The following is a 55,515-nucleotide window of genomic DNA, read 5'->3' on the forward strand; positions in this document are numbered from 1 at the left end:
GAGCCGACCGCGTTGACCCAGGCACGATTGTTTCCGGACATGTTCCCGTTGCGCCGGCAGGTGCAGATCGCCTGCGATTTCGCGCGCGGCGTATCGGCGCGGCTGGCTGGCGCCGAGGTGCCGAAGTACGACGACGACGAGCAGACCTTCGCGGAATTGCGTGACCTGATCGCCCGCACCCTCGGTTTCATCGACGGCCTCACGCCAGCGCAGTTCGCCGGCAGCGCGCAGCGCGAGATCGTCACCCGACCGGGTACGCCGAAGGAGCGCCGGTTCGACGGTCAGTCCTATCTATTGAGCTACGGCCTGCCGCAATTTTTCTTCCACGTCACCACGGCGTATGCACTGCTGCGCCACAACGGTATCGAGATCGGCAAGCGCGACTACATGGGGCAGTACTGAGCGGACCGACCCCGCGCCGGGCAGGGCATGGACGCTGCCCGGCGCGTACTCGCCTCGAAAGGCGAGCCGGTCACTTGTTCTTTTTCTTTTCCTGCTTGGCCGCCTTCTTTTCCTTCATGGTCTTGGCCGGCTTTTTCTTCTCGCTCTTTTTTGAATCCAGACCCTTGCTCATGGTGTTCTCCGTGGTGTGGACAGGTAATTGCGGTACGTGACGCGCAGGCAAGTCTAAGCGGTTCCGATGGCTGTTGGGCAGGGCGCCAGATCAGATGCGTTCGTGTGGTGCCAGATAACGCCATTGCCCCGGCGCCAGCTTCGCCAGCGGGATGCGGCCTACACGCAGGCGCTTCATCGCCAGCACCTTGAGGCCGACCGCGTGGCACATCGGTTCGATCTGGGTCGGTTGCAGCACCTTGAACGCGAAGCGCAGCCGCTGCTCGCTCTGCCAGCTGACCTTGATCGGCGGCATCGCGTAGTTGTTGAAGCGCAGGCCGTGGTTGAGCAGGGCTAGGCCGTTCGGAACCAGCGCACCCTCGACGTCGACGACGAACTCCTGTTCGACCCGTTCGATGTCTTCGGTCAGCTTGCGGGTGACGCGCCAGTCCTGGGTGAAGATCAGCAGGCCGCTGGCGCTGGTCGGCAGCGGCAGCGGCGTGGTCAGCCGCTGCAGGTGCCGCTTCAGCGGGCGCACGCCGGAGGCATCGTCGGGCGATCGCGTCTCCGGCGTGACCAGCGCGCTGGCCGGGTTCGGGCCGTTGCCGGCGTCGTAGCCGACCGGTTTGTGCAGCACCAGGGTGGCCGGTTCGGTGGCAATCAGTTTGGCGCCGGGATCGAGCTCGACAGTTTGCGTGTCGACCATGAACTGCGGCTCTTCCACCACGATGCCGTCGACGCGCACCCAGCCGCCTTCGATGTATTGCTCGGCCTCGCGCCGCGAGCACTGAGTCAGCGCGACGACACGTTTGGCGAGGCGAACCGGTTCTGTCATCGGGGTGCCATGGAGTGAGGAGCGGCCATTGTATGCGTCCCAAGACGGCGGGAACCGGTGTGAACCGCTGGCAATCGGTGTGACCGCCCACAGATCAGGGGCTTCCGTTACGGCGAGAGCTCGACATGATTCCGTTTTCCATCCTCGACCTGGCGCCGGTCACGGCTGACAGCGATGCCGCCCAGGCGTTCCGCAACACGCTGGATCTGGCCCAACTGGGTGAGCGGCTCGGCTACCAGCGTTACTGGCTGGCCGAGCATCACAACATGCCGGGCATCGCCAGCGCGGCGACGGCGGTGCTGATCGGCCATGTGGCTGGCGGCACCTCGACCATCCGCGTCGGCGCCGGCGGCATCATGTTGCCGAATCACGCACCGCTGCAGGTAGCCGAGGCATTCGGCACGCTGGCGTCGCTGTATCCGGGGCGCATCGACCTGGGCCTGGGGCGTGCGCCGGGCACCGACCAGCCCACCGCGAAGGCCTTGCGCCGCTACTTCGACAGCGCCGATGCATTCCCGCGCGACGTGGTCGAACTGCTTGGCTATTTCGAGCCTGCCGTGCCCGGCCAGCAGGTGCGTGCCGTACCCGGTGCAGGCATCGAGGTACCGGTGTGGCTGCTCGGCTCCAGCCTGTTCAGCGCTACATTGTCGGCGCAGCTGGGCCTGCCGTTCGCGTTTGCCTCACACTTTGCGCCGGATGCGATGGACGAGGCGCTGGCGCTGTACCGGCGCGACTTCCGGCCATCGGCACGTCTGTCGCAGCCGTACGCGATGTTGGGCATCAACGTGGTTGCCGCCGACAGCGATGCCGAGGCGCGGCGGCTGTTCACCACCCAGCAACAGAGTTTCATCAACCTGCGCCGCGGTCGGCCCGGGTTGATTCCGCCGCCGATCGACGATATCGAGTCGTACTGGACGCCGCCGGAAAAACTGATGGTCGAGCGAGCGCTGGCCTGTGCGGTGGTCGGCGACGCCGGTACCGTCAAGGACGGCATCGAGGCGTTCATTGCCCGGCACAAGCCGGATGAACTGCTGATCACCGCCAACGTGTTCGAGCATGCGGCGCGGCGGCATTCGTTCGAGATCGCGGCGGCAGCGCGGGATCGGTTGCTGGCGGCAGACTGACCGGAGCGGCACCGAAAGAACGGGCAGGGCCGTCGATCGGCCATAATGGGCGTTATTCCACGAATTGCTGAAGCTTCCCCACGCATGAAAACACCCAAGGGCCTGCAGGCACTGATCGAAGAGGGCGTGATCGATCAGGTGCTGCGACCGCTGAAGAGCGGCAAGGAAGCCTCCGTCTACGTCGTCCGCTCGGGCGAGGACATCCGTTGCGCCAAGGTCTACAAGGACATGGCGCAACGCAGTTTCCAGGCGCGCGTGCAGTACCAGGAAGGGCGCAAGGTGCGCGGCAGCCGGCAGATGCGCGCGATGGGCAAGGCGACCAAGTTCGGTCGCAAGGAGGCCGAGGCCGCCTGGAAGAATGCCGAGGTCGACGCGCTGTACCAGCTCACCGCTGCCGGCGTGCGGGTGCCGAAACCGTACGGGTATTTCAACGGTGTGCTGGTGATGGAGCTGGTTACCGATGCGGACGGTTATTCGGCGCCGCGGCTCGGTGAAGTGGAACTGTCAGCGGATACTGCCCGGGAATACCATCGCTTCCTGATGCAGCAGGTGGCGCGGATGCTCTGCGTGGGGCTGATTCACGGCGACCTGTCCGAATACAACGTGCTGGTGGGGCCGGAGGGCCCGGTGATCATCGACCTGCCGCAGGCGGTCAGTGCCTCCGGCAACAACTCCGCACGTGCGATGCTGCGGCGCGACGTGGGCAATATCACCATCAGCCTGTCGCGCTTTGCGCCGGAGCTGCTGGATACGTATTACGGCGAGGAAATGTGGGCGCTGTACGAGCTGGGCGAACTGCACCCGGACAGCGAGCTCACCGGCCACTTCGAGTTCGACGAGAGCATCGCTGATGTCGACAGCGTGATGCAGTCGATCATCGACGCGCGGGAAGAGGCGATCATCCGGCAGCAAGGCCGCGAGGCGGCCGCGCAGGAAGATTGATCGCCGCAGCCTGTCAGCCCGCTCAGTTGCCGACTTTCAGCAACTCGACCTCGAACACTAGCGAGGCATTCGGCGGAATGTCGTCGCCGGCGCCGCGTGCGCCATAGCCGAGTGCGGCCGGAATCAGCAGGATGCGCTTGCCGCCTTCGCGCATGCCGGCCACGCCCTGGTCCCAGCCGGCGATCACGCTGCCCTGGCCGAGCATGAAGGAGAACGGCTCGCCGTGATCGCGCGAGCTGTCGAACTTTGTGCCGTGCTTGTCCTTGGCGCTGTCGTCATACAGCCAGCCGGTGTAATGCACCAGCACCTTCATGCCGTCCTTCGCTTCGGCACCGGTGCCGACCTTCTGGTCGATCGTGGTGAGCTTGTCCACGTTACCGGTGGCTTGCGCAGGCGGTGCGGCCGTCGTGCAGGCAGCGAAGGTGAATACGGCGAGCAGGGGCAGCAACCAACGCATGGGGGTGACTCCAGAAAAGTGGATGGAAACGGGATCGAAGCTTGATTATCGGGTAAACCACGGCTCAGCTCACCATCTCGGCCGCGACCATGCGCTTGACCGGATCGACGGCCACGGCATCGGCATCGTTCATCATCTGCAGCTGGCTGTCCTGGATCAGGCACTGCAGGCGCATGCCACGCTGCAGCAGTGCGACCAGTTCGGCCACGGTGGCGACGGGAATGTCGAGTACGGTGAGGTTCTTGTTGCGGCCCAATGCTGTGCCGACCTTGTTCCACCAGATCTCCGCCGCGTTGCCGCCGTAGTTGATCACCACGACCTGGCGCGAACGGCCGCAGGCCTTGCGGATGCGTGTCTCGTCCGGCTGGCCAACCTCGATCCACAGCTCGATCTCGTCGGTGTACGCCTTGCGCCACAGCGCCGGCTCGTCTTCGTCGCTGATGCCCTTGCCGAACTCCAGCCGCTCGTCCGCATACAGCGCGAACGCGAGCAGCCGCACCATCAGGCGTTCCTCGGTTTCCGACGGATGCCGCGCCAGGGTCAGCGCATGGGTGGCGTAGTAATGCCGATCCATGTCGCTGATCTGCAGTTCGACCTTGTAGATGGTGGAGTTGAGTGCCATGGGAGTGCCTTGAGACAACAGCCGACCATTCTACGCGTTCCCCTCGACGGGCGGCCTGCGGACCGGCATTAGACTGGGGGCCGTCATGAGCCCATCCGCCCCATCCTTCATTCGCGATGCCCACGCCAGCACCGTGCATCTGCCCTCCGGTGCATGGACGACGGTGCTCGACTGCCTGTGCGCGCACTTCGCCACGATCGACCGTGGCCAGTGGCTGGACCGCATCGCGCGTGGGCGCGTGCTGGACGGACAGGGCATGCCGGTCACGCCGCATACGCCGTATCGGGAAGGCTTGCGCATCCACTATTACCGCGAGGTGGCGGACGAGCCACCGATTCCGTTCACCGAAACGGTGCTGCATGTGGACGAGCATCTGGTGGTGGCAGACAAGCCGCACTTTCTGCCGGTGACGCCGGCAGGCGGTTTTGTCGAACAGACCTTGCTGCGGCGGTTGATCCGTCGGCTGGGCAATCCCGAGCTGGTGCCGCTGCATCGGATCGATCGGCTGACCGCGGGACTGGTGTTGTTCTCGGCGAACCGGGACAGCCGTGCCGCGTATCAGGCGCTGTTCCGCGAGCACCGGATCGACAAGCGTTATGAGGCGCTGGCGCCAGCCTTGTCGGCATTCGAGTTTCCGTTGCTGCGGCGCTCGCGCATCGTCACGGGGGAGCCGTTCTTCCGGATGCAGGAGGTCGATGGCGAGCCGAACAGCAAGACGCGGATTGAATCGATTGAGCGCAGCGGAGACATCTGGCGTTATGCGCTGCATCCGGTCACCGGCAGGAAGCATCAACTGCGTTTGCACATGGCCGCGCTGGGTGCGCCGATCGTGGGTGATGCGTTGTATCCGGCATTGGCCGAAAAGGCCGACGACGATTACCAGCATCCCTTGAAGCTGCTGGCGCACAGCCTGGCGTTTGTCGATCCGCTTTCCGGTGAGCCGCGGCGATTCGAGAGTCGGCTGTCGTTGTGACGCATGGTGCGCCGTAGCGCCGATGCGCGTGGGGTAACCATCGGCAGCCATTCCACGCTATCTTCCACCGCAGCATCCGTCCGGGGGAGAAACAAACGTGAGTGCACAACCCTTATCCAGCGCCACGCCACGCGCCGAGTTCACTCTGCGCGGCATGATCATCGGCATCGTGATCACCGTGGTGTTCACTGCGGCCAACGTGTTCTTCGGCCTCAAGGCTGGCCTGACCTTCGCCACCTCGATTCCGGCGGCGGTGATCTCGATGGCGATCCTGCGCTACTTCAAGGGTTCCACGATGCAGGAGAACAACATCGTGCAGACCGTTGCGTCGGCGGCCGGCACCTTGTCCTCGATCATCTTCGTGCTGCCTGGCCTGATCCTGATCGGCTGGTGGACCGGCTTCAACTACTGGACCTCGTTCGCGATCTGCGCGCTGGGCGGCATCCTTGGCGTGATGTATTCGATCCCGCTGCGCCGCGCCCTGGTCACCAATTCCGACCTGCCGTATCCCGAAGGCGTGGCCTGCGCCGAGGTGCTGAAGGTCGGCGCCGGCGGCGGCGACGGCATCAGCGCCGAAGCTGCCGCCGAATCCAATCGCGCCGGCCTGCTCGCCGTGCTGTGGGGTTCGATCGTCTCGGCGGTGTTCGCAGTTGTGGTCGCGACACGTGTGTTTGCCGGTGATGTGGTGCACTACTTCCGCGTCGGTGGCGACAAGGGTGGCGTGACCGGTTTCGATTTCTTCCTCTCGTTCGCACTGTTCGGCATCGGTCATCTGGTCGGCTTGTGGGTCGGCATCGCGATGCTGGTGGGCGCCGTGATCGGCTGGGGCTGGGGCGTGCCGCATTTTTCGACACTGGTGCCGATGACTGGCTCGATCGCGGATCTCGCCAACGCGACCTGGAGCCACAAGGTGCGCTTCGTCGGCGCCGGCACCATCGGTGTGGCCGCCATCTGGACCCTGGCCAAGCTGGTCAAGCCGGTGATCACCGGCCTGACCTCCGCCATGGCTGCCTCGCGCGTCCGCGGTGCCGGCAATCTCGCGTCACTGCCGCGTACCGAGCACGACATCCCGATCGGTCAGGTCGGTCTGATCTCGCTGGCGTGCCTGTTCCCGATCGGCTGGCTGATCGCGAACTTCGCGATGACCGCCGGTCATGGACTGGGCGATCATGTGGTGGCGTTGGTGGTCAGCGGGCTGATCTTCATCGTGCTGATGAGCTTTTTCGTATCGGCGGTATGTGGCTACATGGCCGGCCTGATCGGCTCGTCGAACAGTCCGCTGTCGGGCATCGGCATCATCGTGGTGATCTGCGCGGCGCTGCTGCTGGTGTTCGGCGTCCGCTCGGCGCTGCCGGCCGGCAGCGAAAACGCACTGGTGGCGTTCGCCCTGTTCGTCACCTCGATCGTGTTTGCTGCCGCGGCGATCGCCAACAACAACCTGCAGGATCTCAAGACCGGTCAGCTGGTCGACGCGACGCCATCCAAGCAGCAGTGGGCGCTGGTGGTCGGCGTGATTGCCGGTGCCGCGATCATTCCGCCGATCCTCGACCTGCTCAACCATGCCTACGGCTTTGTCGGTGCGCCGGGTCCGCAGCGCGCCAATGCGCTGCCCGCACCGCAGGCCGGGTTGATCTCGGCGCTGGCGCAGGGCGTGATCAAGAACAACATCGACTGGAGCCTGATCGAGATCGGCGGGGCGATCGGCGTGGTGATGATCATCATCGACGAGGTATTGCGTCGCACGACCAAGTCCGCGCACCTGTCGCCGCTCGCGGTAGGTTTGGGCATCTATCTGCCGACCCAGAGCACGCTGATGGTGGTGGTTGGTGCGGTCGCCGGCTGGTGGTTCGATCGTCGCGCCGATCGCAGCTCGAAGAATCCCGAAGCGACCAAGCAACTCGGCGTGCTGCTGGCCTCCGGCATGATCGTGGGCGAGGGGTTGGTCGGCGTTGTCATTGCTGCGCTCGTCGCCTTTTCCGACAAACTCGGTTTTTCGAACCGGGATTTTCCGTTGAACCTCGTCAGCGACAACTATGCGGGTGAATTGGCGAAGTGGGTCGGCGGCGCGGCGTTCGCTGTGGTGATGGTGTTGCTATACCGGTGGCTGTACCGGCTGGCGCAGTCGTCGAAGAACGCATAACGGCCCGAATGCTCGGTGGAAGGCCGCTTTGAAGCGGCCAGTGGGGTAATGCAGCGCTGGATTGACCGTTCCGTCGCTCGCTGCAGATTGCCAGTCAGCTTCAATGTGGCAACCTAGTCGGTCTTTGCAAGGGAGTTGGTCGTCGCGTGGAGCAGGAAAAGGTCGAGCAGGTTCAAGACGTCGGTGAAGCCCTGACGCCGCCGAGCCAGCGTGCGGTGTTGCTGCGCCGGCTCGCCGGACCACTGTTGTCGGTGGCGATGCTATGTCTGGCGCTGTGGGCGCTGCATCTGCTTGCCCGCGAGGTGAACTACCACCAGGTTCGGCGCTACGTGCAGAGTATTTCGCGCTCGCGCCTCCTGCTGGCGGCGCTGTTTACCGCGCTGGGCTATGCGGTGATGACGCTGTACGACCGCTTTGCGCTGGTCTCGATCGGGCGACGCTTGTCGTGGCGTCGGGTCACCATGATCTCGTTCATCAGCTACGCGTTCAGCAACGCGGTGGGTATGTCGCTGCTGGTATCCGGTTCGATTCGCTATCGCTTCTATATCCAGAACGGCCTGTCCACCGGCGAAGTGGCCAGGGTGGTGCTGTATTGCACCGTCAGTTTCTGGCTGGGTCTGCTGGCGCTGACCGGAGTGACCTTGTTGTGCATACCGCTGCCGGCTGGTCTTCCGCTGGCGGAGTTCAGCCGGCCGTTGGGCGTCTTGCTGACCCTACTGCCGCTGGCATGGCTGGCCGGTGGACTGATTCGCCGGCCGCTGCGCATGTGGCGCTGGCGCGTGAGCATGCCGTCGGTGGCCACCGGTGTACGCCAGATCCTCGTCGGTGCGCTGGACTGGGGGCTGGCTGCGGCCGTGCTCTACGTGCTGATGCCGGACGAGTTGAACAACGGCTTCGGGCATTTCCTGGCGATCTTCGTGATTGCCCAGATCATCGGCTTGATCAGCCACGTGCCCGGCGGCCTCGGCGTGTTCGAAGCAGTGATGCTGGCCGGCTTCGGCGCCACCGGCAATGAGGCGTTGGCCGCGCCAATCCTCGGCGCGCTGGCCGCGTTCCGCGTCGTCTACTACCTGCTGCCGCTGTGTACCGCCACCGTGCTGGTGCTGCAGCGCGAAGCGCGGGGCCTGCGCGAGAAATCTCTGCTGACGCCGTGGTTCACCGGCCTGCTGCCTTCATTCTTCGCCGGACTGACCCTGGTTTCCGGCGCAGTGCTGCTGTTTTCCGGTGCGACCCGTGCGCTGCCCGCGCGCATGGCGATCCTGCGCGACGTGCTGCCGCTGTCGGTGCTGGAGGTCTCGCATCTGCTGGCCAGCGTGATTGGCATGCTGCTGCTGATCCTCGCCCGCGGCCTGCAACGTCGGCTTGATGCAGCCTATTGGCTGACCTTGGTGCTGCTGCTGGCCGGCGCGGTGTTCTCGCTGCTGAAAGGCATCGACTACGAGGAGGCGACCCTGCTTACCTTGCTGGCGATGGCGCTGGCGCCCGCGCATCGGCTGTTCTATCGGCGCGCCTCGTTGTTCAGCACTACCTTCTCGATCGGCTGGATCGTGGCGATTGTGGCGGTGCTCGGCTGCGCCACCTGGCTGGTGTTGTTCAGCTACAAGCACGTCGATTACAGCGGCGATCTGTGGTGGGAGTTCAGCTTTTATCAGGGCGGTGCGCCGCGGGCTCTGCGTGCGCTGGTCGCTGCAGCGGCGGCAGGCATGTTGTTTGCGCTGGCCAGCCTGATCCGACCCCGGCGGTTCAACCCCGAACCACCCAATGATGCCGAGTTGACGCAGGCGCTGCCGCTGATCAAGCAGTTCCCTTCCGCGCAGGCGCATCTGGCGCTGGTCGGCGACAAGACCTTGCTGTTCGATCCGGCGCACAAGGCGTTCGTGATGTACGGCATCGAAGGGCGAAGCTGGGTGACCATGGGCGATCCGGTGGGCAACGACGACGATGCCCGGCGCGAGTTGGTGTGGACGTTTCTCGATCAATGCGAACGCGCCGGCGGCTGGCCGGTGTTCTATCAGGTGAGCCCGGCCGATCTGGATCTGTATCTCGAAGTGGGCATGAATCTGCTGAAGATCGGCGAGGAGGCGCGCGTGCGGCTGGACGCGTTCAACCTGGACGGCAAATCGAAGAAGGTGCTGCGCAATACGGTGAACAAGCTGACCCGCGAGGGCTTGCGGCTTGAGATCGTGCCGGCCGAGGCGGTGGCCGCGCTGTTGCCGCGCTTGAAGGAGATCTCCGACGCGTGGCTGCGCGACAAGAGCGTGCGCGAAAAGCGCTTCTCGCTCGGCGCGTTCGATCCGCGCTATCTGGTGCGCACGCCGATGGCGCTGGTGTGGCAGGACGATCAACTGGTGGCGTTCGCCAATCTGTTCCTCAACGAGACCCATGAAGAGGCGTCGGTGGACCTGATGCGATTCCTGCCCGATGGCCCGACCGGCATCATGGATTACCTGTTCGTGGAACTGATGCAGTGGGCGCGGGGCGAGGGCTACCGCTGGTTCAACCTCGGCATGGCACCGCTGGCTGGCCTGCATAATCGGCGCCAGGCGCCGTTGTGGAACCGCTTCGGCGCGCTGGTGTTCGGCCGTGGCGAACGCTTCTACAACTTCCGCGGCTTGCAGCGCTACAAGGACAAGTTCGATCCGGAATGGGAGCCGCGTTACATGGCGGTGCCCGGTGGTATCGCGTTGCCGATGATCCTGACCAATGTGGCCAGCCTGATCTCCGGCGGACTTTCAGGGGTGGTGCGTCGATGAAGCGCAGGAGCTGGATCATGCTGGCAGCGGTGGGCGCAGGCCTGTTGGGTATCGCACTGATCTGGAGCCCGTGGTCGCGGGTCAGCCTGGAGCAGGCCAGCGTGGTGCTGCCGGTCAGCGGCGTCAGCGTGGCACCGCCGGCCGGCAAGGGTGACGTCATGGCGATCATCTATTCCGGCGACGGCGGCTGGGCCGACCTGGACCGGCGGCTGGGCATCGCGTTCATCGATCGCGGCATTCCGGTGCTCGGCGTCAACACATTCAAGTACTACTGGCGCGAGCGCACGCCGGAGGAGTCGGCGCGGCAGCTCGATGCGCTGATGACGAAATACGCCGCCGAGTGGGGCAAGCAGCGGATCTGGCTGGTGGGATTCTCGTTCGGCGCCGATGTGCTGCCGACGATCATCGACAAGCTCAGCCCGGTCAATCGCGCGCGGATCACCCAGCTGGTACTGCTGTCGCCCAGCCGGGATACGACGTTCGAGATCGAGCTCGAGGGTTACATGATCAAGCAGGGCTGGTTCAAGGAACACGTCAAGACCCTGCTGCAACACCTCAATCCGATCCGGCATTACGACACGCTGCCGCCGCTGCAGGCACTGCAGGGTCAGCCGCCGACGGTCTGCTACTACGGTCTGGACGACAGCGACGACACCATCTGCGATGAGCCGGACTTGCCCAAGTGGGTGACGGTCCACGCCAAGAAGGGCGGCCATCATTTCGACGGCGGTTACCAGCCGCTGGCCGCGCAGATGCTGCAGGAGTTGCCGGCCGCGGCCTCGACGGTCGACAGCACGCATTGAATCGCTGATGCGCGCGCTGGCCCGGTGGCGCATCATGGGCGTCCACGGCCAGGCGCGGTGTCTGGCCGCCACGTCAACGAGGAGACTTCCATGTTGGATTGGCTGGGTTACCGCAAGGAATTGATCGGGCGCATCGGCGATATCGGCAAGCTGAGCCCGGATACGTTGAGGGGTTATCAGACCCTGTCCGGCGCCGGCGAGAAGACCGGCCACCTGGATGCCAAGACGCGCGAGCTGATCTCGCTGGCGGTGGCCGTCACCACCCGCTGCGACGGCTGCATCACCGTGCATACCGGTGAGGCGCTGAAGCATGGCGCCACCCGCGAGGAAATCGCCGAAGCGCTCGGTGTGGCGATCGCAATGAATGCCGGCGCCGCGCTGGTGTATTCGGCACGGGTGATGGATGCGGTCACCGCGCACAGCGCCGGTTGAGCTGACATGGTTGATGGTCGCCTGCCGGTACGGAGCTGGCGGCCATCTTTCTTGCGGCGTGATTCGCGGCATCTGCCGCCAGCGTCACTCCGGTTCCTTCAGCGTGTGATCCCGACGGCAGACCGCAAGAGCCTTGGCGCGAGCGGTCGTGATGCGCATGACTTCGTGGGTGCTGGCGGAGACCACGACATCGAGGCAGGCGCAGCCATGCCCGTGGTGTCCGTTGGTGTCGAGCCACTGCGCGTCACTGAATTCGGGCCAGTCGCCGTCGGCTTGGTGACCGCCCTGAATGCCGATCACCCATTCGCCATCGCGGTCGAACAGCGATGCGTTGCCCGGCGTCGGGTTGTCGAACCAGCCACAGCGGGTCTGGGTCTTGGCTGGGGATTGCTGTGCTCGCGCCGCGGATACGGCCAGCACGGCGCACAGCAGGGTCGGTAGCACTTTCCAGTAAGTCATGGTTATCCCGGCGAGGTCATTCGGGGTGAAGCCTGCTCGATGTGACACCAGCTTGGCGTCGGATTCGCCGGATCATGCCACGGCAGTTCCACCGTGGCGTGGCGCGTGGGTATCCAGGCTGGCCGCCACGTACAATGCCGCCACTGTTTCATGGTTGAAGAGATGACGTGACTGCTGCCGGATTTTTTGCAGCCGCGCCGGATGCGGCGTTGGCGGCCCTGTTTGTGCCATTCGAATCGGCCGAGTTGCAACTGCCGGCGGACGGTCGTGTGCTGTTCCTGCGTGCGCGTGCCGGCATGCGGCTGCGCGAGATGGCGCAGCCCGGCTGGTTGTGCGAGCAGGGTTTCATGCCGTTTGCCGATGAGCTGGCGCGCAACGGTCTGCGCGTCGGTGAGCCGGCCGCCGGTGAAGTGTTTCCGCTGGTGCTGGTGCTGCCACCGCGCCAGCGCGATGAGGCACGCGCGTTGTTCGCCCGCGCGTTGTTGCACACGGCGCCGGGCGGCACCGTACTGGCCAGCATGCCGAATGCCGAGGGCGCGAAATCGGGCGAGGCGGATCTGGCGAGATTGGCCGGCGCCGTGCAGCACCAGTCCAAGCACAAGTGCCGGGTGTTCTGGAGCACGCCGGACGCGGCCGACATCGACCAGGCCTTGCTGACCGAATGGCTGGCGCTGGATGCGCCGCGCGCAATCGTCGACGGCTACGTCAGCCGTCCCGGCCTGTTCGCATGGGATCGCATCGACCGTGCCTCGGCGCTGCTGGCCGCGCATCTGCCGGGCGACCTGCACGGCCGCGTGGCGGACCTTGGTGCGGGTTACGGCTATCTCGCCAGCCAGGTCATCGCACGCTGCCCGGAAGTCAGCGCGATCGACCTGTATGAAGCCGAGGCGCGCGCGCTGGAACCGGCGCGGATCAATCTGGCCAGGGCCAAGCACGAGTGCGGGCGCGAACTTGGCGTGGCGGTCTACTGGCACGATGTCACGCGTGGTCTGGCGCAGCGTTACGACGCCATCGTCAGCAATCCGCCGTTTCATCAGGGTCGTGCCGATCTGCCGGAGCTGGGGCGTGCCTTCATCACCAGCGCGGCCGAAGCACTGGAGCCGGATGGGCGTCTGTTGATCGTGGCGAACCGGCATCTGCCGTATGAGGCGATACTGACGGCGCGTTTTCGCGACGTGCGCACGCTGGTGACGCAAGAGGGATTCAAGGTGATCGAAGCGGTTGGAGTGCGTGGATGAAATTGGTCAAACTCATTGCGAACCTGGGCTATGGCAGCCGCAAGGACGTGACGCTGTTGTTCCGTTCCGGCCGCATCACCGATGCCGATGGCGAGGTGCTGTATGCCGACGACGTGGTGCCGTACGAAACCGTCCGCGTCGATGACGAACCGCTCGATCCGCCGCCGGGTCTGGTGTTGATGATGAACAAGCCGCTCGGCGTCACCTGTTCGCGCAAGGATCCGGGCCGGGTCGTGTATGACCTGCTGCCGCCGCGCTACAACGTGCGTTCGCCGGTGCTGTCCAGCGTGGGTCGGCTCGATCGCGATACCAGCGGCCTGCTGCTGTTTACCGACGACGGCGCGCTGCTGCACCGGATCATCTCGCCGAAGGCACAGGTGACCAAGGTCTACGAGGCGACGCTGGCGCAGGATCTGCGCGGCGATGAAGGCGAGTTGTTCGCCAGCGGCACGCTGATGCTGGAGACAGAAAAGGAGCCGTTGGCGCCGGCTGTGCTTGATGTCTTGGGACCGCGGCATGCCCGGCTCACCGTCACCGAGGGTCGCTATCACCAGGTGCGTCGCATGTTCGCCGCCGCTGGCAATCACGTCGAAACGCTGCGGCGCATTTCGGTCGGCGGGCTCACCTTGGGCGAGTTGCCGCTGGGTGAATGGCGCGCGATTGATGCCGCCGAGGTCGCGTTGATTTTTGGCACTACGGCCTGAGCCTGAGTCGCCTGGTTACAGCATGTGCACGGCAGTGGGAATCGTCGCGCCGAACCACTTGTGCCGCTCGTCGCGACAGCTCGGGCTGCCCATCGCGTACTTGCGGCAGATGGTGGGGCGATCCTCGTAGATCGTGCAGCCGGACGTGTTCGGATTGACCGCGGCACACCAGCCGTCTTCACCCTTGGCCAGGATTTCCAGGCCGTGCTCGTCGTGGTCGACCAGCCACGCCGGCACGTGATCTTCCGGCATCAACACCACGGTGAGGCGGCAGCACACGGCTTCGCAGGTCGTGCATTGCACGCTCGGGTCGACGCTTTCCGCGTAGGGATCGGGGAGATTGTTCACTCGTCAGCATGACAGGGGCGGCATGAACGCTTTGTTGTGGTGGCTGTTCAGCTTGGCTTGTCGTGCCACAGCGCTTGCCAGCCGTCGGCTCCCAACCGTTGCAGCGTCTCGATATTGCGCCGGTAGATGCTGTCGGTATCGCTCATCACGTCCATCGCGCGTTCGATGCTCGATTCACGCAGCAGGTGCAGGGTGGGGAATGGCGAGCGGTTGCTGAAGTTCTCGACGTCGTCCTTGGCGCTTTCGGCGAACTGGTAGTCGGGATGGAAGCTGGCGACCTGCCACTCGCCCTCCAGCCCCAACGTCTGCACCGCCGCATCGGCCACATCGAGGAAGTCGTTGTAATCGAGAAAATCCGTCAGCACGAACGGATGGATCAGCAGGCCGGTTTCGCATTCGTCCGGCGTCAGCGCGTTGAGCGACTGCAGCTCGCCGCACAGATCGTCGAGCAGCGCATCGGTATCGCGCGCATGGCTCACCCGCATGCGCAGCTTGCCCTGCACATGCGGTGCGCGGGCGAACGGACACAGGTTGAGTCCGATCACCGCACGTTCCAGCCAGCGCGTGGTGGCGGCGATGTACGGCGCATCCTCGGGCAGCGCATCGGCGTTGAGGCTGGTGGACGGCGGCGTGTCGGTCATGGGTTTTCCTGAATGGCTGGCGGCGCCGACTATAGCGCCATGCGATGGAAGCGCTTCGCCCTTGCATGAAGCGTAGCGCGCCCGGATATAGGATCGGTCTGTTCCATTGTCCCGGGCCACCCATGTTCAAGCTCCATTTCGACAACGCGTTCGTTCGCGAGCTGCCCGGCGATCCGGAGCAAGGCGCGCGCCTGCGCCAGGTCGAAGCGGCGCTGTATTCACGCGTCGATCCCTCGCCGGTTGAGGCGCCGCAGCTGCTGGCGCATTCGGTGGAGATGGCGGCGACACTCGGTTTCAGCGAGGCTGAGGTCGCTACGCCGGAATTTGCGCAGTTGTTCGGCGGCAATGCGCTGCTCGATGGCATGCAGCCGTATGCGGCGAATTATGGCGGTCATCAGTTCGGCCACTGGGCGGGACAGCTCGGCGACGGCCGGGCGATTTCACTGGGCGAGACGATCAACGCCGCCGGCGAGCGTTGGGAACTGCAGCTGAAAGGTGCCGGGTTGACGCCGTATTCACGTGGCGCGGACGGGCGTGCGGTGCTGCGTTCGTCGGTGCGCGAGTTCCTGTGCAGCGAAGCGATGCATCATCTCGGCGTGCCGACCACGCGCGCATTGAGCCTGGTCGATACCGGTGAGCTGGTCGTGCGCGACATGTTCTACGACGGCCACGCGAAACCGGAGCGCGGCGCAGTCGTCTGCCGTCTGGCGCCTTCGTTCATCCGCTTCGGCAATTTCGAATTGCCTGCTTCACGCGGCGATACGGCGCTGTTGCAACAGCTGGTCGATTTCACCATCCGCCGCGATTTCCCGGAGCTGAGTGGTCAGGGTGAGGCGCTGTACGCGGAGTGGTTTGCACAGGTGTGCGAGCGCACCGCCACGATGATCGCGCACTGGATGCGCGTGGGCTTCGTGCATGGCGTGATGAACACCGACAACATGTCGATCCTCGGCCTCACCATCGACTACGGTCCGTACGGCTGGGTCGACAACTACGATCCGGACTGGACACCGAACACGACAGACGCGCAGCGCCGCCGCTATCGCTACGGCCAGCAACCGGACGTGGCGTGGTGGAATCTGAGCCGTCTGGCCGGCGCATTGGCGCCACTGTTTGCCAGTGTCGAGCCTTTGCAGGCCGGGCTGGATCGCTACGCGGCGACCTATGCTGTTGCCGATCGCGCCAACATCACCGCCAAACTCGGTCTGACCGAATGCCGCGATGACGACGTGGTGCTGATGCAGTCGCTGCAGACGCTGATGCAGCAGGCCGAAATCGACATGACTTTGTGGTTTCGTGCGCTGGCCGACGTCGATGCACGGGCGCCGACACTGGAACCGTTCAACGATGCGTTCTACGACGAGACGAAACGACGCGAAGCGGAGCCGGCGCTCAACGACTGGCTGACTCGTTATGTCGCCCGTCTCGCCACCGATCCACAATCGGCCGAACAACGCCGGACGCGCATGCGCGAGGCCAATCCACGCTACGTGTTGCGCAATTATCTGGCCCAGCAGGCGATCGACCGGGCTGAACAGGGCGATCCCGGCGGCATTACGGAATTGCTCGACGTGATGCGGCGCCCTTACGACGACCAGCCCGGTCGCGAGGCATACGCGCAGAAGCGCCCGGACTGGGCCCGGCACAAGGCTGGCTGCTCGATGCTGTCGTGCAGTTCGTGAGCCGAAAAGCACAAAGGCCGGCATGGTCGGCCTTTGAATCTTGCGAATGGTGCCCTCGAGACGATTCGAACGTCCGACCTGTCCCTTAGGAGGGGACCGCTCTATCCAACTGAGCTACGAGGGCAGCGGCGGGATTTTCGCATGGATCGCCCGGTTCTTGCTCGATGGTATCCACAGGTGACGTGCCTGCACCGTTGCCTGTGTCATGCCCCGATTCCTCGATGTCATGGTCCAGGCAGGCGACGCATTTCATCGTTCCGGCCAGTGCCACGCAGGCTCATCCAGCAGACGCTGTCCGGCGATCTTGGTTTGGCTGAGATCTTTTTCCAGATGGATAATGTTGCACTCAGGCATGCTTTCCAGCGCGGCAATCAGGCGTGGAGCATGCGATACAACCCAGACCTGGCTCCGCTGTGACGCCTTCACGATCAGTCGTGCCAGAGCAGGCAGCAGATCGGGATGCAGGCTGGTTTCCGGCTCGTTCAATACCATCAGTGGTGGTGGGCGAGGCGTATGCAGTGCGGCGATCCATAGCAGGTAACGCAAGGTGCCATCGGACCATTCGGTGGCTTCCAGCGGCCGCAGAAGTCCGTGCTGGTTGAACCGGAGGCTGAAGCGCTCGTCATCGATGGCGACCTGTACTTCTGCGCCAGGAAAGGCGTCCTCCACAGCATGGTCGAGCGCCCGCGCATCACCTATCTCGCGGATCGTCTGCCAGGCGGCGGCGAGATCGTGCCCGTCGTGGCTGAGTACGGGTGTGCGGGTTCCTGTCTGCGCCCGGCGCGCGGGTGCCTCGGCGTCGGAGCGGAAGTGGTCGTAGAAGCGCCAGCCGCGTATCGACTCGCGCAGTGACAGCACCTCTGCCGCACGCTCCGGGTCGGCCAGTTGCGAAAAGATGCTCTCGAAACCATTCAGATGTTCAGCGGCGACGCGCCAGTGCTTCCCGTCCCGCACGCGAGCCACCGCACCATGTCGATCGACCAGCGTATTTGATGGTCGCAGGAACGGACCGGACCAGATGACTTCTCGCTTGATTTCTGGATCACGATGGAACGCCGAAGACGACGGCGTGGGCAGCCCCAGATCGATGGCATAGCCAAAATCCTCGCCTGCAAAGCCCAGCTTGAGCGCCACCGGCTGCTGGCGCGGGCCGCCCTGTACTGGCATTTCGCCGCGTTGCATGGCGGACGTGATGTTCTCGGGGCCTGCCCACAAGGTCGATGACAGGCCGCCTTCGCGTGCCAGTGCGCTGATCACGCCGCCCTGCGCTGTTTCTGCCAGCAACCGCAAGGCGCGGTAAAGGTTCGATTTTCCGCTGCCGTTGGCGCCGGTGATCAGATTCAGCCGGCCCAACCGTAGCGTCAGTGAACGTAGCGAACGGTAGTTGGCAATCGCCAGAGTGTTCAGCATGGGGAGAAATCGTTGATACGTATCAGCGTTTTACCACTCTCGCAGAGCTTCCATTGAAGTCGATGCATGCGTCTTCGATCCCTGTGAAGGTGCGTGTGGGTAATATGCCATCCACTTGCGTTGCGGCGGAGCTTCCGTCGCCTGTTATCGCAGGTATCGGATGTCGTTGCCGTTTCCGGGACGTCGGGCGGGCAGCAGCATGCGGGCGAAGCTGCCCTGTTAGAATGGCGGTTTCCCATTCCCCATGGCGCCCTGTCGCCATGCAAGTCCAGGAGACACCATGTCCCACGCCATCCTCAACGCCCTCGGCCTCCATGGCGAGCAGTCCGGTACGTACCTCGGCCAAGGCGAGTGGTCGAAGACCGCCGACGCCGGCGCGTTGCAGCCGGTGAATCCGGCCACCGGTGAAGTGCTCGGCACCGTGCATGCCTCCAGCGCTGCCGACTACGAAATCATCGTCAAGCGCGCGCAGGCCGCCTTCAAGGTATGGCGCACGACGCCTGCGCCGGCGCGTGGCGAAGCGGTGCGCCTGTGCGGCGAAGCGCTGCGCAAGCACAAGGATGCGTTGGGTTCGCTGGTCGCGCTGGAGATGGGCAAGATCAAGCCCGAGGGCGACGGCGAAGTGCAGGAGATGATCGACATCGCCGACTTCGCGGTGGGCCAGAGCCGCATGATGTACGGCGCCACCATGCACTCGGAGCGCCCGGGCCATCGCATGTACGACCAGTACCATCCGCTGGGCTTGGTCGGCATCATCAGCGCATTCAATTTCCCGGTTGCGGTGTGGGCGTGGAATTCGTTCCTGGCCACGATCGCCGGCGACATCTGCATCTGGAAGCCGTCGCCGAAGACGCCGCTGTCGGCGATCGCCACCATCCGCATCTGCAACGAGGCGCTGAAGGCCGGCGGTTTCCCCGATCTGTTCTTCCTGTTCAACGATGCCGGCACCGATCTGTCGCAGGCGTTCGTCGACGACAAGCGCATTCCGCTGATCAGCTTCACCGGCTCGACCAAGGTCGGCCGCATGGTCGGTGAGCGCGTGGCGCAGCGCATGGGTCGTTCGCTGCTGGAGCTGGGCGGCAACAACGCGATCATCCTCGACGAAAGCGCCGACCTGAAGCTGGCGATTCCGGGTATCGTGTTCGGCGCCGTCGGTACCGCCGGCCAGCGCTGCACCACCACCCGCCGGCTGTTCGTGCACGAGTCGATCTACCAGAACGTGCTGGAGACCTTGGTCAAGGCGTACAAGCAGGTCGAAGGCAAGATCGGCGATCCGAACCTGTCGACCACATTGATGGGTCCGCTCAACAGCTCCGAAGCGGTGCAGGGTTATCTTGTCGCAGTGGACAAGGCCAAGGCGGCCGGCGGCACGATCGCCACCGGCGGCGCGGCGCTGACCGATCGCAAGGGCAACTTCGTGCTGCCGACCATCGTCACCGGCATTGCGAACTCGCATGAGGTCGTGCAGACCGAAACGTTCGCGCCGATCCTCTACGTGATGCCGTTCAAGACGCTGGACGAAGCGATCGACATGCAGAACGACGTGCCGCAGGGCCTGTCCTCGTCGATCTTCACCAACAACCTTCGCGCGGGCGAGCAGTTCCTGTCGGCAGCCGGTTCGGATTGCGGCATCGCCAACGTCAACATCGGCACCTCGGGTGCGGAGATCGGCGGCGCTTTCGGCGGCGAGAAGGAAACCGGCGGTGGTCGCGAGTCGGGTTCGGACGCGTGGAAGGTCTACATGCGCCGCCAGACCAACACGATCAACTACTCCGATGCATTGCCGCTGGCGCAGGGCATCAAGTTCGAGTTCTGAGCAGATGCAACCAGGCTACGGGCCGCGTTGTCGCCCGTAGCCGATGACAATGCATGCCGGCGCTGATCCACTTCGACCTGATCCATTTCGACGTGCCCCACCTCGACCGAGTGAGCGATCCGATGAGCTATCAACCGTCCTACCGGCCCGCTGCCAGCACCAGTTCGCTGGCAATCGTGAGTCTGGTCTTCGGCATTCTTACCTGGTGCCTGCTGCCGTTCATCGGCGCGATCGTGGCGATCATCTGCGGGCATATGGCGCGCAGTGAAATCCGCAAGGCGGCTCCGGAGGCCGTGATCGAGGGCGATGGTATGGCTATCGCCGGGCTGGTGCTTGGTTACGCGCATCTTGCGCTGGTCGTGCTGGGCATGTTCGTGCTGATTGCCTTCGGCTTGGCCTTCCTGCACTGGCACTGAGGCAACCTGATGGCTGCCATCCGGCCCTCCGCTTCTTTTGATTTTCAGGGTTATCGCGTCGTCGTCGCCGGCGGCAGCCGCGGCATCGGTCGCAGCATGGCGCTGGCTTTTGCCCAGGCTGGTGCCGCCGTGTCGATCTGCGCACGCGGCGCAGCGTCGCTGGAAGAAGCCCGCCAGGCGATCGCCACGCTGGGCGCCACCGTGCATGCGCAAAGCTGTGACCTGGCCGATGCGACAGCGATCGACGCCTATGTGGCGAATGCCGCCGCTGCGCTCGGCGGCATCGACGTGCTGATCAACAACGCCAGTGGCTACGGCTTCGACGAGAGCGACGAGGGCTGGATCGCCGGCTTCAACGTCGACCTGATGGCGGCCGTGCGCGCATCGCGTGCGGCGTTGCCGTATCTCAAGACATCACCACAGCCGTGCATCCTGCACACCAGCTCGATTGCGGCCTTCCGTCCGCGCGCCAGTGGCGCGCCTTATGCGGCGGTGAAGGCAGCGCTGAGCCAGTACACCACCTCGCAAGCACTGGCGCTGGCTGAGCATCGCATCCGCGTCAACGCGATCGCACCGGGTTCGATCGCGTTTGCCGACGGCCTGTGGGAGCGCCGCAAACTCGAACAGCCGCAGCTTTATCAGGCTACGCTGGCGAAGATTCCGTTCGGCCGTTTTGGTCGCCCGGAGGAAATCGCCCATGCTGCGTTGTTCCTGGCCTCGCCATGGGCCGGCTGGATCACCGGGCAGACGCTGGCGGTCGATGGCGGCCAGATGCTCAATGGCTGACCAGACAGGACGGATGACATGAGTGACCTGCACTCCACTGCGCGCTTCAGCGACCGCGTCGACGATTACGTGCGCTACCGGCCGGACTATCCGCCGGCGCTGCTCGAATGGCTGCAGCGCGAGCAAGGTGTCGGTGTGGATTGGCGGGTCGCGGATGTCGGCGCCGGCACCGGCATCTCGTCGAAGCTGTTTCTCGATGCGGGCTATCGCGTGACCGCAGTGGAGCCGAATGCGCCGATGCGCGCCGCCGCCGAACGCTGGCTGCAGGCTTACGAAAATTTCGACGCTATCGACGGCAAAGCCGATGCCACCGGGCTGCCTGATGCCAGCGTGGACCTGGTCACCGTGGCGCAGGCGTTCCACTGGTTCGACGAGGAAACCACGCGACGCGAGTTCGCGCGCATCCTGCGCCACGGCGGCCTGGTCGCGATCTGGTGGAATTCGCGCCGGCTGATCGGTACGCGTTTCCTCGAAGGCTATGAGGCGTTGCTGCAACAGTTCGGTACCGACTACACCAGCGTAGCCGAGCGCTACGCCGACGATGCACGGATGCGCCACTGGTTCGGCGTCGGTTTCCGCGGCAGCGCCAGTTTCGAACATGCCCAGCGGCTGGATTTCGAGGCGTTGCGCGGGCGTCTGATGTCGTCGTCGTATGCGCCGCAGGCCGGACACCCGCAACACGAACCGATGCTGCAGGCGCTGCGCGAACTGTTCGACAGCTGTGCCGAGCACGGCACGGTAAGCTTCGACTACGACACCCGCATCTTTGCCGGACATATGGGCTGACCCATGTACGACTACCTGCGCCCGCTGCTGTTCAAGCTCGATGCCGAAACTGCGCATCGCGTGACCATGTATGGACTTGGCGTGGCCCAGCGCAGCAACTTCGCGCACTGGATCGCCAAGCCGCCGGCCGACTTGCCGACCACCGTGTTCGGCATCACCTTCCCAAATCCGGTGGGCCTCGCCGCCGGGCTGGACAAGAATGCCGACCACCTCGACGCGCTCAACGCGCTCGGTTTCGGCTTCATCGAAGTGGGCACGGTGACGCCGCTGCCGCAGCCGGGTAACGACAAGCCGCGCATGTTCCGGCTGCCGCAGCACGAGGCGATCATCAACCGACTCGGCTTCAACAACGGCGGCGTCGATGCGCTGGTGCGCAACGTGCAGCAGTCCAGCTATCACGGCGTGCTCGGCATCAACATCGGCAAGAACAAGGACACGCCGAACGAGAAGGCGGTCAACGACTACCTGACCTGCCTGCACAAGGTCTACGAGCACGCCAGCTACATCACGGTGAACATCTCCTCGCCGAACACCCAGGGGCTGCGCGACCTGCAGCAGGAAGCCACGCTGTACAAGTTCATCTCGCTGTTGCGCGCGGCGCAGGAACGGCTGGGTTCGCAGCAGGGCCGGCGCAAGCCGATGCTGCTGAAGATCGCGCCGGATCTGAGCGAAACCGAACTCGACGCGATCGCCGAAGTATTACTGCGCACCGGCATCGATGGCGTGATCTGCACCAACACCACCATCGACCATGCAGCGGTGGCCGATGATCCGCATGGCGGTGAAACTGGCGGGCTGTCCGGCAAGCCGCTGTTCGAGCGTTCCACCGCGGTGCTCGCCGGCATGCACAAACGCTTGCAGGGGCGCATCCCGTTGATCGGCGTGGGCGGCATTCTCGATGGCAGCGATGCCGCCGAGAAGCTCGACGCCGGCGCCTCGCTGGTGCAGGTCTATTCGGGGCTGATCTATCGTGGGCCACATCTGGTTGGCGAATGCGTCAACGAAATCCGTCGCCAGCGCGAGGCTGCCAATGCCGGTTGAACAGGTAGACATGGGTGGTTACACGCTCATCGAAAACGCTTCGCTGGCCAATCGCAACACGTTGCGCGTGGCCGCACGGGCGACACTGCTGGCGGAGATCCGCGACGCCAGCAAGCTGCCCGAGCTGCTCGACTTTCCGGCCGTGCGCAACGGACGCCTGTTGGTGTTGGGCGAAGGCAGCAATGTGCTGTTCACCGGCGATTTCGACGGCACCGTGCTGGCGATGGAAACCCGTGGCGTCCAGGTGGAAAGTGATGGCGATAGCGCACGCATTGCCGTCGCCGCCGGTGAGCGCTGGGACGACTTCGTGCGCTGGACCCTGGGCCACGGCTACGCCGGGCTGGAAAACCTGATCCTGATTCCCGGCACTGTCGGCGCCGCGCCGATCCAGAACATCGGTGCGTATGGCTGCGAAGTGGCCGAGTTCATCGAAAGTGTGGAAGCGTGGGATATCCGCGAGTGCCGCGTGGTGACGCTGGATCATGCGACCTGCGCATTCGCCTACCGCGACTCGCTGTTCAAGCATGAACCTGGCCGTTACATCGTCACCGCCGTGCGTTTCGTGTTGCCGCGCAGCCGTCCGCTGCGTACCGACTACGCCGGTATCAACGAACAACTGGCGCGGATGGGCGTGGACAAGCCCGCGCCGTTCCACGTGGCCGAGGCAGTGGTGCACCTGCGTACGAGCAAGCTGCCCGACCCGGCGGTGATCGGCAATGCCGGCAGCTTCTTCAAGAATCCGATCATCGACGCCGCGCTGGCTGATGCACTCAAGCGTGAGCATCCCGGACTGGCCGTGTGGCCGCAGCCGGACGGCCGCTGCAAAGTTTCCGCTGCCTGGATGATCGAGGCCGCTGGTTTCAAGGGTATCCGCGAAGGCGATGCGGGCATCTCCAATCGGCACGCGCTGGTGCTGGTGAATCATGGCAAGGCGACGGGGCCGCAACTGTGGGCGCTGGCGGAGCAAGTGATGCACGGTGTGCGCGACAAGTTCGGTGTCATGCTGGAGTCGGAGCCGGTGGTGATCGGCGCGCGCTGAGTCTTTCTTGTAGGAGCGTGCCCTGTGCGCGATGCTCTGCATTGCTTTGATTGATTTCAAGCGAAGAGCTTTCGTGCTCCTGCGGAGCCCGAGTCACTTTTCTCTTGCGTGGCCAAGAGAAAAGTAACCAAAAGAGAAGGCCACCCCGCTTGGCGCTTGCCGCCCATCCATGGGCGGCAAGTCCGTGAGGGCCGGCCGGGTTTTTCGACAGGACTCCTGTCCTGACGAAAAATGATCGGCATCCATGCCGATCACCGCTGCGCGGCCTGTCGTCCGTCCCTCACCGCCGCACAGGGGCCCCGGGTAGAGCAGCGGGCCATCCTGGCCCGCACTCGGTACGCAACCGCTTCGCGGTTGCGAGAGCTGAAGAGCCGTAGCCAGACGTCGAATTGAAGTATTGGTTTCTGCTGCTACGAATGTTTGCGATCGCCAAGAAGCAAATGGTCACCGTTTAGGTTCACCTGCATCTTGGCGACGACGCGAAGCGGCTGCAGGGGCTTTGGGTGGAGTTGCTGATTGGGCGTCTCCATCTAAGCTCGCATCAGACTGCTTCTTCTGGCGTGCAACGTCTGACGGCCATTGCATGTGCAGCGATGTTTCCCTCACGCGAATATGAAAATTGCTCATAGTTGCTACGTATGGGGCACGCCTTTCCGTGCTCAATGTCATCGATAGCTTTCTCTGACTCATCAATCGACGACAAAGTATCCTCGTAGTATTCGGAGAACGTACTATCGGTGTTCATGGCCTCGACAATTTTCTTAAGATCAAAAGGTCGAGTGCTTCTCCAATGACGAGGCCAATCCAAAATCAGTCCACTAGCTTCGCGCACGGAAGACTTCTTCATTTGCTGACTAAACGAAAGAGCGAAGCGCTTAGGGATCGTTTGACTAACAAATGAACTACACATCCCAGCACCAATGAACTTTTGATCATGCTCCAGTAGGTTCGCGTCGATGATTGGCTGACCTAAGAAGATGTTTCTTTCCTTATCCAAAATGGCATCACCAACAGCCAGCGCGCCTCGAAGTGGTAAGCCTACTTGCAAGCTTCGGCACATCAATTCGCTGCAGATTTCCAAAAATGCGTCGCACGGGATTGGCTGAAAAAGCCAGTCATGGTTCGAATCTTTGGACAGCTTCTCCAGCTCGTCCTGAGTGCGCACATGCAGGTCGGTCCAAGTGTAGTTAGCCCAGACCACGAAGGTATCGCTGGCATAAGCAGCGTAGACTTTTGTTATAGGTAAAATTTCACCGCCGGCGCACCAATAAGGACCTTCTTTCGGGAAAAATGTCTTCGTCTTCGCCATGTGCTCATCTCGTTTAACGACGATATCGATGAGCGCCCTGTATCGAGCGGTAATTTCCTCAAGGCCGAATTTTTCGAATCTCCTTTTGAAGCCTAGGACATCAAAAATCCCAACGGCGTAAGGGCGCGCGATGACAGGGTTCATCGCAGAAATTCCACCAAGATTGTCCTGATCCTCAATCATCTGACACCCAACGCTTAGTAGCCCCTAAAAATCCAGGGTACGCAAAGGATGGTGCGAGCCTTGAATCATGACGTCAAGGATAGGGATTCCTGTGCAACAACATGGCTTGGTCGATAGTCGGAATGTCAATTGCGGTGCGCCGTTGGCCGCGCCACAGAGATGACTCAGATCTTTCAACCGTTGCTGTTGTTCTGCTTTGCCTTTGCTCTGCTTTGCTTTGCTTTGCTTTGGCTCTTCTGAAGAGTGCGGGCCACGATGGCCCGCTGCTTTACCGGGGCCCCTGTGCGGCGGTGAGGGGCGGACGACAGGCCCGCAGGGGGATCGGCAGGGATGCCGATCATCTTTCGCCAGGACAGGAGTCCTGTCGAAAAACCCGGCCGGCCCTCACGGACTTGCCGGGCAGGATGCTCGGCAAGCGCCAAGCGGGGTGGCCTTTCTCTTTGGTTAGCTTTCTCTTTGGCCACACAAAGAGAAAGTAACTCGGGCGCCGTAGGCGCACGAAAGCTCTGCACTTAATCAAAAAAATCGAGCAAGACCATCGCGGCTGAAGCCGCTCCTACAAAAGAACTACGCGTGAGCCCGCTTCTCGATATTCGGCAAAAACACCGTAATCAACCCCATCAACGGCAGATACGCACACAACCGGTAGACATACTCGATGCCATGCGCATCCGCCAGTCCACCAAGCACGGCCGCACCAATGCCGCCCATGCCGAACGCGAAGCCGAAGAACAAACCGGAGATCATGCCGACGCGCCCGGGGATCAGTTCCTGTGCGTAGACCAGGATTGCCGAGAACGCCGAGGCCAGAATCAATCCGATGATCACGGTCAGCACGCCGGTCCACATCAGGTTCGCGTGCGGCAGAAGCAGGGTGAACGGCGCCACGCCTAGGATCGATACCCAGATCACCCACTTGCGCCCGATGCGATCGCCGATCGGGCCGCCGATCAGCGAGCCGGCGGCCACCGCGAACAGGAACACGAACAGGTGCACCTGCGCGCTCTGCACCGATACGCCGAACTTGTGGATCAGGTAGAACGTGTAATAGCTGCTGAGGCTGGCCAGGTAGAAATACTTGGAGAAGATCAGCAGGCCGAGGATCGCCAGCGCGCCGATGATCTGGTTGCGTGTGAGCGACACGACGGTCAGATGACGCGCCGCCGACTTGCTGCGCGCGACATGATGCTGCCCATACCAGCGGCCGACCTGCAGCAGCACCACGATCGCCAGCAGCGCCGCCAGCGAGAACCACGCCACGCTGCCGCGCCCGTGCGGCACGATGATCCATGCGGCCAGCAGTGGGCCCAGCGACGCGCCGGTGTTGCCGCCGACCTGGAACAGCGATTGCGCCAGGCCATGTCGGCCGCCGGAGGCCATCCGCGCCACCCGCGAGGATTCCGGATGGAATACCGACGAGCCGGTGCCGACCAGCGCGGCGGCGACCAGCAGGATCGGGAAGTTCGGTGCCACCGCCAGCAGCAACAGGCCGCATAGGGTGAAGCCCATGCCCACCGGCAGCGAGTACGGCATCGGCCTGCGGTCGGTGACCATACCGACGAGTGGCTGCAGCATCGAGGCAGTGAGTTGGTAGGTCAGGGTGATCAGGCCGACCTGGGCGAAGCTCAGGTGGAAATCGCTTTTCAGGACCGGATAGATCGCCAGCAGCAGCGACTGGATCATGTCGTTGAGCATGTGCGCGAAGCTGATGCCGCCAAGCACACCAAAGGCCGTGCCTTCGGCCGGAATTGCTGTCGGTGGGGTCGTCGGCTGAACCGGCAGGCTCGCCTCGTCGACGCGGGTATCCATGGGGACTCTCGGGGATGGGGGAGGGTTGGCGCGCATTGCATCGCCAGGAGCGCCACTTTAGAGTGGCCGGTAGCGGCCCGCATGTATTGCTGGGTCAAATGTTGTCGAATTCGGGCCAAGATCCCGCTCATCATGCGCAATACCCGCGTCACCCACTACGAAGACACCCCGCGCGACGTTGTCATCACCGGCAACGACTATCCGCCGCACTACGTGCTGCCGCGTCATGCCCACAAGCGCGGCCAGCTGCTGTACGCAGCCACTGGCGTGGTCACGGCAATCACCGACGAAGGCAGCTGGGTGGTGCCGCCGCGTCGCGCGCTGTGGATACCGGCAGGCGTGGCGCACGAGGTGCGCATGAGTGGTGCCGTATCCACGCGAAGCGCCTATGTGCGGGATGAAGCGTCCGCGCTGCTGCCGACGCATTGTCGGGTGATCGGGGTATCGCTGCTGTTGCACGCCTTGCTGCTGGAAGCGGTGGACCTGCCCGCCGAGTACGCGCTGGGCGGGCGCGACGGCCGTGTAATGGCGCTGTTGCTGGACGAGATTGCCGCGATGCCGGCGCTGGCGCTGAACACGCCGCTGCCACGCGATCCGCGGCTGGCCCGTCTGTGTCGTGCCCTGATCGCCGCGCCGGCGCTGGAAATCGATATCGACGCGATGGCGCACAAGGCCGGCATGAGCCGACGCAGTTTCACCCGGCTGTTTCGCCAGGAGACTGGCATGAGTTTCAGCGCATGGCGCCAGCAGGCGTGCCTGCTCGCCGCGCTGACCCGGCTGGGCGGTGGCGATTCAATCACCCAGGTCGCGGTGGATCTCGGCTACAGCAGTGCCAGCGCATTCACCGCGGCGTTCCGGCGCGTGCTGGGTGCAGCGCCCAGCCGTTACCTGGCAGCGGACGAACGGTGGCGCCGTGACGCCATTGATGCATGAAGCTCCTGAATAACCCGTGTCACCTGGTAGTCAGAAAACTGCAGCATACTGACCAATGCAGCACCATCGCGGTGCGCCGATCCGGCCGTCACCCGCGGTGCGCTACCGTGATTGAACGCACTCGTCCCTTGCCAGAGCTGGTGTACCGATGAACAGCCGCATCATCCGCGAGACCTCGCCACCCGACGCTTCCGTGCCGGCCGCCAACGATGCCGTGTCGGCGACGCCGGCGGTGGATCTCACCGACAATCGCCTGTACATCCACCGCGAGCTGTCGCAGCTGCAGTTCAATATCCGCGTGCTGGACCAGGCGTTGGACGAGCGCACGCCGCTGCTGGAGCGGCTGAAGTTCCTGCTGATCTTCTCGCGCAACATGGACGAGTTCTTCGAGATCCGCGTGGCCGGGCTGAAAGGCCAGATCGCGCTGGATCACGAGATGATCGGCGCGGACGGCATTCCACCGAAGCGCGCCCTGGCCGAGATCAGCGAGATCGCGCACAAGCAGATCGAACGGCAGTACGCGATCCTCAACGAGCGCATCCTGCCGGAGCTGGCCGGGCAGGGCATCCGCATCGTTCGCCGCACCCAGTGGACGCACAAGCAGAAGTTGTGGGTACGCCGCTATTTCCGCGAGGAAGTGGCGCCGCTGATCACGCCGATCGGGCTCGATCCGACCCACCCGTTTCCGCTGCTGGTCAACAAGAGCCTCAACTTCATCGTGCGGCTGGATGGCGTCGATGCATTCGGCCGCGATTCCGGCCTGGCGATCGTGCCGGCGCCGCGCGTGCTGCCGCGGCTGATCCGTTTGCCGCTGGAGATCTGCGAGGGCGGCGACAACTACGTGCTGCTGTCCTCGATGATCCACGCGCATGCGGAGGAACTGTTCCCCGGCATGACCGTGCTCGGCTGCTACCAGTTCCGGTTGACCCGCAATGCCGACCTCACGCTCGATCCGGAAGACGTCGAGGATCTGGCGCTGGCGCTGCGCGGCGAGCTGTATTCGCGCCGCTTCGGCGATGCGGTGCGGCTGGAAGTAGCCGACAACTGCCCGAAGGATCTGGCCGACTACCTGCTCAGGCAATTCGGCCTCAACGAGTCCGAGTTGTACGAAGTGAACGGCCCGGTGAACCTGGCGCGGTTGTTCCGCATCGCCAGCGAGGCGGGTTATCCGCAGCTGCAATATCCGCCGTTCACCCCGGTGCTGCCGAAGGTACTCAAGCACGCCGAGGACCTGTTCCAGATCATCGGCAAGCAGGATGTGCTGCTGCTGCATCCGTACGAATCGTTTTCGCCGGTGGTCGACCTGCTGCGCCAAGCGGCGAAGGATCCGCAGGTGCTGGCGATCAAGCAGACGCTGTACCGCACCAACGCGAATTCGGAAATCGTCGATGCGCTGGTCGACGCGGCGCGTGCCGGCAAGGAAGTGACCGCGGTGGTCGAGTTGCGCGCGCGTTTCGACGAGGAGTCGAACCTCACGCTTGCCTCGCGTCTGCAGCAGGCCGGCGCGATGGTGATCTACGGTGTCGTCGGCATCAAGACGCACGCCAAGCTGATGCTGATCCAGCGCCGCGAGGGCAGCGAGCTGGTGCGTTACGCCCACATGGGCACCGGCAACTACCACACCGGCAATGCGCGGCTGTACACCGACTACAGCCTGCTCACTTCCGACGAGGCCTTGTGCGAGGATGTGCACAAGCTGTTCAGCCAGCTCACCGGCATGGGCAAGGTGCTGCGCATGAAGAAGTTGCTGCATGCACCGTTCACGCTGAAGAAGACCCTGCTCGAACTGATCGCGCGCGAGACCACGCACGCCGCCGCCGGCAAGCCGGCGCAGATCGTCATCAAGGTCAATGCGCTGACCGAGCCGAAGGTGATCCGTGCGTTGTACAAGGCCAGCATCGCCGGCGTGCAGATCGAGCTGATCGTGCGCGGAGTTTGCTGCCTGCGTCCCGGCGTGGAGGGCGTCTCCGAAAATATCCGCGTACGCTCGATCATCGGCCGTTTCCTCGAACATAGCCGTGTGTATTGGTTCGCCAACGATGGCGAGCCGCAGCTGTACCTGTCCAGCGCCGACCTGATGGAGCGCAACCTGGATCGTCGCGTCGAAAGTGCATTCCCGATCGAGGGCAAGAAGCTGCAGCAACGCGTGCGCAATGCACTGGATCTCTACCTCGCCGACAACACCAGTGCATCACTGCTGCAAGCTGACGGCCAGTACCTGCGCCCAGCGACGACCAGTGACGAGCCGGTCCGTGATGTGCAGGCCGAGCTGCTGGAAAAACTGTGCGGGACAACGGCCGGCAACAGCCGCTAGACAGGTTGTTGCCTGGCCAATGCGTGGTCCGGATTTTCTCAGTGGGTGGGCTGCAGGTGCTGTGTCATCCAGCTCACCCAGCGCCGGTATACGTCGGTGGTGCGCACGATGTCCTTGGGGAAATGCGTGTCCGCCGGATAAGCGTAGAACTCCACCGGTACGCCGTTGTCGCGTAGCGCGTGATACCACTCATAGCTGTTCACCAGCGGCACGTTGGGGTCGCCCACGTCGCCCATGATCAGGGTCGGCGCGGTGACATTGTGTGCATAGGCGATGGGTGATTGTTCGCGCCAGATATCGTGGTCCTTTGTCGTCCACGGCGAGCCGCCGAAGAAATAGGTGTCGCCGGTCTGGTAATACGAGATGGTGTAGTCCATGACCCAGTCCGTCAACGCGGCACCGGATACGGCGGCTTTCCACACCGGGTAGTGCCCGGTCAGCCAGGTGGTCATGTAGCCACCGTACGACCAGCCGCTGACGCCGATGCGCTGCGCATCGACGAAGCCGAGCTTCTGCACCGCATCCACGCCTGCCATCACATCCTTGCCGGGACCGACACCGGTGTCGCGGAAGATCGCGTGCTGGTAGGCGTCGCCGAGATTGATGCTGCCGCGATAATTCGGCTGAAATACCGCGAAGCCCGCGGCAGCCAGCAGTTGCGGCAATGCTGCGAACTTCACCGTGGATGCCGCTTCCGGGCCACCGTGAATCACCAACGCCAATGGATAGGATTGTCCGCGCTGGTAGCCCACCGGATAGGTCAGCACACCATCTTCGTGGAAGCCGTCCGATCCCTGCCATTCGATCGATTCGGTGCGGCCCAGTGCGAGGTTGTCGACGAACGCATTGAGGTTGGTGAGCCGGCGCGGTTTCGCGCTCACCGAATCCATCACATACAGCTCGGCCGGATGCGTCGTGGTGCTGCCGACGAAGGCCAGCGCCCCGGTTTTCGACACGCTCACATCCGCACCAGCTTCCACTTCGCCAAGGTCGAGCTTCTTCGCGGCGCCCGTCAGCGGTTGCTCCCACAGCACCGAGTGAGTGCCATCTTCGCCTGCCAGCACGAGTGCCTTGCCGTGCGGCAGCCAGACGTAGCTGTTGAAGTTGCGCGCCGATGCCTCGGTGACATCGCGGCTGTTGCCGTCCGCCGTCACGTAGACCGCATTGCCGTTGTTCTGATCACCGTTGCGCGGGCGCATGAAGGCGAAGCTGTCGCTGTCTGGCGCATACATGGCATTCACCGCGCCTTCCGCCGGTACCAGTGTGTGCGGCTCGCCGCCACCGGCATCCACGGCGGCAATCACCGAGTGGAATGACGGCCCCCAGTACGCGCCGGGAAAGCGCGTGAACGCGATGCTGCGGCCGTCACGACTCCATGTCGGTACTGGTGCGTTGTCCTGCTGGTCGGTCTGCAGGCTGTAGCTGCCCCGGGTGAGTTGTTTCGCGGTGCCGCCGGCACTGGGCACCAGCCACAGGTGCCATGGCGTGAGGGTGGCGCGAGTGAGGAAGTGGTTGTCGGTGACCTGGAATGCGTCGTCGTGTTCCTTGATGGCTTTCGCGTTGGCAGGTTCGTCCTCGCTGACGAACGCGATTTGCTTGCCATCTGGACTCCAGCTGTACGCATCCACGCCGCGCTTGGTCTCGGTGATACGCAACGCATCGCCGCCGTCCATCGGCATCACGTAGAGCTGTCCTTCTTTCGTTTCCGCATCCTTGGCGATGAACGCCAGCCGCGCGCCATCCGGCGACCAGCGCGGCGACGAGAGCCCCTCGCGTTTCCAGGTCAGTGCGCGCCGGACGCCGCTGGCGACATCCACCAGGTCGAGTTCCTGCTGGCTCTTGTCGGTCTTCCAGTCCGGCGTCGACACGACCACCGCGATGCGTTTGCCGTCCGGTGAAATCTGTGGCTCGCTCAGGCTCACGACCCGCTGCAGGTCGTTCAACTGGAATGCCTGCGCAGTCGTGGCGGCATGCGCCGATAGCGACAGCGCAAACACGCAGCATGCCGCGTACGCAAAATAACGAGTGGACTTCATGGCAGCACTCCCGTTCTGAACGCGCAACTGACGTGACGGCGTGCCAGGCATGTCGTCACGCCACAAAAGATCGGCTATTTCTGCAGGCAGATTCCCGTTGGGAAGACTGGCACGTTCCACCGCTTCCGGAAAAGTGCTTGGCAAGGTCTGCCCGGGTCAGACGGCCGGATGGGGAGTAGGCTTCTGCAATCCAAGTCAAAGTCCGCGAGGTCAGCTTGAACGCATCGACACTACTGTGGGGCGTGTTGTTCGGGTCGATCGGATTCGGTTTTCTCCTGTACGGAAAGAAACAGCGCGCGATCGTTCCGCTGGTCTGCGGACTGGCGTTGATGGTGTTTCCGTATTTCGTGTCGCGTACCGGCCTGCTGATCGTCATCGGGATTGCGCTGATGGCGATCCCCTATTTCGTCAGGGTGTAGGCATCGGGTGTAGTGCCGCCCAGCGCGCACGAAAAAGCCGGCGCAAGGCCGGCTTTCCGTCAATCGTAAAATCCGTGGTGGAGCGGATGGGGATCGAACCCACGACCTCCACGATGCGAACGTGGCGCTCTCCCAGCTGAGCTACCGCCCCACGGAAGCCGCAAATGTTAGCAGTGTGCGCCGGTTTTCGCCAAGCCCTGCGTTCGACCCTGGTCGGGATCAGCCGGGCAGCAGAGCGGCCAGACGATCGTGCAGCACCTCGCGGCGCCAGCCTTCGAGGAACTCGGGCCATTCGGCGGTGACCACGTATTCCTCCAGTACTTTGCGCGGGCAGAGCAGGCCGGGTGGCAGGTCGAGTTCAACCGCGAGACTGTCGATCAACTGCTTCATTTCGCCGAGTGCTTTCTTCGCCTCGCCTTGTGGGTGGCCGGGGATGCGTACGGTGGTGGCGATTTCCTCGACGCTGACGGCGGGTGCGAGCAGCTCGAACAATTCGCTGCGTTGGGCCGAGCGCAATGCACGCTGGCCACGGCCGCGTTGCTCGAGATCGGCGAGGCTGGCTGGCGGTTGCTGCGCTAGGCTCAGCGCCAGCGTGTCGTCGAGCAGCCACGGGCGCGGCACGTCGAGGCGACGTGCGCTGCGGTCGCGCCACTGCAGCAGTCGGCGCAGCAGGGCTTGTTGTGCGGCCGGCCATTCAGCGGCGCCGCGCATCGCGCGTTGCGGCTGCGGGTCGCCGTCGCGATGGCTGGCGCGGCTTTTCAGGCGTTCGCAGTCCTCGGCGTGCCAGGCGCTGCGGTCGCGTTGCTGCAGGCGCTCGCTGAGTTGCTCATGGATGGTTTTCAGATACACCACATCCAGCGCGGCATAGCTGCATTGCGACGCAGTGAGCGGACGCTGCAGCCAGTCGGAACGGGTCTCGCCCTTGTCCAGTTCCACCCCGGTCAGCTCGGCGACCAGTGCGCGGTAGCTGATGCCCAAGCCCATGCCGACGAAGGCGGCGGCGATCTGCGTATCGAACAGGATGTGCGGACCATCCGGCAGCAGTGGCGAAAGGGTTTCCAGATCCTCGCTGGCGCTGTGCATCACGGTGACGGCCGGGCCGGCGCCGAGCAGCGGCTGCAGCGCGTCGCCGATCTCGAACGCGAGTGGGTCGATCAGTGCATGACGGCCGTTCCATCCCAACTGCAATAGCGCCAGCTGCGGATAGAACGTATTGCGACGCATGAACTCGGTATCCAGGCCGACCGCGGCGTCCGCGGGTATCGTGGCCAGCCACGCCTGCAGCGCGTCGCGATGATCGATCCACTCGGCGGCGGCGGTTTCGGGCAATGACATCGATATTCCTTGAAAGGCGCAGGGCGCGGATTGCCCTGTCGGCGGTTTGTGCCTATGGTGGACGGCGCACGATAACAGGCCGCACCAAGGACGCCCATCTATGCCGAGCAATGCAACCCTTCGCCGTCAGCGCACTCTTGGTGGAGCGCTGGGGGTGATCGTGCTGGGGTTCGCGCTGACGTATCACTTTTTCCCGCGGGTATTCCACGTCGATCCGACCCAGGCACCGCGACGTTCGATGTCGATGGGCACCCAGGCGCCGACCAGCGGATTGCAGCCGGAGAGCGTATCGGCGATCAGCGAAATCAACGCCGGGCCGCCACTGACGCTGGCACCGGCCGCCGTGATCGCCGCGCACAGCAGCAAGAATGCAAACCTGCCCGAGCAGCTGAGTGCGGATACGCCGGCGGTGCAGGCGTTGCTGGTGCGTGCGGCCAAGGCGCTGCATGACGGTCAACTGGCCGGCGACGCAAACAGCGCTGCGGCGCTGTTTGCGCAGGCGCTGAAGGACAAGCCGGACAGCCGTCGCGCCGCGCAGGGTCTGTTCGACGTGCGGGCGCGGCTGGTGGCAGAGATCGATCAGGACATCGCAGTAGGCGACGCCGATGCCGCGGAGGATCTGCTCGATGCGTTGCGTCCGCTGCCGGATGCCGCCGACGATGTGGCGCAGCTGGAAGCCAGCCTGAAAACCCTAGTCAAGGTCCGGCCGATGCTGGCGAAGGCGGCCGGCCTGCTGCAGCAGGGCAAGGTGGATCAGCCGCATGGCGGAAGTGCGCTGGACATCTACCGTGAGGTACAGCAGCTCGATCCGCAGAATGCGGTGGCCGAGCAGGGCATTTTCCAGGTGCAGCGTGCGGTGCTCGATCGCGCACTGGCCGCCGTGGCGCAGAACGATTTCGTCGGTGCGGACCAGCAACTGGCCGAAGCGCAGACCATCCGTCCCGGTTCGCAGCAGATGCTCGATGTGCACAAACGCGTCGACGACATGCGCGAACAGCGCGCGAACGGCGTGCTGGCGCAGGCGCGTTCGGCGCTGGATGCCGGCAATGTCGAACTGGCCGAGAAACTGGCAGTGCAGGCCCGGGCGATCGATCCGGGGCTGGCAACGCTGGCGGATTTCGATGAGCGGCTGACCAACGCGCGCCTGTATGCCAGCTACAAACCGGGCCAGGTCTTCACCGATCGCTATGTCGACCTGCCGGGCAAGACGCCGGCGATGGTGGTGATTCCCACTGGCAGTTTCCAGATGGGCGTGTCGGCTGACGCGGATGAGCGCATCGACGCCGAAATGCCGCAGCACGCGGTCACCATCGACAAGGGTTTCGCGATGGCGCGCACGGCGGTGACGGTGGGCGAATTCCGCGAGTTCGTGCGCGCCAGCGGCTATGTGCCCGATTCGGTCAAGCTGGGCGGCTCCAGCGTGTATGACGAGCGCAGCGGTGCGTTGCGTGACGACTCCGACGCGACCTGGCAGGACGACTATGCCGGTCACAAGGCCGACGACAAGCTGCCGGTGGTGAACATCTCGTGGAACGATGCCAAGGCGTACACCGATTGGCTCAGCCAGCGCACCGGCAAGATCTACCGCTTGCCCAGCGAAGCCGAATTCGAATATGCCCTGCGTGGCGGCACCACCAGCCGCTACTGGTGGGGCGACGGTGTGCCCACCCATCCGGTGGAAAACCTCACCGGTTCCGGCGACCGCTCGCGCAGCGGCCGGCGCTGGAGCCATGCCTTCCGCGGTTATCGCGATGGCTACTGGGGGCCGGCACCGGTGATGAGCTTCGTCGCCAATCCGTTCGGCCTGTACGACATCAACGGCAATGTGTCCGAGTGGGCGCAGGACTGCTGGCACGACAGCTACCTGCGCGCACCAGTCGACGGCAGCGCATGGCTCAATCCGGGTTGCCGCGTCCACGTGGTGCGTGGCGGTTCCTGGGGCAGCTCACCGGAGCAGGTGAACTCGGCCTATCGCCAGGGCGTCAATGGCGATGCGCGCAGTGGTCGCGTGGGTTTCCGCGTGGTGCGCGAGTTGTAGCCAGACATGAAAAACCCCGCGCAAGGCGGGGTTTTTCATTAATTGGTACCGGTGATAGGACTCGAACCTACACGACATCGCTGCCAGCGGATTTTGAGTCCGCCGCGTCTACCATTCCGCCACACCGGCATGTGAGCGGCGTATTATGCCGGGTTCAGTGCACGCGGTCGAGTCCCAGTTGACGCACGTCGCGACCGTACCAGCGATCCTCGGGCAGCGGCCGGAACACCGCGCACTGGGTCATCGGGCCGGAATAGATGTGCAGGCTGACGGTGACCGCGTTGTCGCTGGGGTTGCGGATGCTGTGGTACTCGTGCGGCGGGATCAGGCTGCCGGCCGAGCCGGCGCCGGCCTGGATCGAGCCGACCGGCTGGAAGCAATAACGCTGCGCGTCGTGCTCCAGCAGCTCGTACTGCACGATTTCCAGCGCGCCGTTCCACACGCCCTCGACGCACCACATGCCGTCGTGATCGTGGATCGGCGTGCCCTGGCCCGGGCCCCAGGTCATCGCCACCACGCAGTAGCCGTGCTCCTCGCTGCGGTAAAGCTCGCGGCGGGCGTAGTGCTCGGGATTGGCTTCGAACACGCAGTCGGGCAACTTCACGGCGTTGTCGCGGATCAGCTTGCACAGGCTGTTGCGCAGGCTGTCGGTGAGTTCGTGGGTGGTCGGCTTGGCCACGGCGGCGTCGATCGCGTCGATCAGGGTGCGGCTGCCGGGGAAATCCAGGGTAAGCATGATGGTCTCGGATGGTGCGTGATGCCGCTTATCTTAGCAGCGGGGCGGTCAGGCGGCCGGCAATCGGTTCAGGAAGCCACCGATGGCGCGACTGTAGTTTTCGATATCGACCAGGAACGCGTCGTGGCCCTGCGGCGAATCCAGTGCCACGAATTCCACCTTGGCACCGGCGGCTTGCAAGCCTTCGGCGATCTGCTCCTGCTGCTGCAGCGGAAACAGGATGTCGGTACTGACGCCGATCACCATGGCCTGTTCGATATGGATGCGCTTGAGTCCTTCCAGCACGCTGCCGTGGCCGTATTCGGCGATGTCGAACCAGTCGCTGGCGCGCGACAGGTAGAGGTAGCTGTTCGGATCGAAGTTGCGCACGAAGCGCTGGGCGTGGCCTTCTAGATAGGACTCGACCTGGAACTCGCGACCGAACGGATTCTCGTCGCGCTGCTCCGGGTCGAGCCGGATGCGCGCGAAGCGGCCATTCCATTCCATCGCCGAGCGATAGGTGATCACGCCGAGCTTGCGCGCGATGCTCATGCCCAGGTCGGGATAGTTGCCGCCTTCCTTGGCGTGAATATCGTATTGGCCGTCGTTGAACTGCGGGTCGAGCCGGATCGCCTCGCGCTGCAGCGAACGGATCGCGATCGCGAATGGCTGCGCCTGCGGCGCGGTGTCCACGCTGATATGCGCGCGCACGCTGCCGGGGTGCAGCAGCATGTAGGCCAGCGCGCTCATGCCGCCCATCGAGCAGCCGATCAGGCAGGCGAGTTGCGTAATGCCGAGGCTGCTGACGGCGGCGTGCGCGGCGTTGGCGACGTCTTCCAGCGCCAGCTCGGGAAACGTCAGCCGATAGGCTTCGCCGGTGGCTGGGTCGATCGAGGCGGGGCAGGTCGAGCCCTTGTCGCTGCCCAGCGAGTTCACGCAGATCACGAACCAGCGCGAGCTGTCGATCGCCTTGCCCGGGCCGGCCATGTCTTCCCACCAACCGGGCGTGGGATCTTCCTCGCACGACATCATGTGCGCGCTGGGCGACAGGCCGGTGAGTACCAGCACGGCATTGTCGCGGGCGGCGTTCAACGTACCCCAGGTTTCGTAGGCAACATGGGCGCCGTGCAGTTCGCCACCGCGTTTCATCGCGAACGGCGAGGGCAGTGCAAAATAGCGGCGCGCATCGCTCATCGTCAGTGCACCTTGTCGATACTGATCTTGATTGGCGTCTTGCTGTCCACCGCCACGATGCCGGCGTCGCCTTCCAGATCACCGGGTTGCGCGATCGGCTGGCCGCTATGGCTGATCCGTGCGCCGACGAAGACGCGCGTGACCGAGGACAGTTTCATCGCCGGCGTCATCGCCATCGCGTCGGTCAGGGTGACGCTGGCCGGCAACTGGCCGGCATCAAGTCTGGCGACAGCCAGCGGCATCGGTGGGCCGTTCTCCGCGCGGGCATAGACGAATAGAACATCGCCCGGAGCCAGCTTGTCCTTCAGTGCCGGTGCCAGCGCGACCTGCACTTGCAACGCGGCACCTTGCGGCGCGGGCACGACGGCGCTGCTCGCGGCTTCAGCCGGTGTACCGCCAGCGCGAGCGTCGGCCACGGCGATCTGTTCGGCGACTGCCTTGGCCACGTTCGAGCCGGGTTCCAGTTGCGGTTGCAGCAGGCGCCAGGTGGCAGCGGCATGGCGGTATTCGCCGTGCTGGAAGTCGCTGATGCCGAGCAGCCACAGACCGCGCTGGCTGTCCGGATGCAATTGCACGGCACGCTTGAGCAGGTCCAGTGCGCGGCCTTCGATCATGTGATCGCTGCGCGTCATTGAATCGTTCTCGGCCCAGCCAACCATCGCCTCGGCGTTGTTGGCATCGAGCTTCAGCACGTGGTCGTAGGCATCGCGCGCGGCGGCCGGATCGTGCTGCATGGCGCTGGTCTGTGCCAGCAGCATCCAGCCCTGCACATCGCCCGGTTGCTGGGTCAGGTGGGCGCGCAGTTCGTCGAGTGCCTGTTGCATGGTCAACGGCTGCGAGGCTTCAGCGGACACACCGTTGAGCGCAGCTGGCGTGCCTATCAGCAGGTACAGGCTGGCAGCCGACAGCGGCAGCACGAAGGCAATCGCCAGGGTCAGCGCAAACACGCCACGGCTGCGGCCAGACTTGCGGCCCTGGCGCACCAGCGGCAGCAGCAAGGCTGCCAGCGCCACAGCGATCATCACTGCAGCGGCTATGAAAAAAACGGTTTTCACCAGTCGTCCCCGTTATCGGTCGGCGTGCTGTCAATCAAGGCGTTGTCGGTCGAGGCTTCCGTGGCGACGGTGCCGCGCTGGCTGCGTTTGCGGATTGCCAGCAGTACCGCAGCGCCACCGCTGAGCAGGATCAGCAGCGGTCCGAACCACAGCAGCCAAGTGCCGGCGGTAAGTGGCGGGTCGTACAGCACGAAGTTGGAGTAGCGCGCGACCAGGTATTGCTTGATCTCGTCGTCGCTGCTGCCGTGCTGCATCATCTGGAAGATCTGGTTGCGCAGGTCGCGCGCGATCGGCGCGTTGGAGTCGGCCAGCGTCTCGTTCTGGCACATCGGGCAACGCAGTTGCTGGGTGAGGTGCTGAAAGCGCAACTCCTGCGCATGGTCGGCGAACGGCATCGGCTCGATCGCCTGTGCGTGGGCCATGCCCGCGCACGCCAGCAGCATCACCAGCAGCATGCGAATGAGGCTGCGCGTCATGGCTGGGCCTCGCGTGCCATCGCGGCAATCGCCGGTTTCAGTTCCCTAGCCACCACGTCGGGCGTGAGCGGACCAATGTGCTTGTAGCGGATCATGCCCTTCGCATCGATCAGGAAACTTTCCGGTGCGCCATACACGCCGAAGTCGATCGCGGTGTGACCCGGTTCGTCGGCAATCAGCAGGTTGTACGGATTGCCGTGTTCGGCCAGCCAGCGTTTCGCATCGGCCGGCGCGTCCTTGTAGTTGTAGCCGACCAGTTGCACGCCGAGACTAGGGCCTTCAGCTTCCAATACCGGATGCTCCACGCCGCATTCGACACACCAGCTGGCGAACACATTGAGCAGGTAGGGCTGGCCGAGCAGGTCGGCCTTGCTGACCGTTTGCGTGGGTTCGTACAGCTTGGGCAGGTTGAACGCGGGCGCCGGCTTGTCGAGCAGCGGCGACGGGATCGCGTTCTGGTCGTGCTGGGTGTTCCACCAGATGCCGAAGCCGAACAGCAGCACCAGCAGCATGAAACCGAAGAACGGCAGCAACCGGTTCATGCGTGTGTTTCCTGTACCTGCAGGCCCGCCGCAGCGGCTTCCGTTTTCGCAGCGCGCTTGATGCGGAAGCGCTTGTCGCCGGCGCAGACGAAACCGCCCAGCATCATCAGCAGACCACCGCCCCAGATCCAGCGGATGAACGGCTTGTAGTACAGCCGCAGCGACCATGCGCCTTCGATGTTGCCGGTATCCATCGGCTCGCCCAGTGCCACGTACAGGTCGCGGAAGACGCCGGCGTCCACCGCCGACTCGGTTTGCACCTGGCCACGCAGATAAGTCCGCTTCTGCGGATGCATCACGGCGACCGCCTTGCTGTCGCGGGTGACCGTGACCACGCCTTGATCGGCGCGCCAGTTCGGACCCGTCGCACGGTGTACGCCGTCGAAGCGGAAATCGTAGCCGCCGATGTGCTGGGTCTGGCCCGGCGCCATCCGCACGTCGCTGGTCACGCTGAGCGATTCGGACAGCAGCACGCCGGCCACGAACACGCCCACGCCCAGATGCGCCAGCAGCATGCCGGCCATCTCAGCCGGATAACGGCGGCCGCGCGGCACTTCGCGCCAGCGCTTGATCGCGTACAGCAGCACGCCGACGGTAAGCCAGACCAGCGACGCCACGCCGGCGATCGCCTTGAGATGGCCGTCGACGAAGAACGCCGCCACGATCGCGCACGCCGCCGCGGCGATGCCTGCGCGCAACAGCACCTGCTTCAGCACCGGTGTGTCGCCCTTGCCCCAGCGCAGGAACGGTCCGAACGGCAACAGCAGCACCACCGGCAGCATCAACAGCGGGAACAGGAAGCCGAAGTAGGGCGGTCCGACCGAGACGCGGCCCAGATTCAGCGCATCGCCGATCAGCGGGAACAGTGTGCCCAGCAGCACCATCGCGGCAGCCACTGCGAACATCAGGTTGCCGATCAGCAACACGGTCTCGCGTGATACGACCTTGAACGGTTTGCCGCCTGCCACCTTCGGTGCGCGCAGCGCGTACAACAGCAGCGAGCCGCCGACCACGATGGTCAGGAACGCCAGAATGAAGATGCCGCGGCGCGGATCGGAGGCGAACGCATGCACCGAGGTGAGCACGCCCGAGCGCACCAGGAAGGTACCGAGCAGACTCAGCGAGAACGCGAAGATCGACAACAAGATCGTCCACGCACGCAGCGAGCCGCGCTTCTCGGTGATCGCCTGCGCATGGATCAGACCCAGACCCACCAGCCATGGCATGAAGCTGGCGTTTTCCACCGGGTCCCAGAACCACCAGCCGCCCCAGCCCAGTTCCGCGTAGGCCCACCAGCTGCCGGCGACGATGCCGCAGGTGAGGAAGGCCCACGCGATATTCGTCCACGGCCGCGCCCAGCGCACCCATGCCTGTTCCAGCTCGCCGCCGAGCAGGGCGGCGATCGAGAACGCGAACGCCACCGAGAAACCGACGTAGCCCATGTACAGCATCGGTGGGTGGAACGTCATGCCCGGATCCTGCAACACCGGATTCAGGTCTGCGCCATCGCCAGGCATCGGCAGCAGTCGTCCGAACGGATCGGAAGTGAAGATGATGAAGGCGAGGAAGCCCACCGCGATCAGGCCCATCACCGCGATCACGCGCGAGGCGAATACTTCGGGCAGCTTCTGGCTGAACGCGACCAGCGCCACCGTCCATATATTGAGAATCAGGATCCACAGCAGCAGCGAACCTTCATGCGCGCCCCACACCGCGGCGATGCGGTAGTACCACGGCAGCGCCAGGTTCGAATTGTCGGCCACGTACTGCACCGAGAAGTCGAAGCGCAGGAACGCCCACGCCAGGATGCCGAACGCGAAGGCCACGAAAACAGCCTGACCCGCCGCGGCCGGACGCGCCACTGCCATCAGCGCACGATTGCCGCGCCACGCGCCGACCAGCGGCAGGATGCTCTGCGCCAGCGCCAGCAGCAGGGCGAGGATCAGCGCGAGCTGGCCAAGTTCCGGCGTCATGGCATCTTGTCCTGTACGGCGGTTTCCTCTTCGATCTTCTTGTCCGCATGCGCCTTCGCCATCGCGTCCTTCAGCTCTTTCGGCATGTAGGTCTCGTCATGCTTGGCCAGCACTTCGGTGGCGATGAAGTGCGCATTGTCCATGTGCCCGGTGGCGATCACCGACTGGTTGTCGCGGAACAGGTCCGGCAGGATGCCGGTGTATTCGACGGGCATCGCGCCGCCGGCATCGACCACGGTGAAGGTGACCTTGAGCGAGTCGTTGCTGCGCTGGATCGAGCCGGCCTTGACCATGCCGCCGAGGCGGAACGTCTTGTAGCTGCCCGCTTCACCCGATTGCACCTGACTCGGGGTGAGCAGGTAGTTCATGTTGTTCTGCAGCGCCAGCACGACCAGTACCGCAGCGATGGCAGCTGCGACGAGGATCGACACCACGATGGTGAGTCGGCGTTTGCGGGTGGGATTCATGGGCATGGTCGAGAGCCGCCCCCGTCAAGGGGAAAGTGGAGTGGAGTTGCCGCCGGCACGATCCTGTCGTGCCTGTTGACGCGACAGCCGTGCGCGGAGTTCCCGCAGCACGCGGCGACGGCGCAGGCGCGGTGCGATGGTGTCGGCGATCAGCACGATGAAGAACAGTGCGTAGGCCGGCCACACGTAGATGGCATAACCACCCATCCTGAAAAAAGCGGCGGCATCGCCGCTCACGGCAAGGAACGTCTGCACGGTGCTCATGATTTCGCCTCGTCTTCGGCGATCTTGCGCACCCAATCCTTGCCGCCTTCCAGCGCCAGCAGGTCGGTGCGCACGCGGCGGAACAGGCTGGCGGCGTAATAGAACTTGGTCGCCAGCATCATCGTCAGCAGCGGCCACAGCATGTCCCAGGACATCTTGGACTGGCCGAACACGTTGATCGTGCTGCCCTGGTGCAAGGTGTTCCACCAGTTCACCGAGAAATGCACGATCGGCACGTTGATGATGCCGATGATCGCCAGGAAGGCGGCGGCGCGCGCGCCCTGGCGACGATCCTCAAACGCGTGATACAGCCCGATCACGCCGAGATAGAGGAACAGCAGCACCAGCTCGGAGGTGAGCCGGGCGTCCCAGGTCCACCAGGTGCCCCACATCGGCTTGCCCCACAGCGAACCGGTGATCAGGGTGATGAAGGTGAACGCCGCGCCGATCGGCGCCGATTCCATCGCCACCACCTCGGCCAGCTTGATCCGCCACACCAGTGCGATGAACGCAGCCACGCCCATCACCGCATAGATGAACATGCTCATCTCGGCGCTGGGCACATGGATGAAGATGATCCGGTAGGCGTCGCCCTGCTGGTAGTCGGCCGGCGCCAGCACCAGCCCGCCGTACAGCGCGATCGCGCCCAGCAACAACGCCAGCGTCATCGCCCACGGCTGCAGTGTGCCGGCGAAACGGTAGAACGTCGGCGGCGAGCCGAGTTTGTGCAACCAGAGTGGAATCCAGTTAGACATGAGTCGTTAGGCGTCCAGGGCAATACGAAGGGCGGCGGCACAGGCCAGTGGCGCCAACACCACAGCCAGCACCAAGGCGGCAGCGAGCCAGCTGATCGGCGCGAGCCACGGCAATCCCTGCTGGGCGGCTGCCACGGCACCCGCGGCAAAGATCACTGCGGGCACGCATAAAGGCAGCAACATCAAGGCGAGCAGCATACCAGAGCGCCGGGTGCCGGCCGTCAGCGCAACCAGCACCGCACCGAGCAGGCTGAGCAGCGGCGTGGCCAGCAACAGCGCCAGCAGCAGCACCGGAATCACCGCGCCGGGCAGATGCAGCATCGCGGCCATCAAGGGCGCGATCACGATCAGCGGCAAGGCCGTGGTGATCCAGTGGGCGAGGATCTTCATGCCCAGCATCAGTGCCAGCGGCTGCGGTGCCATGACCAGTTGTTCCAGCGAGCCGTCCTCGATATCGCTGGAGAACATCGCATCCAGCGCCAGCAGCATCGCCAGCAACACGGTGACCAGCACCACGCCGCCGGCGATCCGCTGCAGCAGCGTGTCCTCCGGCCCCAGCGCGAACGGGAACAGCATCGTCACGATCAACGCGTACAGCACCGGCATCGCGATGTCGCCGCGCCGGCGCCAGGCCAGGGTGAGGTCGCGCCGCAGCATCGCCGTGCAGGCGGCAAGGAGGCCTGCACGGTTCATGATTTTTCTCCCTCCCCTGCGTGCAGGGGAGGGTTGGGGAGGGGTAAGGCTCTCCCGCGAGAGCGAACCCCCTCCCAGCCTCCCCCTGCTTGCAGGGGGAGGAGCCAATACATGAGGCGCTGCGTATCAATCATGCATGCGAATCCGTCGCGGCTCGCCGCCATGGAAACTCATCGTGCCATGACTGGTGACCAGCGCCGCGCCGCCGGCATCGGTGTGTTTTTCCAGCAAGTCGTTCACCAGCGCGATGCCGATGCGGTCAAGGTTCGCGTACGGCTCGTCGAGCAGCCACAACGTGGCTGGCAGCAACAGCAGCCGCGCGAGTGCGGCGCGCTTCTTCTGGCCGGCCGACAGGCGGCGCACCGGTTCGTCTTCGTAACCGCGCAGGCCGATCTCGGCCAGCACCGCCGTCACACTGACGCCGTCGCGGCAGCCATGCAGGCCGGCGGCGATCTGCAGGTTCTCGCGTGGACTGAGATCGGCCTTCAGGCCGAGCTGGTGGCCGAGAAACAGGATTTCGCCTGCGCAGGTGTCGCGCTGCAGCGGCTCGCCGCGCCAGTGCAGTTCGCCCTCGCCGACATGCAGCAGGCCGGCGAGGATGCGCAGCAAGGTGGTCTTGCCGCTGCCATTGTCGCCCTCGACCAGCGCCAGTTCGCCCGCGTGCAACTGGAAATCCAGTGGCGCGAACACCGGTTCGTCCTGGCGTAGGAAACTCAGGGCCCGCGCTTCAAGCAGGGACACAGTGGGATTTGCGGCGGTCATTGCCTTGATTGTCCGCAATGCCGATGGCGCTTGTCCATGCGGCGTGCTGCCGCTGACCGGGTCACTCCAGCACGCGCAAGTGGGCGATGCTGTTGGCGTGGCCGTGGATGTAGGCCAGTTGTTCGTGACGCCTGGCCAGTGCGTCCAGCGTGGCGATGTCGGGGCCGATCACGAACAGGCTGGGTTCGCTCCAGCCGGTGCGGCCGATGCCGATCGCCGGATGGATCACGGCTTCGGGCCATGCGCGCAGCGCGCCCAGCAATTCGCGTTGTGCGGCGAGATTGTCCGCGGGTGCGCGTGTCGTCTCCGCGCGGGGATTCCATGCGGTGATGAAACCCCAGCAGCGTGCGCCGACCAGCGCCTGCAGCGATGACGGCAGTGGCTGGTCGATGCGGATGTCGGCCCATTCCGCCGCGTCGATGCAGACGAGGTAGTCGGTGGCGCGGAACGCGTCGAGCAGCGCCCTATCCATGCCGCAGCGGCGGCAACGGCGGCAGGCTGGACTGAAACAGGCTCACCGCGGCATCGAGATCGATATTCGCGACCTGCGGCGTATTGCGCAGCAGCTGTTCCAGCAGCGCATCCTGCGCACGCCCGCGCTCGAGCGCATAGGCATAAGGCACGTGCGAGAACGTGACCAGCCGATAGCGCGCCATGTAGTGCTCGGGCGCACGGGTTGCCAGCAGGGCGCCGAGTTCGCGCTTGGCCAGGTAATGTGGGTCGGCGACCGAGTCGCGCATCTCGACGTAGTTTTCCAGCGCCATCGCGGCGATCGCGTTCGCGTTGGGTTGGCGTACGCGCTGAAATTCGGCGAACACCTCGGCGCTGTCGTTCGGCGCTGCGGCCAGCAGGTTCGCCAGCACCACGGTGTCCTCGAAGCCGCAGTTCATGCCCTGGCCGTGGAACGGCACGATCGCGTGGGCGGCATCGCCGATCAGCAGCGCGCGGCCGTCCAGGTGCCAGCGCTCCAGATACAGCGTGGACAGCGTGCCGACCGGGTGACTGTCGAAGTCCTCGTTGAAGCGCGGGATCAGCGGCAGCAGCCCCGGAAACTGTTCACTGAAGAAAGCAGCCGCTGCCGTCGCATCGGGCACGGTGGCGAAACTCGGTGCCGTACCCTGGGCTGGCAGGAACAAGGTGACGGTGAAGCTGCCTTCGGTATTCGGCAGCGCGATGCACATGTAGCCGCCGCGCGGCCAGATATGCAGCGCATGCGGCTCCAACGCGAACTGGTCGTGGCCGCCACTGGATTGCCGCACGGCGTCAGGCAGTTCGCCTGCAGGTGGAATCTCCAGCTCCTTGTAGCCATGGCCGAGCGACTCGATGCGCTCGCCCAGCGGGCTGTGCGCATTCATCGCCGCACGCACCGCCGAGCCGGCGCCGTCGGCACCGATCAGCATGCCGACCGGCGAATCGCGTTCCACACCGGAGGCGTCGGCCAGTCGGATGCGCTGTGCGTCGAAGTCGGCACTGACCAGTGACTGCCCGAAATGGAACTGCACGCCAGCCGCCTCGGCGGCATCCAGCAGCAGCATGTTCAAGGCACCGCGCGAAACCGACCAGATCACCTCGCTGTCGTCGACACCGTAACGCTGCAGTCCGCTGTTGCCGTCGAGGGCATGCACCATGCGTCCGCGCATCATCACCGCGCGTTGCAGCACATCGTCGGCCAATCCGGCTGTGCGCAACGCCTGCAATCCACGTTCAGCCAAGGCGAGATTGATCGAGCGACCACCAAGGAAGCCGGTCAGCCGCGGATCAGGGCGCTTCTCATAGACCTCGACGGCAAAACCGCGCTGCGCCAGCTGCTGCGCCAGCAACGCGCCGACCAGGCCGCCGCCAATGAGGGTGATGGGTTGCTGCGCCATGCTGCGATCCGTGGAGGGAATCTGCCCACTGTTCCGCAAGCCGCACGCAACTGCAATCCCGGCAACGCCGGAATGGCCTAGAAGCTCATGAAGTAGCCGCCATTGACCGGCAGATTGGCGCCGGTGATGTAGCCGGCGTCATCGGCCGCGAGAAATTTCGCGGCACGGGCGATGTCGGCGGGAGCGCCGAGCCGGCCGACCGGGATGTCGGCAATGATCTGCGCGCGGATCTCGGCGGATACCGCGGCGACCATCGGGGTGTCGCAATACCCCGGTGACACGGTGTTGACGGTGACACCCTTGCGCGCAGTCTCGCGTGCCAGCGCCATGCTGAAACCGTGCACGCCGGCCTTGGCGGCGGAATAGTTGGTCTGGCCGAACTGGCCGGTCTGGCCGTTCACCGAGCTGATGTTGACGATACGTCCGAAGCTGCGAGCGGTCATGCCCTCGACCACGTTGCGGCACATGTTGAATACACCGTCCAGATTCACCCGCATCAGCTCGTGCCACTGGTGCGGCGACATCTTGCGCAGGCTGGCGTCGCGGGTGATGCCGGCGGCATTGACCAGGATGTCGACGCCGCCGTGCTGCTGTTCGATGCGGGCGATCAGCTGCTGGCAGCTATCGAAGTCGCTGACGTCGGCCGGCTCGAACGTGATGCTGTCCCCGAAGCCGGCAACCTCGTCGCGGAATGCGGCGACGCGCTCGCTGCGTGCGGCCAAATCCACCGCGACCACCTGACGTCCAGCCTGGGCCAGTTGCCGGCAGATTTCCGTGCCGAGGCCACCGATGCCGCCGGTGACCAGCGCGACACGTTTTTCAACAGCTGGTTTCTCAACAGCAGGTTTCTCAACGGCAGTCTGGTTCATGGATTTCGGTCTGTTGGCTCGATCATGCGGCATGGCAGCACATGCTGTGCTGCAGCGATCGGATCAGGGGGAGATAAACGAACGGCGCGTCGATGCGCGCCGTCGGCCGGGCTGGTATCAGCCGGATTTCTTGCCGCTGCGGTTGCTGGCAACCGGCGTCGGGATCACCTTGGCGGCCGTGTCGATCAGCCCACGCTGCATCGCCTGGAAGGCCGCCATGTTGCGCTCGGTCAGGTCATTCAGCGTGTTCCACGGGGTCTGTCCCATCAGGCTGTTGAGCTGGCTGCGGAACTGGGTCTGCTGATCGAGGAACACCTGCAGGCTGCGCTCCAGATAGGGTCCCATGAAGCCCTGCAGCGAATCGCCGTAGAAGCGGATGATCTGGCTGAGCAACTGCGGCGACAGCATCGGCTGCCCCTTGTCCTCATGCTCGGAGATGATCTGCAGCAGGACAGAACGGGTCAGTTCTTCACCGCTCTTGGCGTCGCGGACTTCGAAATCTTCGTTGTCCAGGACCAGCTGACGGACTTCCTCCAGCGTGATGTAGCTGGAGATTTCCGTGTCGTAGAGACGCCGGTTCGGGTACTTCTTGATGATGCGTTTGGTTTGTGCCATGCGGCGAACGCTAACAGAAGATATTGCGGCGCACCAGCCGGGGCCGGGTATTCATGCTGCAGCCCGATGGCTGCAGCAATCTGCAGCAATCGGTCAGTGGCCCCCCGGACCACCGGCACTTCCAAACGGTGGTTTGGCCAGCCACAGCAGCGGGATCAACAGGATGAAGATGACCGAGCACAGCCAGAACACATCGTTGACCGCCAGCGTGGCGGCTTCCCGGCTGAGCAACTGATCGACCACGGCCAGTCCACGCTGGCCGGCTATCCCGGCACCCTTCAATTGCTGCAGGAATCCGGTCGCCGCCGGTGCGGCAGCGGTGATGTTTTCGGTCAGCGAGGCGTGATGAAATTCGGTGCGGTGCTGCCACAACGTCACGGTCAGGGCGGTGGAGACGCTGGAGCCGAGCGTGCGGAAGAAGTTGGCCAGGCCCGAGGCGCTGGCAATCTGATCTGCCGGCAGGCCGGACAGGTAGATCTGGTTCAGCGGAATGAAGAACAGCGGAATACCCAGGCCCATCACCAGCCGCGGCCACACCATGCTGCCGTAGGAAGCGCCGCTGTCGTAGGTGGACAGCCAGAACGAGGTGCCGGCAAGTATCACGAAGGCCATCGTGATCATCGCGCGCAGGTCAAACTTGCCCAGCGTGCTGCCGACCACCGGAGACAGCAGGAAGGCCAGCACGCCGACCCAGGCACTGGTCATGCCGGACCAGCTGGCAGTGAAGCCAAGGGTAGTCTGCAGCCACAGCGGCGACACCACGTTGATCGCGAAGAACGCCAGCATGCCGAATGACATGGCACTGACGCCGATGGTGAAATTGCGCTGCTTGAACAACGTGAGATCGATCACCGGATGTTTCGCGTTGAGCTCCCACACGACCAGGAAGCTCAGACAGACCACGGCAATCAGTCCCAGCGTGAGGATCAGCGGCGAGGCGAACCAGTCGTGGTCGTTGCCGTTGTCCAGCATGAACTGCATGCAGCCGATGCCTGCCACCAGCAGCACCAGGCCGATCACATCGATCGGTGCCTTCACCGTCTTTGATTCACGCTTGCGCAGCAGGAACCAGGTGGTCACGGCTGCGCCGATACCGACCGGCAGGTTGATATAGAAAATCCACGGCCAGGAGAAATTGTCGGTGATCCAGCCACCGAGGATCGGCCCCAGTACGGGGGCGATCACGATCGTCATTGCCCAGATCGCCAGGGCGATGCCCTGCTTGCTCTTCGGGTAGTTCCCCAGCAGCAGCGACATCGACAGCGCCACCATCGGGCCGGAGCCGGCGCCCTGCATCAATCGACCGACCACCAGCATCGGCATGCTGGTGGCCAGGCCGCACAGCATCGAAAACACCACGAACAGAAAGACCGAAAAGACGAAGGTGCGCACTTCGCCGAAGCGCTTGGCGATCCAGCCGGTCAGCGGCTGCATGATCGCGCTGGCCATCGAGTAGGAACTGATCGCCCAGGTACCCTCGCTCGGACTTACCGCCAGGCTGCCGGCGATATGCGGCACGGCCACGTTGACGATGGTCATGTCCAGCACTTCCATGAAGGTGCTGAATGCGATCGCGACGGTCATCAGGGCGAGCATGCCGCCCTGCAACGGCTTCAGGGGGGCGGCATCGGCGGGTACGGCGTCGGAAGAAATGGCAGCCATGGGATCGGACTCAGCCTCAGTTCGAGTGCTTGCTGCCGGTATTGCCGGATGAGCTCAGGTTGGCACTGATCACCTGGTCGGCTTCGGCATCGGCCTTGCTGGCCATCTGGTCATAGACCGTGGTCTCGGCGACAGCCGGATGCTCGGTCTGCGGCGCCAGCACGGCGCCCCGATCGTCGGTGATGTCGATCGTGACGTCGCTGGACAGGCCGATGCGCAGCGGGTGCTTGTCCAGTTCCTGGTTGTCCAGCGCGATGCGCACGGGGACGCGCTGCACCACCTTGATCCAGTTGCCGGTGGCGTTCTGCGCGGGCAGCAACGAGAACACGCTGCCGGTGCCGGCGCCCAGGCCGATCACCTTGCCGTGGTATTCGACATTGCTACCGTAGATGTCGGTCTCGATCTTGGCCGGCTGGCCGATACGGATGTGGCGCAGCTGGCCCTCCTTGAAGTTGGCGTCGATCCACAGATCGTGCAGCGGCAGCACGGTCATCAACTGCTGGCCGGGCTGCACGCTATTGCCCAGCTGCACGCTGCGTTGTGCCACGTAGCCTGAGACTGGCGCGTAGATCGTATTGCGCTGCGCTGCCACCCAGGCAGCGCGGAAATTTGCCCGCGCCTGCAGCACCGCCGGGTTATTGGCGATATCGGTGCCTTCGATCGAGGCGTGCTCGGCCGATGCCTGGGCCTGGGCCGAGGTCAGGGCGGCACTTGCCTGATCGACAGCGTCACGCAGGTGCTGGATGGTTTCCGGCGCTTCGGCCTGTGCGGCGATCAACGGCAGGCGTCGCTTGAGATCGGCTTCGGCTTTTTTCAGGTCGATCTGGCGTGCGGCGACGGCGGCATCGCTGCCGCTGGCAGAATCCGTCTGCTGGCGTACCTGTCGCACGGCCTGTGCCAGTGCACTGCGCGCCTGGCTCAGGCGAACGCTGGCATCGGTGCTGTCCAGCTTGACCAGGATCTGGCCAGCGTCGACGTGCTGGGTATCGTCGGCAAGGATCGCCACCACGGTACCGGGTACTTGGGCGGAGATCGCCACCTGGTTGCCGCCGACATACGCGTTGTCGGTGGTTTCGCGCCTGGAAAACACCAGCGTCCACAGCAGGAACCAGATCACGCCGATCGCCACGAACACCAGCAGCATGATCAACAAGGTCTTGCGGCGCTTGGCCGGGTTCTTCGCTGCCAGGCCGCTGTCGTTGTCGTCAGCGGTCGTGTTGACGGTCTTGTCGGACTCAGTGGCGCTCATGGGCGTCATCTCCGGACGGATTTGCAAGGGAAGGGGGTGTCGGGCTGGCGTTGTCGCTCTCGCCGGTGGCCTGGTAGCCGCCGCCGAGTGCCTTGATCAGGGCCAGGTCCGTGGACACGGCCTGGGCATGCAGGCTGGCGGCATCGTCTTGCTGCTGTATTAGCTGTGCCGCCGCTGCCAGTCCCTCGCGTGCGTCACGCACACCCTGATGGGCACGCGCCTGCGCAGTGGCGAGCAGGCGTTCATTGGCGGTGATCTGCGCGGACTGCTCCTTGCGTCGCGCGGCGATCTGCTGTGCGGTGAGTGCCTGGGTGGCCACCTCGCGTGCCGCGCCGACCACGGTGCTGTTGTATTGCGCAACAGCCGCTGCGAGCTGGGCCTTGCTGACGCCGTAATTGGCTTTCAGCTGACCACCCTCGAAGATCGGCAGATGCAGTGCGGGAGTCAGCGCAAACGTACGGCTACCGGCCTCGAGTAATTTGCCCAGGTCGATGCTGGACAGGCCGGCCATCGCGCTGATGCCGATGTCCGGGAAGTACTGTGCGCGCGCCACGTCGGTCTGCTTCAGTGCCGCTTCAACCTGCCAACGGCTGGCCGCAATGTCGGGTCGGCGCGCAATCAAGTCGAGCCGCGCATTGGCGGGAATGCGGCTGTCCACCTCGGGCAACGGTCGAGGCTGCAACACGGGCAGATCCGCCGGTGCAATGCCGAGCAGGGAGGCCAGCGCCACTTTGCGAATGGCGGCCGAGCCCTGCAGGGTGACGTGCATCTCACGCGCTGCTGCGAGTTGGGTCTTGGCCTGTTGCGCGGTATCGGCGAGATCCACGCCCTGTGCCACGCGCAGCTCGGCGATGTGCACGAATCGTTCCTGCGCGCTGACCAGCTGGGTGGAAAGTGCGAGGCGTGCCTGATCGCCCTGCCAGCCAAAATAGGTGTCGGCGACGGCGTTCTGGATCGTCAGCGCGGCGGCGCTGCGCTGGGCTTCGGCGGCGTGCGCCTGATCGAGTGCGGCCTCGATGCTCGAACGCTTCTTGCCCCACCAGTCGAAAGTGTATTTCGCCTGCAGGCCGAGATCGCTCTGGTTGTACCAGGGATCGATGCCGATATTTTTCGGCAGCAGGCTGATGATGCCGTTTTCGCTGAGGCGTTGACGCTCGAATTGCGCATTGCCATTGACGTTGAGGCCAGCCTGCGCAGCAGCAAGCCGCACCGATTGTTCGGCATTGATCACGCGGCTGTGCGCCTGTTCCAGATCCGGTGACTTTTGCATGGCGATCGCGATCAGTTGATCCAGTTGCGGATCACCGTAAGCGCGCCACCAGTCGGTGGCCGGCCAGCCGTCACGGGCAGCGGACTCAAGGCCGGCGAGCGGCACGTCATCGCGCAGGTTCGGGTGACCCAGCTTGGCAGGTATCGCACAGGCAGCCAGCAACAAGGTCAACGCCGTTGCCAGGGCTGCGCGCTGAAACGGGAAGTTTTTCATCAAGACTTCCTTCATTTTTTGGTCTCGATTTTCTGGGCCTTCATGGCTGGGCGTCCGAGTTCAGCTGATCGAGATTGTGGGCGAGCTTGCGCAGCAGACGGCTCAGGTTGTGTTTGTCGTTGTCGCTGAAGCCGGCAAACATGGTGGCGACGCGAGGAAACATGGGCGGCAGCATCTTCTGCACGAAGCGCTTTCCGGCTGGCGTGATGCGAATCAGCACGCGGCGGCGATCCTCTTCGCTGGCGCCACGGGTGATCAGCCCGCGCTTGACCAGCGCGTTGGCAATACGGGTCATGTTGGTGGCGCCCTGGGTGGCGAACTCGCACAGCTCGCCCGGCGTGGAACTGCCATCCGGGCGGCTGTACAGGATCATCAGGGTCAGAAATTCGCTGTGGTTGAGCTTGTGCGGCTTGAGCTTGAACTCGAGCTCTTCTTCAAGGCTGGCGCCGACCATCAACATCAGCCGGCATAGCCGCGCTTCGGGCGCAGGCAGCTGCGGAATGATCTGGCTCACCCGGCCGATACCTTCGTCCATCATCGCGATGCAATTCGTCAGATGCGCCATTTCATCAATTCATATTTCACTGATGAAATAAAAGATAGCAAGCACGGGCCGGCCGGCGCAAGTGACTATGGACACAGTGGCTGTTGAGTCTTGCTCAGCTGGCGCGGCGGTCGAGCCCGAACAGGCGGCGTGCGTTGGCGCTGGTCGCGGCGGCGATGTCCGCGGCCGGTTCGTCGCGCAATTCCGCGACGCAGCGCAATACCTCGGCGACTCGCGCCGGTTCGTTGCGCTCGCCGCGATGTGCGGCGTCGGGTTGATCTGGCGCATCGCTTTCCAGCAGAAGGAATTCGATTGGCATCTGCGCCACGATGCGGCGCAGGCGCTGTGCGCGGTCATAGGTCACCGGGCCGCCAATGCCAATGCAGAAGCCCATGTCCCAAAGGTGCCGTGCCTGCTGCTCGCTGCCGGAAAAGCTGTGCACAACCCCGCGCAAGCCACCGGTGCGGCGCAGGGTCAGGCTCACTTCCTCCAGTGCGCCGCGGGCGTGCACGATCACCGGCAGGTCGTGCTCGCGCGCCAGTTGCAGCTGACGCGAGAAATAATCCCGCTGGAGTTCATGGTCGAGTCCGTCGACATGGAAATCCAGGCCGATCTCGCCGACGGCGACCACCTGGCCTTCGTCGAGCCATGCAGACAGTGCGTCCACATCTGCAGGTACATGCTTGGCAAGAAACATCGGATGCAGCCCGAAAGCGGGATATAGCTGGGCATGCTTGGCGCAAAGCGCCTTGATCCGCGGCCAGCTGTCGGCGTCGACGGCCGGCACGATCATCGTGTCGACTCCGGCCAGGGTTGCGCGTTCGATCACCGCGTCGCGATCGGTGGCGAACGCGTCGTCATCGAGATGGACGTGGCTGTCGACGAGTTTGGGCATCATGCGGTTTTCGTGCACTGGCAGAGAGTTCGATGGCTTTGACGTGAAGATAATGTCATGAGCGCGAGCTAGCTCCGATTCAGTTGGATAGCGGTTCAATGGCGCCGCAGGTTATTGCGCGGGTGCAAAACGTGCCCGGCAACGCATCAATGTACAAACAGTGGAGAGGATCGTGATGAACAGGTTGATGGTCAATGTACTCAATATCGCTATCGCGGCAGCGCTCGCGACCAGCCTCGCGGCTTGCAACCGCAGCGCGGATGCAGGCATCTCCAATGGTGCCGCTGACACAGGCGTCAGCGCGGCTGCCAATGCGGATGGCAGCGCGGATGCCACAGTCAAATACGCCAAGGTAGTCAGTGTCGACCCCGTGCGTTCGACGACGAACAATCCGCGGGAGGTCTGCCACGATGAAACCGTGACGCAGACGGCACCGCCGAAGGATCAGCACCGGATTGCCGGTACCGCGATCGGTGCGGTCGCAGGTGGTCTGCTGGGTCACATGGTCGGCGGTGGCAAGGGCAATACGCTGGCCACGGTCGCTGGAGCCGTCGGCGGCGGCTATGCCGGCAATCGCATCGAGGCCAGTCGACAGCATGCCCAGGTGACTTCATCCGTGCAGCGCAAGTGCAGCACCGTCAACAACCCCAGCGACAAGATCGTTGGCTATGACGTGAAGTATCTGTACAACGGAGTCACCCGCACGGTACGCATGGATCATGATCCGGGTGATCGGGTGCAGGTGCAGGAAGGTGTGACCGCCGTATCCGATGCTCGATGAATCGAACCATTGAAAAAGGAAATGACTCAATGAATGCACTGATCAGCAAGTTTGCCCTGGTTGCAACGGTCGCAGCCGGCCTTGCTCTTGGCGGTTGCGTGACGGCACCTTACGGCAACGGTGGCAACTACAACCGCAGCTATCAGGGCCAGCAGGGCGGCTACGGCAATCGGAACACCCGCTGTCAGGCATGCGGCGTAGTGCAGGATGTGCAGCAGGTCGCCATCAGCGGCAACGGTGGCAATGGCGGTACGCTCGGGGCGGTCATTGGTGCGGTG

General features: G+C 64.2%; 54 protein-coding genes and 3 tRNA genes (2 of these 57 running past the window's edge). 23 read left to right on the plus strand and 34 right to left on the minus strand.

What is annotated here, in order from left to right; translation table 11 throughout:
• Window positions 1-402, plus strand: partial view of a DUF1993 domain-containing protein gene (locus tag IE071_RS03905; protein WP_189439835.1) — the 3' portion only. The gene continues 108 nt to the left of window position 1, outside the view; only the last 402 of its 510 coding nucleotides appear in the window; the start codon falls outside the window, past its left edge; it ends in the stop codon at window positions 400-402.
• A gap of 262 nt (window positions 403-664) precedes the next feature.
• Here IE071_RS03905 and IE071_RS03910 read toward each other — a convergent pair whose 3' ends face one another.
• Window positions 665-1,387 carry an rRNA pseudouridine synthase gene (locus IE071_RS03910; RefSeq protein ID WP_189439836.1) on the minus strand — a complete coding sequence of 241 codons (723 nt, stop codon included), beginning with the start codon at window positions 1,385-1,387 and terminating at the stop codon, window positions 665-667.
• 125 nt (window positions 1,388-1,512) lie between these two features.
• Between IE071_RS03910 and IE071_RS03915 the strand changes: the two genes are divergently transcribed.
• Window positions 1,513-2,511 carry an LLM class flavin-dependent oxidoreductase gene (locus tag IE071_RS03915; RefSeq protein WP_189439837.1) on the plus strand — a complete coding sequence of 333 codons (999 nt, stop codon included), beginning with the start codon at window positions 1,513-1,515 and terminating at the stop codon, window positions 2,509-2,511.
• An 84-nt stretch (window positions 2,512-2,595) separates the two neighbouring features.
• Window positions 2,596-3,453: a PA4780 family RIO1-like protein kinase gene (locus IE071_RS03920; RefSeq protein ID WP_189439838.1), complete on the plus strand. Its 858-nt coding sequence runs from the start codon at window positions 2,596-2,598 to the stop codon at window positions 3,451-3,453.
• Window positions 3,454-3,475: 22 nt separating this feature from the next.
• On the opposite strand, the gene IE071_RS03925 is transcribed toward IE071_RS03920, so the two are convergent.
• Both IE071_RS03925 and IE071_RS03930 read right to left on the minus strand, forming a co-directional pair.
• Entirely contained in the window at window positions 3,476-3,910 is a 435-nt protein-coding gene (locus IE071_RS03925; protein ID WP_189439839.1) for an FKBP-type peptidyl-prolyl cis-trans isomerase, read from the minus strand.
• A 64-nt stretch (window positions 3,911-3,974) separates the two neighbouring features.
• Entirely contained in the window at window positions 3,975-4,532 is a 558-nt protein-coding gene (locus tag IE071_RS03930) for a YaeQ family protein (RefSeq protein WP_189439840.1), read from the minus strand.
• Between the two features lie 85 nt (window positions 4,533-4,617).
• Between IE071_RS03930 and IE071_RS03935 the strand changes: the two genes are divergently transcribed.
• From IE071_RS03935 to IE071_RS03955, 5 genes are all read left to right on the plus strand, one after another.
• The gene (locus IE071_RS03935; RefSeq protein WP_189439841.1) at window positions 4,618-5,505 is read left to right on the plus strand and encodes an RluA family pseudouridine synthase; all 888 of its coding nucleotides are present in this window, start codon (window positions 4,618-4,620) and stop codon (window positions 5,503-5,505) included.
• A gap of 97 nt (window positions 5,506-5,602) precedes the next feature.
• Window positions 5,603-7,645 carry an OPT family oligopeptide transporter gene (locus IE071_RS03940; RefSeq protein ID WP_189439842.1) on the plus strand — a complete coding sequence of 681 codons (2,043 nt, stop codon included), beginning with the start codon at window positions 5,603-5,605 and terminating at the stop codon, window positions 7,643-7,645.
• A gap of 146 nt (window positions 7,646-7,791) precedes the next feature.
• Window positions 7,792-10,398 carry a bifunctional lysylphosphatidylglycerol flippase/synthetase MprF gene (mprF, locus tag IE071_RS03945; protein ID WP_229792735.1) on the plus strand — a complete coding sequence of 869 codons (2,607 nt, stop codon included), beginning with the start codon at window positions 7,792-7,794 and terminating at the stop codon, window positions 10,396-10,398.
• A gap of 17 nt (window positions 10,399-10,415) precedes the next feature.
• Window positions 10,416-11,201 (plus strand): virulence factor, encoded by a 786-nt coding sequence (locus IE071_RS03950; RefSeq protein ID WP_229792736.1) that lies wholly within the window; start codon window positions 10,416-10,418, stop codon window positions 11,199-11,201.
• 90 nt (window positions 11,202-11,291) lie between these two features.
• The gene (locus IE071_RS03955) at window positions 11,292-11,633 is read left to right on the plus strand and encodes a carboxymuconolactone decarboxylase family protein (RefSeq protein WP_189439844.1); all 342 of its coding nucleotides are present in this window, start codon (window positions 11,292-11,294) and stop codon (window positions 11,631-11,633) included.
• 84 nt (window positions 11,634-11,717) lie between these two features.
• On the opposite strand, the gene IE071_RS03960 is transcribed toward IE071_RS03955, so the two are convergent.
• Entirely contained in the window at window positions 11,718-12,092 is a 375-nt protein-coding gene (locus tag IE071_RS03960) for a DUF4087 domain-containing protein (protein WP_189439845.1), read from the minus strand.
• Window positions 12,093-12,259: 167 nt separating this feature from the next.
• Between IE071_RS03960 and IE071_RS03965 the strand changes: the two genes are divergently transcribed.
• Window positions 12,260-13,330 (plus strand): class I SAM-dependent methyltransferase, encoded by a 1,071-nt coding sequence (locus IE071_RS03965; RefSeq protein WP_189439846.1) that lies wholly within the window; start codon window positions 12,260-12,262, stop codon window positions 13,328-13,330.
• Complete coding sequence (locus IE071_RS03970) at window positions 13,327-14,034, plus strand: pseudouridine synthase (protein WP_189439847.1); 708 nt, start codon at window positions 13,327-13,329, stop codon at window positions 14,032-14,034. Before IE071_RS03965 ends, IE071_RS03970 begins: the two co-directional genes overlap by 4 nt.
• A gap of 15 nt (window positions 14,035-14,049) precedes the next feature.
• Here IE071_RS03970 and IE071_RS03975 read toward each other — a convergent pair whose 3' ends face one another.
• Together IE071_RS03975 and IE071_RS03980 are read right to left on the minus strand one after the other, a co-directional pair.
• The gene (locus IE071_RS03975; protein WP_189439848.1) at window positions 14,050-14,382 is read right to left on the minus strand and encodes a YkgJ family cysteine cluster protein; all 333 of its coding nucleotides are present in this window, start codon (window positions 14,380-14,382) and stop codon (window positions 14,050-14,052) included.
• Between the two features lie 47 nt (window positions 14,383-14,429).
• Entirely contained in the window at window positions 14,430-15,023 is a 594-nt protein-coding gene (locus IE071_RS03980) for a DUF1415 domain-containing protein (protein WP_189439849.1), read from the minus strand.
• A gap of 122 nt (window positions 15,024-15,145) precedes the next feature.
• Between IE071_RS03980 and IE071_RS03985 the strand changes: the two genes are divergently transcribed.
• A complete protein-coding gene (locus IE071_RS03985) occupies window positions 15,146-16,705 on the plus strand; it encodes a protein adenylyltransferase SelO (RefSeq protein ID WP_189439850.1) in 1,560 nt (519 codons plus the stop codon).
• A 47-nt stretch (window positions 16,706-16,752) separates the two neighbouring features.
• Here the strand turns inward: IE071_RS03985 and IE071_RS03990 are convergent.
• Together IE071_RS03990 and IE071_RS03995 are read right to left on the minus strand one after the other, a co-directional pair.
• A tRNA-Arg gene (locus tag IE071_RS03990) sits at window positions 16,753-16,829 on the minus strand.
• Window positions 16,830-16,954: 125 nt separating this feature from the next.
• The gene (locus IE071_RS03995; RefSeq protein ID WP_189439851.1) at window positions 16,955-18,115 is read right to left on the minus strand and encodes an AAA family ATPase; all 1,161 of its coding nucleotides are present in this window, start codon (window positions 18,113-18,115) and stop codon (window positions 16,955-16,957) included.
• A gap of 280 nt (window positions 18,116-18,395) precedes the next feature.
• On the opposite strand from IE071_RS03995, the gene amaB reads away from it, so the two are divergent.
• From amaB to murB, 6 genes are all read left to right on the plus strand, one after another.
• Window positions 18,396-19,931 (plus strand): L-piperidine-6-carboxylate dehydrogenase, encoded by a 1,536-nt coding sequence (gene amaB / locus IE071_RS04000; protein WP_189439852.1) that lies wholly within the window; start codon window positions 18,396-18,398, stop codon window positions 19,929-19,931.
• Window positions 19,932-20,053: 122 nt separating this feature from the next.
• On the plus strand, window positions 20,054-20,347 hold the full coding sequence (locus IE071_RS04005; RefSeq protein ID WP_189440888.1) for a DUF4190 domain-containing protein: 294 nt from the start codon (window positions 20,054-20,056) through the stop codon (window positions 20,345-20,347).
• A gap of 9 nt (window positions 20,348-20,356) precedes the next feature.
• Window positions 20,357-21,133: an SDR family NAD(P)-dependent oxidoreductase gene (locus IE071_RS04010; RefSeq protein ID WP_189439853.1), complete on the plus strand. Its 777-nt coding sequence runs from the start codon at window positions 20,357-20,359 to the stop codon at window positions 21,131-21,133.
• 18 nt (window positions 21,134-21,151) lie between these two features.
• A complete protein-coding gene (locus IE071_RS04015; RefSeq protein WP_189439854.1) occupies window positions 21,152-21,919 on the plus strand; it encodes a class I SAM-dependent methyltransferase in 768 nt (255 codons plus the stop codon).
• A gap of 3 nt (window positions 21,920-21,922) precedes the next feature.
• On the plus strand, window positions 21,923-22,960 hold the full coding sequence (locus IE071_RS04020) for a quinone-dependent dihydroorotate dehydrogenase (RefSeq protein ID WP_189439855.1): 1,038 nt from the start codon (window positions 21,923-21,925) through the stop codon (window positions 22,958-22,960).
• A 10-nt stretch (window positions 22,961-22,970) separates the two neighbouring features.
• Window positions 22,971-23,999, plus strand: a complete 1,029-nt coding sequence (gene murB, locus IE071_RS04025) for a UDP-N-acetylmuramate dehydrogenase (protein WP_189440889.1) — start codon at window positions 22,971-22,973, stop codon at window positions 23,997-23,999.
• Window positions 24,000-24,540: 541 nt separating this feature from the next.
• Here the strand turns inward: murB and IE071_RS04030 are convergent.
• Both IE071_RS04030 and IE071_RS04035 read right to left on the minus strand, forming a co-directional pair.
• A complete protein-coding gene (locus IE071_RS04030) occupies window positions 24,541-25,452 on the minus strand; it encodes a hypothetical protein (protein ID WP_189439856.1) in 912 nt (303 codons plus the stop codon).
• Between the two features lie 606 nt (window positions 25,453-26,058).
• Entirely contained in the window at window positions 26,059-27,300 is a 1,242-nt protein-coding gene (locus IE071_RS04035) for an MFS transporter (protein ID WP_189439857.1), read from the minus strand.
• A gap of 132 nt (window positions 27,301-27,432) precedes the next feature.
• On the opposite strand from IE071_RS04035, the gene IE071_RS04040 reads away from it, so the two are divergent.
• Together IE071_RS04040 and ppk1 are read left to right on the plus strand one after the other, a co-directional pair.
• Window positions 27,433-28,233 (plus strand): AraC family transcriptional regulator, encoded by an 801-nt coding sequence (locus IE071_RS04040; protein ID WP_189439858.1) that lies wholly within the window; start codon window positions 27,433-27,435, stop codon window positions 28,231-28,233.
• A 148-nt stretch (window positions 28,234-28,381) separates the two neighbouring features.
• Window positions 28,382-30,547 carry a polyphosphate kinase 1 gene (ppk1, locus tag IE071_RS04045; protein WP_189439859.1) on the plus strand — a complete coding sequence of 722 codons (2,166 nt, stop codon included), beginning with the start codon at window positions 28,382-28,384 and terminating at the stop codon, window positions 30,545-30,547.
• 38 nt (window positions 30,548-30,585) lie between these two features.
• On the opposite strand, the gene IE071_RS04050 is transcribed toward ppk1, so the two are convergent.
• Window positions 30,586-32,583: a S9 family peptidase gene (locus IE071_RS04050; RefSeq protein WP_189439860.1), complete on the minus strand. Its 1,998-nt coding sequence runs from the start codon at window positions 32,581-32,583 to the stop codon at window positions 30,586-30,588.
• A gap of 215 nt (window positions 32,584-32,798) precedes the next feature.
• Here IE071_RS04050 and IE071_RS04055 point away from each other — a divergent pair, with 215 nt between their 5' ends.
• Window positions 32,799-33,002, plus strand: coding sequence for a hypothetical protein (locus IE071_RS04055; RefSeq protein WP_189439861.1), 204 nt, complete (start codon window positions 32,799-32,801; stop codon window positions 33,000-33,002).
• A 75-nt stretch (window positions 33,003-33,077) separates the two neighbouring features.
• On the opposite strand, the gene IE071_RS04060 is transcribed toward IE071_RS04055, so the two are convergent.
• Window positions 33,078-33,153 (minus strand) — tRNA-Ala (locus IE071_RS04060).
• A gap of 68 nt (window positions 33,154-33,221) precedes the next feature.
• Complete coding sequence (gene rnd, locus IE071_RS04065) at window positions 33,222-34,337, minus strand: ribonuclease D (protein WP_189439862.1); 1,116 nt, start codon at window positions 34,335-34,337, stop codon at window positions 33,222-33,224.
• Window positions 34,338-34,437: 100 nt separating this feature from the next.
• Here rnd and IE071_RS04070 point away from each other — a divergent pair, with 100 nt between their 5' ends.
• Window positions 34,438-36,375 (plus strand): formylglycine-generating enzyme family protein, encoded by a 1,938-nt coding sequence (locus IE071_RS04070; protein ID WP_189439863.1) that lies wholly within the window; start codon window positions 34,438-34,440, stop codon window positions 36,373-36,375.
• A 43-nt stretch (window positions 36,376-36,418) separates the two neighbouring features.
• Here IE071_RS04070 and IE071_RS04075 read toward each other — a convergent pair.
• The 21 genes from IE071_RS04075 to IE071_RS04175 all read right to left on the minus strand — a co-directional run bounded on the left by IE071_RS04075 (window position 36,419) and on the right by IE071_RS04175 (window position 54,456).
• Window positions 36,419-36,504 (minus strand) — tRNA-Leu (locus IE071_RS04075).
• 25 nt (window positions 36,505-36,529) lie between these two features.
• The gene (locus IE071_RS04080; RefSeq protein WP_189439864.1) at window positions 36,530-37,111 is read right to left on the minus strand and encodes a cysteine dioxygenase family protein; all 582 of its coding nucleotides are present in this window, start codon (window positions 37,109-37,111) and stop codon (window positions 36,530-36,532) included.
• Between the two features lie 48 nt (window positions 37,112-37,159).
• Window positions 37,160-38,284, minus strand: a complete 1,125-nt coding sequence (metX, locus tag IE071_RS04085) for a homoserine O-acetyltransferase MetX (RefSeq protein WP_189439865.1) — start codon at window positions 38,282-38,284, stop codon at window positions 37,160-37,162.
• A 2-nt stretch (window positions 38,285-38,286) separates the two neighbouring features.
• Window positions 38,287-39,339, minus strand: a complete 1,053-nt coding sequence (locus tag IE071_RS04090; RefSeq protein ID WP_189439866.1) for a tetratricopeptide repeat protein — start codon at window positions 39,337-39,339, stop codon at window positions 38,287-38,289.
• The gene (locus tag IE071_RS04095) at window positions 39,336-39,815 is read right to left on the minus strand and encodes a cytochrome c-type biogenesis protein (protein WP_425503420.1); all 480 of its coding nucleotides are present in this window, start codon (window positions 39,813-39,815) and stop codon (window positions 39,336-39,338) included. The genes IE071_RS04090 and IE071_RS04095 overlap by 4 nt, the downstream gene beginning before the upstream one ends.
• On the minus strand, window positions 39,812-40,357 hold the full coding sequence (locus IE071_RS04100) for a DsbE family thiol:disulfide interchange protein (RefSeq protein ID WP_189439867.1): 546 nt from the start codon (window positions 40,355-40,357) through the stop codon (window positions 39,812-39,814). The genes IE071_RS04095 and IE071_RS04100 overlap by 4 nt, the downstream gene beginning before the upstream one ends.
• Entirely contained in the window at window positions 40,354-42,330 is a 1,977-nt protein-coding gene (locus IE071_RS04105; RefSeq protein ID WP_189439868.1) for a heme lyase CcmF/NrfE family subunit, read from the minus strand. The genes IE071_RS04100 and IE071_RS04105 overlap by 4 nt, the downstream gene beginning before the upstream one ends.
• On the minus strand, window positions 42,327-42,797 hold the full coding sequence (ccmE, locus tag IE071_RS04110; protein ID WP_189439869.1) for a cytochrome c maturation protein CcmE: 471 nt from the start codon (window positions 42,795-42,797) through the stop codon (window positions 42,327-42,329). The genes IE071_RS04105 and ccmE overlap by 4 nt, the downstream gene beginning before the upstream one ends.
• Before the next feature lie 24 nt (window positions 42,798-42,821).
• Entirely contained in the window at window positions 42,822-43,061 is a 240-nt protein-coding gene (gene ccmD, locus IE071_RS04115) for a heme exporter protein CcmD (protein WP_189439870.1), read from the minus strand.
• Window positions 43,058-43,816, minus strand: a complete 759-nt coding sequence (locus tag IE071_RS04120) for a heme ABC transporter permease (protein ID WP_189439871.1) — start codon at window positions 43,814-43,816, stop codon at window positions 43,058-43,060. The genes ccmD and IE071_RS04120 overlap by 4 nt, the downstream gene beginning before the upstream one ends.
• A gap of 6 nt (window positions 43,817-43,822) precedes the next feature.
• On the minus strand, window positions 43,823-44,509 hold the full coding sequence (gene ccmB / locus IE071_RS04125) for a heme exporter protein CcmB (RefSeq protein WP_189439872.1): 687 nt from the start codon (window positions 44,507-44,509) through the stop codon (window positions 43,823-43,825).
• A 126-nt stretch (window positions 44,510-44,635) separates the two neighbouring features.
• The gene (ccmA, locus tag IE071_RS04130; protein ID WP_189439873.1) at window positions 44,636-45,271 is read right to left on the minus strand and encodes a cytochrome c biogenesis heme-transporting ATPase CcmA; all 636 of its coding nucleotides are present in this window, start codon (window positions 45,269-45,271) and stop codon (window positions 44,636-44,638) included.
• A gap of 61 nt (window positions 45,272-45,332) precedes the next feature.
• Window positions 45,333-45,743: a DUF3293 domain-containing protein gene (locus tag IE071_RS04135; RefSeq protein WP_189439874.1), complete on the minus strand. Its 411-nt coding sequence runs from the start codon at window positions 45,741-45,743 to the stop codon at window positions 45,333-45,335.
• On the minus strand, window positions 45,736-47,139 hold the full coding sequence (locus IE071_RS04140) for an FAD-dependent oxidoreductase (RefSeq protein WP_189439875.1): 1,404 nt from the start codon (window positions 47,137-47,139) through the stop codon (window positions 45,736-45,738). The genes IE071_RS04135 and IE071_RS04140 overlap by 8 nt, the downstream gene beginning before the upstream one ends.
• A 77-nt stretch (window positions 47,140-47,216) precedes the next feature.
• On the minus strand, window positions 47,217-48,008 hold the full coding sequence (gene phbB / locus IE071_RS04145; RefSeq protein ID WP_189439876.1) for an acetoacetyl-CoA reductase: 792 nt from the start codon (window positions 48,006-48,008) through the stop codon (window positions 47,217-47,219).
• A 117-nt stretch (window positions 48,009-48,125) separates the two neighbouring features.
• Window positions 48,126-48,623 carry a polyhydroxyalkanoate synthesis repressor PhaR gene (gene phaR, locus IE071_RS04150; RefSeq protein WP_189439877.1) on the minus strand — a complete coding sequence of 166 codons (498 nt, stop codon included), beginning with the start codon at window positions 48,621-48,623 and terminating at the stop codon, window positions 48,126-48,128.
• A 93-nt stretch (window positions 48,624-48,716) separates the two neighbouring features.
• A complete protein-coding gene (locus tag IE071_RS04155; RefSeq protein WP_189439878.1) occupies window positions 48,717-50,285 on the minus strand; it encodes a DHA2 family efflux MFS transporter permease subunit in 1,569 nt (522 codons plus the stop codon).
• A gap of 16 nt (window positions 50,286-50,301) precedes the next feature.
• Window positions 50,302-51,534 (minus strand): HlyD/EmrA/EmrK family protein, encoded by a 1,233-nt coding sequence (locus IE071_RS04160; protein WP_189439879.1) that lies wholly within the window; start codon window positions 51,532-51,534, stop codon window positions 50,302-50,304.
• Window positions 51,521-53,017 (minus strand): efflux transporter outer membrane subunit, encoded by a 1,497-nt coding sequence (locus IE071_RS04165; RefSeq protein WP_229792737.1) that lies wholly within the window; start codon window positions 53,015-53,017, stop codon window positions 51,521-51,523. The genes IE071_RS04160 and IE071_RS04165 overlap by 14 nt, the downstream gene beginning before the upstream one ends.
• 40 nt (window positions 53,018-53,057) lie before the next feature.
• Window positions 53,058-53,582, minus strand: coding sequence for a MarR family winged helix-turn-helix transcriptional regulator (locus tag IE071_RS04170; RefSeq protein ID WP_189439881.1), 525 nt, complete (start codon window positions 53,580-53,582; stop codon window positions 53,058-53,060).
• A gap of 94 nt (window positions 53,583-53,676) precedes the next feature.
• Window positions 53,677-54,456, minus strand: coding sequence for a TatD family hydrolase (locus tag IE071_RS04175; protein WP_189440891.1), 780 nt, complete (start codon window positions 54,454-54,456; stop codon window positions 53,677-53,679).
• A 175-nt stretch (window positions 54,457-54,631) separates the two neighbouring features.
• On the opposite strand from IE071_RS04175, the gene IE071_RS04180 reads away from it, so the two are divergent.
• Both IE071_RS04180 and IE071_RS04185 read left to right on the plus strand, forming a co-directional pair.
• The gene (locus IE071_RS04180) at window positions 54,632-55,237 is read left to right on the plus strand and encodes a glycine zipper 2TM domain-containing protein (protein WP_189439882.1); all 606 of its coding nucleotides are present in this window, start codon (window positions 54,632-54,634) and stop codon (window positions 55,235-55,237) included.
• A gap of 29 nt (window positions 55,238-55,266) precedes the next feature.
• On the plus strand, window positions 55,267-55,515 hold the beginning of the coding sequence (locus tag IE071_RS04185) for an outer membrane lipoprotein (RefSeq protein ID WP_189439883.1). Its footprint extends 249 nt past the window's final position; only the first 249 of its 498 coding nucleotides appear in the window; its start codon is at window positions 55,267-55,269; its stop codon lies off the right edge, out of view.

Origin of the sequence: Rhodanobacter panaciterrae (assembly GCF_014651895.1) — a bacterium.
GTDB lineage: Bacteria > Pseudomonadota > Gammaproteobacteria > Xanthomonadales > Rhodanobacteraceae > Rhodanobacter > Rhodanobacter panaciterrae.

What these genes read in the sequence shown, in the direction of transcription:
- IE071_RS03910 (WP_189439836.1), bottom strand. Translation starts at nt 1,387, where the DNA reads ATGACAGAACCGGTTCGCCTCGCCAAACGTGTCGTCGCGCTGACTCAG.
- IE071_RS03915 (WP_189439837.1), top strand. Translation starts at nt 1,513, where the DNA reads ATGATTCCGTTTTCCATCCTCGACCTGGCGCCGGTCACGGCTGACAGC.
- IE071_RS03920 (WP_189439838.1), top strand. Translation starts at nt 2,596, where the DNA reads ATGAAAACACCCAAGGGCCTGCAGGCACTGATCGAAGAGGGCGTGATC.
- IE071_RS03925 (WP_189439839.1), bottom strand. Translation starts at nt 3,910, where the DNA reads ATGCGTTGGTTGCTGCCCCTGCTCGCCGTATTCACCTTCGCTGCCTGC.
- IE071_RS03930 (WP_189439840.1), bottom strand. Translation starts at nt 4,532, where the DNA reads ATGGCACTCAACTCCACCATCTACAAGGTCGAACTGCAGATCAGCGAC.
- IE071_RS03935 (WP_189439841.1), top strand. Translation starts at nt 4,618, where the DNA reads ATGAGCCCATCCGCCCCATCCTTCATTCGCGATGCCCACGCCAGCACC.
- IE071_RS03950 (WP_229792736.1), top strand. Translation starts at nt 10,416, where the DNA reads ATGCTGGCAGCGGTGGGCGCAGGCCTGTTGGGTATCGCACTGATCTGG.
- IE071_RS03955 (WP_189439844.1), top strand. Translation starts at nt 11,292, where the DNA reads ATGTTGGATTGGCTGGGTTACCGCAAGGAATTGATCGGGCGCATCGGC.
- IE071_RS03960 (WP_189439845.1), bottom strand. Translation starts at nt 12,092, where the DNA reads ATGACTTACTGGAAAGTGCTACCGACCCTGCTGTGCGCCGTGCTGGCC.
- IE071_RS03970 (WP_189439847.1), top strand. Translation starts at nt 13,327, where the DNA reads ATGAAATTGGTCAAACTCATTGCGAACCTGGGCTATGGCAGCCGCAAG.
- IE071_RS03980 (WP_189439849.1), bottom strand. Translation starts at nt 15,023, where the DNA reads ATGACCGACACGCCGCCGTCCACCAGCCTCAACGCCGATGCGCTGCCC.
- IE071_RS03985 (WP_189439850.1), top strand. Translation starts at nt 15,146, where the DNA reads ATGTTCAAGCTCCATTTCGACAACGCGTTCGTTCGCGAGCTGCCCGGC.
- IE071_RS03995 (WP_189439851.1), bottom strand. Translation starts at nt 18,115, where the DNA reads ATGCTGAACACTCTGGCGATTGCCAACTACCGTTCGCTACGTTCACTG.
- amaB (WP_189439852.1), top strand. Translation starts at nt 18,396, where the DNA reads ATGTCCCACGCCATCCTCAACGCCCTCGGCCTCCATGGCGAGCAGTCC.
- IE071_RS04005 (WP_189440888.1), top strand. Translation starts at nt 20,054, where the DNA reads ATGAGCTATCAACCGTCCTACCGGCCCGCTGCCAGCACCAGTTCGCTG.
- IE071_RS04010 (WP_189439853.1), top strand. Translation starts at nt 20,357, where the DNA reads ATGGCTGCCATCCGGCCCTCCGCTTCTTTTGATTTTCAGGGTTATCGC.
- IE071_RS04015 (WP_189439854.1), top strand. Translation starts at nt 21,152, where the DNA reads ATGAGTGACCTGCACTCCACTGCGCGCTTCAGCGACCGCGTCGACGAT.
- IE071_RS04020 (WP_189439855.1), top strand. Translation starts at nt 21,923, where the DNA reads ATGTACGACTACCTGCGCCCGCTGCTGTTCAAGCTCGATGCCGAAACT.
- murB (WP_189440889.1), top strand. Translation starts at nt 22,971, where the DNA reads ATGGGTGGTTACACGCTCATCGAAAACGCTTCGCTGGCCAATCGCAAC.
- IE071_RS04030 (WP_189439856.1), bottom strand. Translation starts at nt 25,452, where the DNA reads ATGAACCCTGTCATCGCGCGCCCTTACGCCGTTGGGATTTTTGATGTC.
- IE071_RS04035 (WP_189439857.1), bottom strand. Translation starts at nt 27,300, where the DNA reads ATGGATACCCGCGTCGACGAGGCGAGCCTGCCGGTTCAGCCGACGACC.
- IE071_RS04040 (WP_189439858.1), top strand. Translation starts at nt 27,433, where the DNA reads ATGCGCAATACCCGCGTCACCCACTACGAAGACACCCCGCGCGACGTT.
- ppk1 (WP_189439859.1), top strand. Translation starts at nt 28,382, where the DNA reads ATGAACAGCCGCATCATCCGCGAGACCTCGCCACCCGACGCTTCCGTG.
- IE071_RS04050 (WP_189439860.1), bottom strand. Translation starts at nt 32,583, where the DNA reads ATGAAGTCCACTCGTTATTTTGCGTACGCGGCATGCTGCGTGTTTGCG.
- rnd (WP_189439862.1), bottom strand. Translation starts at nt 34,337, where the DNA reads ATGTCATTGCCCGAAACCGCCGCCGCCGAGTGGATCGATCATCGCGAC.
- IE071_RS04070 (WP_189439863.1), top strand. Translation starts at nt 34,438, where the DNA reads ATGCCGAGCAATGCAACCCTTCGCCGTCAGCGCACTCTTGGTGGAGCG.
- IE071_RS04080 (WP_189439864.1), bottom strand. Translation starts at nt 37,111, where the DNA reads ATGCTTACCCTGGATTTCCCCGGCAGCCGCACCCTGATCGACGCGATC.
- metX (WP_189439865.1), bottom strand. Translation starts at nt 38,284, where the DNA reads ATGAGCGATGCGCGCCGCTATTTTGCACTGCCCTCGCCGTTCGCGATG.
- IE071_RS04095 (WP_425503420.1), bottom strand. Translation starts at nt 39,815, where the DNA reads ATGACGCGCAGCCTCATTCGCATGCTGCTGGTGATGCTGCTGGCGTGC.
- IE071_RS04100 (WP_189439867.1), bottom strand. Translation starts at nt 40,357, where the DNA reads ATGAACCGGTTGCTGCCGTTCTTCGGTTTCATGCTGCTGGTGCTGCTG.
- IE071_RS04105 (WP_189439868.1), bottom strand. Translation starts at nt 42,330, where the DNA reads ATGACGCCGGAACTTGGCCAGCTCGCGCTGATCCTCGCCCTGCTGCTG.
- ccmE (WP_189439869.1), bottom strand. Translation starts at nt 42,797, where the DNA reads ATGAATCCCACCCGCAAACGCCGACTCACCATCGTGGTGTCGATCCTC.
- ccmD (WP_189439870.1), bottom strand. Translation starts at nt 43,061, where the DNA reads ATGAGCACCGTGCAGACGTTCCTTGCCGTGAGCGGCGATGCCGCCGCT.
- IE071_RS04120 (WP_189439871.1), bottom strand. Translation starts at nt 43,816, where the DNA reads ATGTCTAACTGGATTCCACTCTGGTTGCACAAACTCGGCTCGCCGCCG.
- ccmB (WP_189439872.1), bottom strand. Translation starts at nt 44,509, where the DNA reads ATGAACCGTGCAGGCCTCCTTGCCGCCTGCACGGCGATGCTGCGGCGC.
- ccmA (WP_189439873.1), bottom strand. Translation starts at nt 45,271, where the DNA reads ATGACCGCCGCAAATCCCACTGTGTCCCTGCTTGAAGCGCGGGCCCTG.
- IE071_RS04135 (WP_189439874.1), bottom strand. Translation starts at nt 45,743, where the DNA reads ATGGATAGGGCGCTGCTCGACGCGTTCCGCGCCACCGACTACCTCGTC.
- IE071_RS04140 (WP_189439875.1), bottom strand. Translation starts at nt 47,139, where the DNA reads ATGGCGCAGCAACCCATCACCCTCATTGGCGGCGGCCTGGTCGGCGCG.
- phbB (WP_189439876.1), bottom strand. Translation starts at nt 48,008, where the DNA reads ATGAACCAGACTGCCGTTGAGAAACCTGCTGTTGAGAAACCAGCTGTT.
- phaR (WP_189439877.1), bottom strand. Translation starts at nt 48,623, where the DNA reads ATGGCACAAACCAAACGCATCATCAAGAAGTACCCGAACCGGCGTCTC.
- IE071_RS04155 (WP_189439878.1), bottom strand. Translation starts at nt 50,285, where the DNA reads ATGGCTGCCATTTCTTCCGACGCCGTACCCGCCGATGCCGCCCCCCTG.
- IE071_RS04160 (WP_189439879.1), bottom strand. Translation starts at nt 51,534, where the DNA reads ATGAGCGCCACTGAGTCCGACAAGACCGTCAACACGACCGCTGACGAC.
- IE071_RS04165 (WP_229792737.1), bottom strand. Translation starts at nt 53,017, where the DNA reads ATGAAAAACTTCCCGTTTCAGCGCGCAGCCCTGGCAACGGCGTTGACC.
- IE071_RS04170 (WP_189439881.1), bottom strand. Translation starts at nt 53,582, where the DNA reads ATGGCGCATCTGACGAATTGCATCGCGATGATGGACGAAGGTATCGGC.
- IE071_RS04175 (WP_189440891.1), bottom strand. Translation starts at nt 54,456, where the DNA reads ATGCCCAAACTCGTCGACAGCCACGTCCATCTCGATGACGACGCGTTC.
- IE071_RS04180 (WP_189439882.1), top strand. Translation starts at nt 54,632, where the DNA reads ATGAACAGGTTGATGGTCAATGTACTCAATATCGCTATCGCGGCAGCG.